This is a genomic window from Marinobacterium sp. xm-g-59, assembly GCF_013283315.1.
GTDB lineage: Bacteria > Pseudomonadota > Gammaproteobacteria > Pseudomonadales > Balneatricaceae > Marinobacterium_E.
Genome location: NZ_WBYR01000009.1, coordinates 1 through 57,671, shown reverse-complemented (window position 1 = coordinate 57,671; position 57,671 = coordinate 1). Strand labels below are relative to the sequence as shown.

Annotated in this window: 52 protein-coding genes (1 of these 52 running past the window's edge); 37 read left to right on the top strand and 15 right to left on the bottom strand. The window is 48.9% G+C overall.

The genetic code is table 11. The annotated features are described in order from the left end of the window. Positions 1 to 571, bottom strand: the 5' portion of a protein-coding gene (gene dprA, locus XMG59_RS09745; RefSeq protein WP_173498611.1) for a DNA-processing protein DprA. Its footprint begins 503 nt before the window's first position; only the first 571 of its 1,074 coding nucleotides appear in the window; its start codon is at positions 569 to 571; its stop codon lies off the left edge, out of view. Between the two features lie 53 nt (positions 572 to 624). Further along, positions 625 to 1,704: a LysM peptidoglycan-binding domain-containing protein gene (locus XMG59_RS09740; protein WP_371743741.1), complete on the bottom strand. Its 1,080-nt coding sequence runs from the start codon at positions 1,702 to 1,704 to the stop codon at positions 625 to 627. Positions 1,705 to 1,786: 82 nt separating this feature from the next. On the opposite strand from XMG59_RS09740, the gene def reads away from it, so the two are divergent. The 7 genes from def to glyS all read left to right on the top strand — a co-directional run bounded on the left by def (position 1,787) and on the right by glyS (position 10,560). Then, positions 1,787 to 2,302 (top strand): peptide deformylase, encoded by a 516-nt coding sequence (def, locus tag XMG59_RS09735; RefSeq protein ID WP_173482181.1) that lies wholly within the window; start codon positions 1,787 to 1,789, stop codon positions 2,300 to 2,302. A 57-nt stretch (positions 2,303 to 2,359) separates the two neighbouring features. Then, on the top strand, positions 2,360 to 3,292 hold the full coding sequence (gene fmt, locus XMG59_RS09730; protein ID WP_217363729.1) for a methionyl-tRNA formyltransferase: 933 nt from the start codon (positions 2,360 to 2,362) through the stop codon (positions 3,290 to 3,292). Further along, positions 3,285 to 4,595 (top strand): 16S rRNA (cytosine(967)-C(5))-methyltransferase RsmB, encoded by a 1,311-nt coding sequence (rsmB, locus tag XMG59_RS09725; protein WP_173498610.1) that lies wholly within the window; start codon positions 3,285 to 3,287, stop codon positions 4,593 to 4,595. The genes fmt and rsmB overlap by 8 nt, the downstream gene beginning before the upstream one ends. A gap of 7 nt (positions 4,596 to 4,602) precedes the next feature. Next, positions 4,603 to 5,997 carry a Trk system potassium transporter TrkA gene (trkA, locus tag XMG59_RS09720; protein WP_173484674.1) on the top strand — a complete coding sequence of 465 codons (1,395 nt, stop codon included), beginning with the start codon at positions 4,603 to 4,605 and terminating at the stop codon, positions 5,995 to 5,997. 7 nt (positions 5,998 to 6,004) lie between these two features. Next, positions 6,005 to 7,453, top strand: a complete 1,449-nt coding sequence (locus XMG59_RS09715; protein ID WP_173495369.1) for a TrkH family potassium uptake protein — start codon at positions 6,005 to 6,007, stop codon at positions 7,451 to 7,453. Positions 7,454 to 7,555: 102 nt separating this feature from the next. Further along, positions 7,556 to 8,509, top strand: a complete 954-nt coding sequence (gene glyQ / locus XMG59_RS09710; protein ID WP_173495370.1) for a glycine--tRNA ligase subunit alpha — start codon at positions 7,556 to 7,558, stop codon at positions 8,507 to 8,509. Continuing rightward, positions 8,509 to 10,560 (top strand): glycine--tRNA ligase subunit beta, encoded by a 2,052-nt coding sequence (gene glyS, locus XMG59_RS09705; RefSeq protein WP_173498609.1) that lies wholly within the window; start codon positions 8,509 to 8,511, stop codon positions 10,558 to 10,560. The genes glyQ and glyS overlap by 1 nt, the downstream gene beginning before the upstream one ends. Positions 10,561 to 10,626: 66 nt before the next feature. Here the strand turns inward: glyS and XMG59_RS09700 are convergent, their stop codons facing one another. The 7 genes from XMG59_RS09700 to XMG59_RS09670 form a co-directional block, all read right to left on the bottom strand. Then, positions 10,627 to 11,388: a class II aldolase/adducin family protein gene (locus XMG59_RS09700; RefSeq protein ID WP_173498608.1), complete on the bottom strand. Its 762-nt coding sequence runs from the start codon at positions 11,386 to 11,388 to the stop codon at positions 10,627 to 10,629. Between the two features lie 113 nt (positions 11,389 to 11,501). After that, a complete protein-coding gene (gyrB, locus tag XMG59_RS09695) occupies positions 11,502 to 13,925 on the bottom strand; it encodes a DNA topoisomerase (ATP-hydrolyzing) subunit B (protein ID WP_173498607.1) in 2,424 nt (807 codons plus the stop codon). Then, on the bottom strand, positions 13,918 to 15,024 hold the full coding sequence (gene recF / locus XMG59_RS09690) for a DNA replication/repair protein RecF (RefSeq protein ID WP_173498606.1): 1,107 nt from the start codon (positions 15,022 to 15,024) through the stop codon (positions 13,918 to 13,920). The genes gyrB and recF overlap by 8 nt, the downstream gene beginning before the upstream one ends. A gap of 45 nt (positions 15,025 to 15,069) precedes the next feature. Further along, a complete protein-coding gene (gene dnaN, locus XMG59_RS09685) occupies positions 15,070 to 16,173 on the bottom strand; it encodes a DNA polymerase III subunit beta (protein WP_173482172.1) in 1,104 nt (367 codons plus the stop codon). Between the two features lie 25 nt (positions 16,174 to 16,198). Next, positions 16,199 to 17,659, bottom strand: coding sequence for a chromosomal replication initiator protein DnaA (dnaA, locus tag XMG59_RS09680; RefSeq protein ID WP_173482171.1), 1,461 nt, complete (start codon positions 17,657 to 17,659; stop codon positions 16,199 to 16,201). A 279-nt stretch (positions 17,660 to 17,938) separates the two neighbouring features. Then, on the bottom strand, positions 17,939 to 19,408 hold the full coding sequence (locus XMG59_RS09675) for a TRAP transporter large permease subunit (RefSeq protein ID WP_173482170.1): 1,470 nt from the start codon (positions 19,406 to 19,408) through the stop codon (positions 17,939 to 17,941). Continuing rightward, positions 19,409 to 19,972, bottom strand: a complete 564-nt coding sequence (locus tag XMG59_RS09670; RefSeq protein WP_173482169.1) for a TRAP transporter small permease subunit — start codon at positions 19,970 to 19,972, stop codon at positions 19,409 to 19,411. Between the two features lie 342 nt (positions 19,973 to 20,314). Between XMG59_RS09670 and XMG59_RS09665 the strand changes: the two genes are divergently transcribed. The 19 genes from XMG59_RS09665 (at position 20,315) to XMG59_RS09575 (ending at position 37,617) form a co-directional block, all read left to right on the top strand. Then, positions 20,315 to 21,391: a TRAP transporter substrate-binding protein gene (locus XMG59_RS09665; protein ID WP_173482168.1), complete on the top strand. Its 1,077-nt coding sequence runs from the start codon at positions 20,315 to 20,317 to the stop codon at positions 21,389 to 21,391. Between the two features lie 169 nt (positions 21,392 to 21,560). After that, a complete protein-coding gene (gene rpmH, locus XMG59_RS09660) occupies positions 21,561 to 21,695 on the top strand; it encodes a 50S ribosomal protein L34 (protein WP_173482167.1) in 135 nt (44 codons plus the stop codon). 24 nt (positions 21,696 to 21,719) lie between these two features. After that, on the top strand, positions 21,720 to 22,106 hold the full coding sequence (gene rnpA / locus XMG59_RS09655; RefSeq protein ID WP_173482166.1) for a ribonuclease P protein component: 387 nt from the start codon (positions 21,720 to 21,722) through the stop codon (positions 22,104 to 22,106). Positions 22,107 to 22,112: 6 nt separating this feature from the next. Beyond that, on the top strand, positions 22,113 to 23,774 hold the full coding sequence (yidC, locus tag XMG59_RS09650) for a membrane protein insertase YidC (protein ID WP_173482165.1): 1,662 nt from the start codon (positions 22,113 to 22,115) through the stop codon (positions 23,772 to 23,774). Positions 23,775 to 23,852: 78 nt separating this feature from the next. Then, positions 23,853 to 25,220, top strand: a complete 1,368-nt coding sequence (gene mnmE / locus XMG59_RS09645) for a tRNA uridine-5-carboxymethylaminomethyl(34) synthesis GTPase MnmE (RefSeq protein ID WP_173482164.1) — start codon at positions 23,853 to 23,855, stop codon at positions 25,218 to 25,220. Between the two features lie 500 nt (positions 25,221 to 25,720). Next, complete coding sequence (mnmG, locus tag XMG59_RS09640; RefSeq protein ID WP_173482163.1) at positions 25,721 to 27,610, top strand: tRNA uridine-5-carboxymethylaminomethyl(34) synthesis enzyme MnmG; 1,890 nt, start codon at positions 25,721 to 25,723, stop codon at positions 27,608 to 27,610. After that, positions 27,610 to 28,236: a 16S rRNA (guanine(527)-N(7))-methyltransferase RsmG gene (rsmG, locus tag XMG59_RS09635; protein ID WP_173482162.1), complete on the top strand. Its 627-nt coding sequence runs from the start codon at positions 27,610 to 27,612 to the stop codon at positions 28,234 to 28,236. Before mnmG ends, rsmG begins: the two co-directional genes overlap by 1 nt. A gap of 1 nt (position 28,237) precedes the next feature. Beyond that, positions 28,238 to 29,026, top strand: coding sequence for a ParA family protein (locus XMG59_RS09630; RefSeq protein ID WP_173498605.1), 789 nt, complete (start codon positions 28,238 to 28,240; stop codon positions 29,024 to 29,026). Positions 29,027 to 29,035: 9 nt separating this feature from the next. Next, positions 29,036 to 29,902 (top strand): ParB/RepB/Spo0J family partition protein, encoded by an 867-nt coding sequence (locus XMG59_RS09625; protein ID WP_173482160.1) that lies wholly within the window; start codon positions 29,036 to 29,038, stop codon positions 29,900 to 29,902. 112 nt (positions 29,903 to 30,014) lie between these two features. After that, on the top strand, positions 30,015 to 30,416 hold the full coding sequence (locus XMG59_RS09620) for an ATP synthase subunit I (protein WP_173482159.1): 402 nt from the start codon (positions 30,015 to 30,017) through the stop codon (positions 30,414 to 30,416). A gap of 25 nt (positions 30,417 to 30,441) precedes the next feature. After that, positions 30,442 to 31,263, top strand: a complete 822-nt coding sequence (gene atpB / locus XMG59_RS09615; RefSeq protein WP_173482158.1) for a F0F1 ATP synthase subunit A — start codon at positions 30,442 to 30,444, stop codon at positions 31,261 to 31,263. A 61-nt stretch (positions 31,264 to 31,324) separates the two neighbouring features. Next, entirely contained in the window at positions 31,325 to 31,558 is a 234-nt protein-coding gene (atpE, locus tag XMG59_RS09610) for a F0F1 ATP synthase subunit C (protein ID WP_169451839.1), read from the top strand. Positions 31,559 to 31,628: 70 nt separating this feature from the next. Next, on the top strand, positions 31,629 to 32,099 hold the full coding sequence (locus XMG59_RS09605; protein ID WP_173482157.1) for a F0F1 ATP synthase subunit B: 471 nt from the start codon (positions 31,629 to 31,631) through the stop codon (positions 32,097 to 32,099). 12 nt (positions 32,100 to 32,111) lie between these two features. Continuing rightward, positions 32,112 to 32,648, top strand: a complete 537-nt coding sequence (locus tag XMG59_RS09600) for a F0F1 ATP synthase subunit delta (protein WP_173482156.1) — start codon at positions 32,112 to 32,114, stop codon at positions 32,646 to 32,648. Between the two features lie 15 nt (positions 32,649 to 32,663). Further along, entirely contained in the window at positions 32,664 to 34,208 is a 1,545-nt protein-coding gene (gene atpA, locus XMG59_RS09595; protein WP_173482155.1) for a F0F1 ATP synthase subunit alpha, read from the top strand. Between the two features lie 75 nt (positions 34,209 to 34,283). After that, positions 34,284 to 35,147 (top strand): F0F1 ATP synthase subunit gamma, encoded by an 864-nt coding sequence (gene atpG / locus XMG59_RS09590; protein WP_173482154.1) that lies wholly within the window; start codon positions 34,284 to 34,286, stop codon positions 35,145 to 35,147. 37 nt (positions 35,148 to 35,184) lie between these two features. After that, on the top strand, positions 35,185 to 36,582 hold the full coding sequence (atpD, locus tag XMG59_RS09585) for a F0F1 ATP synthase subunit beta (RefSeq protein ID WP_173482153.1): 1,398 nt from the start codon (positions 35,185 to 35,187) through the stop codon (positions 36,580 to 36,582). 32 nt (positions 36,583 to 36,614) lie between these two features. Continuing rightward, positions 36,615 to 37,040: a F0F1 ATP synthase subunit epsilon gene (locus XMG59_RS09580; RefSeq protein ID WP_173482152.1), complete on the top strand. Its 426-nt coding sequence runs from the start codon at positions 36,615 to 36,617 to the stop codon at positions 37,038 to 37,040. A gap of 289 nt (positions 37,041 to 37,329) precedes the next feature. Then, positions 37,330 to 37,617: a TIGR03643 family protein gene (locus XMG59_RS09575; RefSeq protein WP_173482151.1), complete on the top strand. Its 288-nt coding sequence runs from the start codon at positions 37,330 to 37,332 to the stop codon at positions 37,615 to 37,617. Here XMG59_RS09575 and XMG59_RS09570 read toward each other — a convergent pair. Beyond that, positions 37,614 to 38,354, bottom strand: coding sequence for a TrmB family transcriptional regulator (locus XMG59_RS09570; protein ID WP_173483708.1), 741 nt, complete (start codon positions 38,352 to 38,354; stop codon positions 37,614 to 37,616). The two genes, XMG59_RS09575 and XMG59_RS09570, sit on opposite strands and share 4 nt — an antisense overlap. 98 nt (positions 38,355 to 38,452) lie before the next feature. Between XMG59_RS09570 and glmU the strand changes: the two genes are divergently transcribed. Both glmU and glmS read left to right on the top strand, forming a co-directional pair. After that, on the top strand, positions 38,453 to 39,817 hold the full coding sequence (gene glmU, locus XMG59_RS09565; protein ID WP_173498604.1) for a bifunctional UDP-N-acetylglucosamine diphosphorylase/glucosamine-1-phosphate N-acetyltransferase GlmU: 1,365 nt from the start codon (positions 38,453 to 38,455) through the stop codon (positions 39,815 to 39,817). 5 nt (positions 39,818 to 39,822) lie between these two features. Further along, positions 39,823 to 41,646, top strand: coding sequence for a glutamine--fructose-6-phosphate transaminase (isomerizing) (gene glmS / locus XMG59_RS09560; protein ID WP_173498603.1), 1,824 nt, complete (start codon positions 39,823 to 39,825; stop codon positions 41,644 to 41,646). Between the two features lie 4 nt (positions 41,647 to 41,650). On the opposite strand, the gene XMG59_RS09555 is transcribed toward glmS, so the two are convergent. Continuing rightward, positions 41,651 to 42,508, bottom strand: coding sequence for a DMT family transporter (locus XMG59_RS09555; RefSeq protein WP_173483705.1), 858 nt, complete (start codon positions 42,506 to 42,508; stop codon positions 41,651 to 41,653). An 82-nt stretch (positions 42,509 to 42,590) separates the two neighbouring features. Further along, positions 42,591 to 46,022 (bottom strand): bifunctional proline dehydrogenase/L-glutamate gamma-semialdehyde dehydrogenase PutA, encoded by a 3,432-nt coding sequence (putA, locus tag XMG59_RS09550; RefSeq protein WP_173494531.1) that lies wholly within the window; start codon positions 46,020 to 46,022, stop codon positions 42,591 to 42,593. A gap of 146 nt (positions 46,023 to 46,168) precedes the next feature. On the opposite strand from putA, the gene XMG59_RS09545 reads away from it, so the two are divergent. The 7 genes from XMG59_RS09545 (at position 46,169) to XMG59_RS09515 (ending at position 53,132) form a co-directional block, all read left to right on the top strand. Further along, complete coding sequence (locus XMG59_RS09545; RefSeq protein WP_173482145.1) at positions 46,169 to 46,639, top strand: Lrp/AsnC ligand binding domain-containing protein; 471 nt, start codon at positions 46,169 to 46,171, stop codon at positions 46,637 to 46,639. Between the two features lie 291 nt (positions 46,640 to 46,930). Beyond that, positions 46,931 to 48,130, top strand: a complete 1,200-nt coding sequence (locus tag XMG59_RS09540) for an ABC transporter substrate-binding protein (protein ID WP_173498602.1) — start codon at positions 46,931 to 46,933, stop codon at positions 48,128 to 48,130. 64 nt (positions 48,131 to 48,194) lie between these two features. Then, positions 48,195 to 48,965, top strand: coding sequence for an ABC transporter ATP-binding protein (locus XMG59_RS09535; RefSeq protein WP_173482143.1), 771 nt, complete (start codon positions 48,195 to 48,197; stop codon positions 48,963 to 48,965). A gap of 6 nt (positions 48,966 to 48,971) precedes the next feature. Continuing rightward, entirely contained in the window at positions 48,972 to 49,676 is a 705-nt protein-coding gene (locus tag XMG59_RS09530; protein ID WP_173482142.1) for an ABC transporter ATP-binding protein, read from the top strand. Between the two features lie 3 nt (positions 49,677 to 49,679). After that, positions 49,680 to 50,693 carry a branched-chain amino acid ABC transporter permease gene (locus XMG59_RS09525; protein ID WP_173498601.1) on the top strand — a complete coding sequence of 338 codons (1,014 nt, stop codon included), beginning with the start codon at positions 49,680 to 49,682 and terminating at the stop codon, positions 50,691 to 50,693. Then, the gene (locus XMG59_RS09520) at positions 50,693 to 52,030 is read left to right on the top strand and encodes a branched-chain amino acid ABC transporter permease (RefSeq protein ID WP_173482140.1); all 1,338 of its coding nucleotides are present in this window, start codon (positions 50,693 to 50,695) and stop codon (positions 52,028 to 52,030) included. The genes XMG59_RS09525 and XMG59_RS09520 overlap by 1 nt, the downstream gene beginning before the upstream one ends. A 121-nt stretch (positions 52,031 to 52,151) precedes the next feature. Further along, entirely contained in the window at positions 52,152 to 53,132 is a 981-nt protein-coding gene (locus XMG59_RS09515) for a GlxA family transcriptional regulator (RefSeq protein ID WP_371743487.1), read from the top strand. 63 nt (positions 53,133 to 53,195) lie between these two features. On the opposite strand, the gene XMG59_RS09510 is transcribed toward XMG59_RS09515, so the two are convergent. Then, positions 53,196 to 53,399, bottom strand: coding sequence for a PA3496 family putative envelope integrity protein (locus XMG59_RS09510; RefSeq protein WP_173482139.1), 204 nt, complete (start codon positions 53,397 to 53,399; stop codon positions 53,196 to 53,198). 407 nt (positions 53,400 to 53,806) lie between these two features. Beyond that, a complete protein-coding gene (locus XMG59_RS09505; protein ID WP_173498600.1) occupies positions 53,807 to 54,688 on the bottom strand; it encodes an SIS domain-containing protein in 882 nt (293 codons plus the stop codon). A 104-nt stretch (positions 54,689 to 54,792) separates the two neighbouring features. On the opposite strand from XMG59_RS09505, the gene pbpG reads away from it, so the two are divergent. Continuing rightward, positions 54,793 to 55,677, top strand: a complete 885-nt coding sequence (gene pbpG, locus XMG59_RS09500) for a D-alanyl-D-alanine endopeptidase (protein ID WP_173498599.1) — start codon at positions 54,793 to 54,795, stop codon at positions 55,675 to 55,677. Between the two features lie 14 nt (positions 55,678 to 55,691). Continuing rightward, complete coding sequence (locus XMG59_RS09495; protein WP_173489260.1) at positions 55,692 to 56,333, top strand: MBL fold metallo-hydrolase; 642 nt, start codon at positions 55,692 to 55,694, stop codon at positions 56,331 to 56,333. Positions 56,334 to 56,339: 6 nt separating this feature from the next. On the opposite strand, the gene pfkA is transcribed toward XMG59_RS09495, so the two are convergent. Next, positions 56,340 to 57,344, bottom strand: a complete 1,005-nt coding sequence (gene pfkA / locus XMG59_RS09490) for a 6-phosphofructokinase (RefSeq protein ID WP_173498598.1) — start codon at positions 57,342 to 57,344, stop codon at positions 56,340 to 56,342. Positions 57,345 to 57,671: the final 327 nt, after the last annotated feature.

The window sequence follows — 57,671 nt, the reverse complement described above, 5'->3', positions numbered from 1 at the left end:
TCTGCTGTGCCAGCCGCTGATGCCGTTGTGGGTACACCAGATCTGGGCCGTTTGCCATAACGGCGATTGTTGTACCTGGGCCGCCTGCTATTGCGCCGAGATGAGCTGCGTGATCAATACCTATGGCTAACCCGCTGGTGACATGAACGCCTGCTTGGGTTAGCTCTTGAGCAAATCTCTGTGCGGTTGCACGGGCCAAGCTGGATGATTTTCGCCCACCCACCATAGCGACTTGAGGGTCATTCAATGCCTGCACATTGCCTTTTGAGAAGAGTACCACAGGCGGATCGTAGATCGATTTAAGCAATTCGGGATAACGGCTATCTTCAAAGCAGATAACGTCACAATCTATGTTTTTAATAACATTTAGATGCTTTTCGGCATGATCGTAGAGTGACTTTATCTGCCTGACAGCGAACTGACTTTCGTTAAACAGCTCCAACTGCTCTATTAAGCACTTAGAGTCTTTTAGCCGATCGGGCCAGTCAGTGTGTTGAATGAATTTTAGATTGGAAGCGGGTCGCATGGCCAAAAGGCGCAGTGCAACCCAGTCGATCGATTCGGCTGGCATCCTTGCTCCTGACACTGCACATCCTTGTGCAGCGATTGTCTAATATTGTGACGTTAAGGCTGACGAAGCGGGTCACCAACCTGAATCACTTCGGTTGCACGCATCACCAGCGCATAACTGACCTTGTCGAAGGCTTTGTAGACCATCAACTCACCGGCACGCTCGGCTGGTAGTTGAAGTTTTTCACCTGTTTTAGGGTCACGAATCTCTTCGCCACGATTGTAGATCGCGTAGACACTGCCTGGTTCGATTCCTTCGCGCTCGCCAGCATTGATTGTGACACTGTTAAACTGACCAATGTTGGCAACGCCATTTAATACGGCGATGACTTCAACATTATCGACCTCTGGACCAGGGCGTGGCATAAACCGAGTCACCAGTGGCGCTTCGCCAGTTGGAATCAGAATATCTTCTAAACGCACCTCTTCAGTACTGTTGCGAATATCAACACTGATTGTGTCGCCTTCAGAACCACGAACCAGCGCATCAGCGACGCGGTGTAGCTCATAACCTAAAGACTCACCGGTGTTGGGATCTACATACTCGGTCAAAGGGCGGTAGAGTGATTGCTGACGACTGTCATCTAACAATTCACCTCGAACATAGACTCGATCATCATTGGCAGCGAGGATGCGTTGGTTTTTACCACCCAGCACGTAGGGCGCATCCGCTAACATTTGATTATCAACCACTCGGCTATCATTGAGAAAGGCTTGTACATCACGCAGAGGGATCGAAGCGATAGCCTCTTCGCGGGGAACGACTTTAACCTCAGGCGTTAACACCAGAGTACCTGGTTTACGACCCAGGCGTGGCTCACCATCTTCCCAGTAGAGGTAGATGACATCTCCAGGGTAAATGAGATGAGGGTTGTAGATCTGCGAGTTTACTTCCCAAACCTTAGGCCAGAGCCAAGGGCTTTTCAGGAAACGCGCGGAGATATCCCACAGGGTATCCCCTTTAACAACGGTGTATTCCGAGGGGGCATCTTGCGCCAACTTGATGGTGTCAGCTTGCGCCAGCATAGAGGTTAAACCCAATGCAACGGCAGCGATCTGTTTTATCCGTTTAAACATACTGTCCTTCAGCGTTTGACGCTTATCTATTCGATTGCACTGCTTAACGTGTACCACATGCAAACAGAGTCCTAATAGGTATAATAGACAATATTAACAATGTTACTAGTTATCCGATTAAGAGAGATCACTAAACGGTATGGCACTGCTTAAAATTTTAGAGTTCCCAGACCCGCGCCTTCGCACCATTGCTGAGCCGGTTGAGACGGTCGACGATGAGGTACGTAAGATCATCGATGACATGTTTGAAACCATGTACGACGCCCCCGGCATTGGCCTAGCGGCAACACAGGTCAATATTCATAAACAGATCGTCGTGATCGACATATCCGAAGAGGGTAATGAGCCACTGGTTTTAATTAACCCCTCTTTTGAAGTGTTAACCGACGAGACTGAACAGATGCAAGAGGGCTGCCTCTCTGTCCCTGGATTCTACGAAAACGTCGTTCGCCCAGAGCGCGTTAAGCTGAATGCGATTGGTCGTGATGGTGAACCTTATGAGTTAATCGCTGATGGTTTGCTAGCGGTCTGTATTCAGCACGAGCTGGATCATCTGAACGGCAAGCTGTTTGTTGACCATATCTCTCGATTGAAACGTGATCGAATCCGCGGAAAACTCGAGAAGAAACATAAATTAGAAGCCGCTCAGGCTTAAAGATCAGACAGGCTTGCCGCTCACCTTGGCAAGCCTGTTTCATTTTAGGATATCGAATTGTCTAAAATTATATTTGCCGGAACCCCAGATTTTGCCGCCTCTCATCTACAGGCCCTGATCGACTCCGGCTTTGATGTGGTAGCCGTCTATACCCAACCCGATCGACCAGCGGGCCGTGGTAGGAAGTTACAAGCGAGCCCTGTTAAGCAGATTGCACTGCAAGCAAATATTCCCGTGTTTCAGCCACTCTCACTGCGTGATGAAGCGGCTCAGGCGGAACTGGCTGCGATCGACGCTGATTTAATGATTGTTGTTGCCTACGGTTTGATACTGCCGCAGGTTGTATTGGACACACCAAAACTGGGTTGCGTTAACGTACACGCCTCTATTCTGCCGCGTTGGCGTGGTGCTGCTCCGATCCATCGTGCACTGCTGGCAGGTGACAAAGAGACCGGTGTGACGCTAATGCAGATGGAAGCTGGGCTGGATACTGGGCCCATGCTGGCTAAGGTGTTTACGCCAATCGATAAGCAAGAGAGCAGCGGCGAACTGCATGATCGATTAGCAGTACTTGGCTCCAATATGCTGATTGAGCAACTTCCTGCACTGTTGGCAGGCGAGTTAACGCCAGAAGTTCAAGACGATGCGTTAGCTAACTACGCCAATAAGCTTGAGAAAGCCGAAGGTAAAATTGACTGGACAGAGTCGGCAGACGCGATCGCCCGTCAGGTTCGCGGCCTCTCTCCTTGGCCAGTGGCTTACACAACCCTTGATGATAAAAGCGTACGCATCTGGAGAGCGGAAGCACAATCAGAAGCCGGTGATGCTGGCGCTCTGATCAAAGCCGATAAACAGGGTGTCCTGATCGGGTGTGGCGAAGGCTCTTTGCTGATCAAAACCATTCAGATGCCAGGCGGTCGCGCCACTGAAGCGTCGGCACTACTCAATTCAAACAACCACCCATTTGTTGAGGGTATGCGCTTTGAGTAATACCGCTAACCTAAGGGTGCAAGTGGCTGTTTTTCTATCGCAGCTGTTACAACACAACGGCTCACTCTCTAGCCGACTCCCGGGCATGCTCTCTCGAGTCGAGCCTCGTGACCGCGCTCTGTTTCAAGAGATCTGCTACGGCACGCTTCGTTTCTATCCACAGCTTGAAGCGCTCAGCCATGAGTGTCTGCGCAAGCCTTTTAGAGAAGAGGACACTGACGTCTTTGCCCTACTGTTGAGCGCGCTCTACCAATTGAGACATCTCTCGACGGCTGAGCATGCTGTCATCAACGAGACCGTTGAAGGCGCTAAGCAGATGGGTAAGCCTTGGGCCGCAAAACTGTTGAATGCCGTGTTGCGTCGTTACCAGCGTGAAAAGGTTAGTTTAGAAGCTGATATCCAGCAGACCGAGACTGGCCGCTGGAATCACCCAGAGTGGATGATCGCTAAACTCAAGCACAACTGGCCCGATCACTGGCAAAGCATAATGACCGAAAACGATCAGAGCCCACCAATGTGCCTGCGGGTCAATCGTTCGAAAAGCGATCGTGATACCTACCTTGAGATACTGAACAGTGCAGAAATCGAAGCAACCGCTGGATTGTTCTCAAACGATGCCATCTACCTAACGACGCCCTGCTCTGTGGATAAGCTGCCACACTTTGCAGAGGGGCAGGTCTCGGTTCAGGATGAAGCGGCACAATTGGCTGCAGAACTGCTGGGTGTAAAAGCGGGCGAACGCATACTCGATGCCTGTGCCGCACCCGGCGGTAAGCTTTGTCACCTTCTTGAATTGGAAGATGATATTGAGATCGATGCCCTGGAGTTAGAGCCTCGACGAGTAGCGCGCATCGAAGAGAATTTAGAACGACTAGAGCAGAGTGCGGGTGTCATTGTCGGTGATGCCGCTCAACGGGATTGGTGGAGCGGTGACGCTTATGATCGAATTCTGGTGGATGCACCCTGTAGTGCTACCGGTGTCATTCGTCGTAATCCAGATATAAAAGTACTGCGTCGTAATGAAGATCTGCTGGGTCTTGCAACCACTCAACTTGAGATCCTTAATAACCTATGGGATATGCTCAAGCCTGGTGGTACATTGCTGTATGCAACCTGCTCAGTGTTCACACAAGAGAACGAGCGTGTTGTCGAACGATTTTTGAAAGAGCACTCGGATGCGAAAGAGTGCAAAATAGTCGCAGAATGGGGCATAGAGAGACCTGCCGGTCGGCAGCTGTTTCCACAAAATGGAGGCCATGATGGCTTCTACTACGCCCGCATCAAGCGAATAGAAGAGGCTTAAGCGCTACATGAACGTTGTTATTCTGGGTGCAGGACAGGTGGGTGGCTCTCTAGCAGAGCATCTCGCCAGTGAATCCAACGATATTACTGTCATTGATGTCGATGGCCCAAGACTCAGAGAACTTGCCGACCGTCTAGATATTCGTACGGTTGAAGGCCAAGCTTCGCTGCCGACTATTCTGCATAGCGCTGGCGTAGAAGATGCCGACATGTTGATCGCAGTGACTAACTCAGATGAGATCAACATGGTTGCCTGTCAGGTCGCTTGGTCGCATTTTCGCGTGCCAAAGTTGATTGCCCGTGTTCGTGACCAAGCTTACAACTACTCAGAAGGTAAGCTCTTCAATACGCAGAAAGAGAACAACGTTGCCGGCATCCCAATTGATGTATTGATCAGCCCTGAGCACTTGGTGACACAACACATTGCCCGAATGATCCATCACCCAGGCGCCCTTCAGGTTCTCGATTTTGCCGATGGCGCAGCGCAATTAGTTGCCGTTAAGGCCTATTACGGTGGCCCACTGGTGGGTCGTGAAATCGCCCTGCTCAGAGCGCACATGCCCAATGTCGACACTCGTGTAGCAGCCATTTTCAGACAGGATCGTCCTATTATTCCAACCGGTGACACGGTGATTGAGGCGGACGATGAAGTTTTCTTTATCGCCGCTGCCGGCGATATACGTTCGGTTATGGGCGAACTGCGCCGATTAGATAACCCTTACAAACGCATCATGATTGCCGGGGGTGGCAACATCGGATTCCGACTAGCCGAATCGATTGAGGATGACTTCCAGGTCAAACTGATTGAGCGAAGCCTAGATCGATGCAACCACTTGGCACGCGATCTAAACCGCACCATTGTTCTGCACGGCAGCGCTTCAGATTCGGAACTGCTTCTCGAAGAGAACATTGATGATGTCGATGTATTCTGTGCCCTAACCAACGACGACGAAGCTAACATCATGGCATCGATGCTGGCCAAACGTTTAGGGGCCAGAAAGGTGATGACGCTGATCAACAACCCTGCCTATGTTGACCTTGTACAGGGTGGCGTTATCGACATTGCCATATCACCACAACAGACCACCATTGGCGCCCTACTGGCCCACGTACGTCGCGGCGATGTTGCCGCGGTTCACTCTCTGCGCCGTGGTGCAGCAGAAGCGATTGAAGCGATCGCCCACGGTGACCCGTCAAGCTCTAAAGTCGTTGGGCGCGCCATTGAGGATATTGCGCTACCCGCGGGTGCGACCATCGGTGCCATTGTGCGAGATAACCAGGTATTAATTGCCCACGATGACGTCGTGGTTGAAGATGGCGACCATGTCATTCTGTTCCTCATCGATAACCGTCAAATTGGCGAGGTAGAGAAGCTCTTTACCGTCGGCCTAACCTTCTTCTGAGGCTCCCATGCACTTCAAAGTGATTCTCAGAATACTTGGCCTGCTGTTGATGATATTCAGCATCACTCAGCTTCCGCCAGCCCTCGTCTCGATGATCTACGACGATGGCAATATTCAAGCCTTTGTTGGGGCTTTCTTCGTCACGCTGTGTACCGGTTTCTTAATCTGGCTCCCCTTCATGCGAGTCCGCCAAGATCTGCGAACACGCGACGGATTCTTAATTACCGTTCTATTCTGGACGGTACTGGGCTTCTTCGGTTCGTTACCTATCTACTTTTCGGCCGAAACAAACTTTACCTTTACCGACGCTCTGTTTGAGGCTGTCTCTGGTCTGACGACAACAGGGGCGACCGTGATCACTGGGCTGGATACGCTTCCCAAGTCCCTGCTCTACTATCGTCAGCAGCTGCAGTGGTTGGGGGGTATGGGTATCATCGTCCTAGCCGTCGCGATACTGCCAATGCTAGGCATCGGTGGGATGCAGCTCTACCGTGCTGAAACACCTGGCCCGGTAAAAGATTCAAAGCTGACACCTAGAATCACCGAAACAGCCAAAGCACTCTGGAACATATACCTGACGCTGACGATTGCCTGTGCACTGGGCTACTGGGCAGCGGGAATGGAGCTGTTCGATGCAATTGGCCACAGCTTCTCTACTGTCGCCATTGGCGGGTTCTCAACACACGATGCCAGTATTGGATTCTATGACAGCGCACTGATTGAGATGATTTGTGTACTCTTTATGGTGCTTTCGGGGATTAACTTCGGCCTTCACTTTGCCGCTTGGCGACAGCACAGTGTCGCCCACTACTTCTCAGATCCAGAGTTCAAGTTTTACCTCTTCTCTCTGATCAGCCTGTCGCTGTTTACACTGTTTGTGCTCGACTTTACCGGCACCTATGAATCGATTGAGGCGCTGCGCAAAGCAGTCTTCATGGTTGTCTCCATTGCAACGACGACCGGCTTTGCCGTCGCTGACTTCGCACACTGGCCCGCCATGCTGCCCTTCTTACTCTTCTTAGCAGCCTTTGCCGGGGGCTGTGCAGGATCGACCGGTGGTGGTATGAAACAGATACGTCTACTGCTGATTCTGAAGCAGGGTTACCGTGAGATTGTGCGCCTGATCCACCCGAACGCCATCATGCCTGTGAAGTTGGGAAGACGCCCAATTTCGAACAAAGTGCTTGAAGCGGTTTGGGGGTTTTTCTCGGTCTACTTGATCGTATTTGTGGTGATGCTAGTTGCACTGCTAGCCACTGGACTGGATCAAGTAACGGCATGGTCGGCGGTCGGCGCTACGCTCAACAACCTAGGCCCAGGCCTTGGTGATGTTGCGGCACACTATGGTGATATACCGACTACCGCCAAATGGATTTTGGTCTTTGCGATGTTGCTAGGACGTCTTGAGGTATTTACCTTATTAGTCTTACTAACACCGGCTTTCTGGCGCCGATAACCCTATTAAATGGATAGGGTTACGCCCCTCTTAAATTCTTAAGGAATGCTGTATAATTCTGGGCTAATTTTTTGCAAAAAATCCTAGCCGAGGACTTCTGTCGTGACCGACACTGTCAAACCTGATGTAAGCACCTTCCAAGGTCTTATCTTTGCCCTACAACAGTATTGGGCCGAGCAAGGCTGTGTAATTGTTCAGCCACTGGATATGGAAGTGGGTGCTGGTACTTTCCACCCGTCTACCACTCTGCGTGCCATCGGCCCAGAGAGCTGGAACTCAGCTTACGTTCAACCAAGCCGACGCCCAACCGATGGCCGTTACGGTGAGAACCCAAACCGTCTTCAACACTACTACCAATTTCAGGTTGTGATGAAGCCTCACCCAGACAACTTCCAAGAGCTCTACCTTGGTTCGCTTGAACGTCTCGGCTTTGATCTTTTGACACACGATGTTCGCTTTGTAGAGGACAACTGGGAATCACCTACTTTGGGTGCCTGGGGTCTTGGTTGGGAAGTTTGGCTAAACGGTATGGAAGTGACTCAGTTCACCTACTTCCAACAAGTCGGTGGTCTTGAGTGTTACCCAGTCACTGGCGAAATTACCTACGGCCTTGAACGTCTAGCGATGTACGTTCAAGAAGTAGACAGTGTTTACGATCTAGTTTGGTCTAAAGCGCCTGATGGTACCGTTGTAACTTACGGTGATGTTTTCCACCAAAACGAAGTCGAGCAGTCGACTTACAACTTTGAGTACGCTGATGTGCCACACCTATTCAGCAACTTTGAGCACTACGAAAAAGAGTGTCAAAAACTGCTGGATGTCGGCTTACCGCTTCCGGCTTATGAACAGGTCATGAAGGCATCGCATACCTTCAACCTACTGGATGCACGTCACGCGATCTCGGCGACTGAGCGTCAACGTTACATTCTTCGGGTTCGTACGTTGGCTCGCGGTGTTGCCGAAGCTTACTACAACAAGCGTAAAGAGCTTGGTTTCCCAATGGCAGAAGAGTCTATTCGCCAAGAAGTCCTAGCATCACTGGAGGGAGCCGAGTAATGAGTAATCAAGATTTTCTATTTGAACTGGGTACTGAAGAGCTACCACCGGGTGCACTTCTCTCTCTGTCAGACGCACTGGGAAAAAGCCTCACGGCTCAACTGAACGATGCTCAGCTTAACTTTTCATCTTTAGAGCTATTTGCTGCTCCACGTCGCTTGGCCGTATTGGTTAAAGAGCTAGACTGCCAACAGCCTGATCGTAACATTGAAAAACGCGGTCCTTCTGCAAAAGCACCTGAACAAGCCGTTAAAGGTTTTGCTGGCAGCTGCGGTGTCTCTCTTGAAGACCTTGTTATTGAGAATACTGACAAGGGTGACTACTACGTTTACCGCGGTACTGAGGTTGGTAAACCTGCTTCAGAACTTCTACCAGGAATGCTTGAGACCGCTTTGAGCGGCCTGCCGATTCCTAAGCGTATGCGTTGGGCGGCTAGTCGTACTGAGTTTGTTCGCCCTGTTAAATGGATCGTTGCGCTTCTGGGTGATGAGGTTCTGCCTTGTACTCTTCTTGAGGTTACTTCAGGTCGTAAATCACGTGGCCACCGTTTCCACTACCCACATGATATTGAGCTGATGACTGCAGGTGAATACGCTGCCACGCTTCGTAATACCGGTAAAGTTGTGGCTAGCTTCGCTGAGCGTCGCGAAATGATTCGTGAACAAGTACTTGCTGAAGCCGCTCGTATTGGCGGCATTGCTGAGATCGATGAAGATCTTCTGGACGAAGTCTGTGCACTGAACGAATGGCCTGTTGCTTTGGCTGGACGTTTTGAAGAGCGCTTCCTTGAGGTACCTGAGCAAGTCCTAATCCTTTCAATGAAAGAGAACCAGAAGTACTTCCACCTTGTGGATAGCAACAACAAGTTGATGCCGTACTTCATTACGATCTCAAACATTGAGTCTAAAGATCCTCAGCAAGTGATTGCAGGTAACGAGAAGGTGATTCGCCCTCGCCTAGCCGATGCTGCTTTCTTCTTTGAGACAGACAAGAAGGCACCTCTTATTGATCGCCTAGAGAAGCTAAAGAGTGTCGTGTTCCAAAACGAGCTTGGCACAGTCGCGGACAAAGCTGCTCGCATTGAAGCAACGGCCACTGCCATTGCCAAACTGATTGGCGGTAATGAAGCGTTTGCCGCTCGTGCTTCACAACTTGCTAAGTGTGACCTGCTAACAGATACCGTTTATGAGTTCACAGAGCTTCAGGGTCTTATGGGTTACCACTTCGCACTGCACGATGGTGAAGAGCAAGAGGTCGCACAGGCGATCTATGAGCAGTACATGCCAAAGTTTGCCGGTGACGATCTACCTGCCTCTAAAACAGGCATTGCTGTAGCCTTGGCAGATCGCTTGGACACACTGGTCGGTCTGTTTGCGATCAACCAGCCGCCTACAGGTTCTAAAGATCCATTTGCACTGCGTCGTGCAGCATTGGGTGTGCTTCGTATTATCGTTGAACATGAGCTGGATCTTGATCTTAAAGAGCTTCTTAAGACAGCAGCATCAAACTACCAAGCACTGCCTGCTTTGGACAGTGCTGCTGAGAATGTCTTTGAATTCATGCTAGAACGTTTCCGTTTCTGGTTTGAAGAAGAGGGCATCAGCGCAGAGATCTACCTGTCGATCCACGGTCTTCGCCCAAGTAAACCATTAGACTTTGTGCGTCGCGCTCATGCTGTTGCGGCCTTTACACAACTTGAAGCAGCCTCGGCACTGATCGCTGGCAACAAGCGTGTTGGTAATATCCTTGCGAAACTAGACTCTACACCGTCTACCGCTATCAACGATGCACTGCTATCTGATGAGGCTGAAAAAGAGCTTGCTCAAGCACTCAACGGTTTAAGCAGTTCAGTTGCATCAATGACAGGTGAAGGCGATTACCAGGGCGCTCTTCAAGCTCTAGCTGATCTTCGCCAGCCTATCGACCGCTTCTTTGAAGAGGTTCGTGTCATGGCAGATGACGCTGACGTTAAGCAAAACCGTCTTGCGATGCTGCAACAACTTAAAGAGCTATTTGGTGGTATCGCCGATATCTCGGAATTGGCTGGCTAAACTTAATTGGCCATCAAAAAACCCGAGCACAGCTCGGGTTTTTTATTGCCTGTTTCACGTGAAACATCATCGTTTAAACGATGGATCTTGTCGCTCTACTATTCGAATCATAGCTGCCAATGCATCCTCACCTGCCCCATATTTAGGATTGAAATTGAGCGAATCCCTTACACACTTTTCCAACACTGGAATTGGAATCTCTTTAACCTTACCCATCGACATTGATGCTAACTGAGCTTCACAGGCTCTATTAACAAGCCACATTAATGCAAAGGCCTGCGCTAATGTTTCACCTATAACCACTGGACCATGATTTCTTAAAAGCAGAACCTGCTTATCACCAGCACTTTCTAGAATTCGCTCACCCTCGTCTGCATGAACGGTTATCCCTTCGAAGTCATGATAGGCAATCTTTCCGTATAACTGTGCTGAATAGAAATTGCTAAAACTAAGCCCATCCTCAAGGCAGCAGACAGCAAGTGTTGGGGTCGTATGAACATGCATAACACAATGGCCGCCCTCAACCTGTTTATGTATCTGCCCATGAAAAGTAAAACCCGCAGGATTGATTGGCCAGTCAGAATGGCCAATAATATTTCCTTCTATATCAACTTTAACTAAGTTTGACGCTGTTACCTCTGAGTAATGAAGACCAAAAGGGTTAATGAGGAAGTGATCTTCTTTGCCAGGCACACGAAGGGATAGATGGTTATAGATTGACTCATCCCAGCCTAAGTAAGCAAACACTCGATAGACACCCGCAAGCTGAACCCTAGCCTCCCACTCCTCATCTGTATATTGTGTAGGGTGTTCATAATATTTAGCCATTACGCGTTTCCTTAGTTTTATTAGCTTAACCCTAGTAATAGAGCATATTTTTGTTTCACGTGAAACAAATAAAAAAGGCGCCTATAGGCGCCCTTTCTCTAAAACACTAGACATCAAACATCTAGGTTAGAGACATTCAGTGCGTTGGACTCGATAAAGTCACGACGAGGTTCAACTTCATCACCCATCAGTGTCGTAAACAGCTGATCGGCAGAGATAGCGTCTTCGATGGTCACTTTAAGCATACGACGCGCATCAGGATCCATGGTTGTCTCCCAGAGCTGATCAGGGTTCATCTCGCCCAATCCTTTGTAGCGCTGAATGTTACTGCCGCGGCGCGCAAGACCCATCAACCACTCAATACCTTCACCCAACTCAGTCACATCCATTCGACGCTCACCACGCTGAAGGTAAGCACCATCCGCTAACAGGCCAGAAAGCTCAGCCCCAAGATCAACGATCAAGTCGTAATCTTTAGAGCGGAAGAAGTCAGCCTCAAAACGAAACGCATTCGTAATACCGTGAAGCAATACGTTAACAACCGGCACATAAGAGCTGTGCTCTTGGTCGTACTCAACATCCACTGTGTAGACTTCTGAACCCGACGTAACAATAGAATCAAGCTTAGCTTGTAGCTCTTTAGCCCAACCCTCTACCGCCGCTTTATCACCCAGCGAATCGGCCGCCAAACGCGGAACATAGAGTGACTGCATCAAAGCCTGGCTTGGATAGATTCGAGAGAGACGGTTGATCATCGCCATCACCTTACGGTAGCGACCAAATAGCGTCTCAAGCGCTGCACCAGTGATAGCAGGCGCATCTTCAGCAGGATAGAGTGAAGTACCTTCCAAAGCACCTTGAAGCAAGTACATATCCATCGCTTCATCATCTTTCAGGTACTGCTCTTGCTTGCCCTTCTTCACTTTATACAGTGGTGGCTGAGCAATGTAGATGTAGCCACGCTCAATCAACTCTGGCATTTGACGGAAGAAGAAGGTCAATAGAAGGGTACGAATGTGAGATCCATCGACGTCAGCATCGGTCATGATAATGATGCTGTGGTAACGAAGTTTTTCAACGTTGAACTCATCGCGACCGATACCACAACCCAGCGCAGTAATCAGAGTGCCGACTTCAGCTGAGGTTAGCATCTTATCGAATCGCGCTTTCTCAACGTTAAGAATCTTACCTTTAAGCGGAAGAATGGCTTGAGTTCGACGATCACGGCCCTGCTTTGCAGAACCACCCGCCGAGTCACCCTCCACCAAATAGAGTTCAGAGAGTGCCGGATCTTTCTCTTGGCAGTCTGCCAATTTACCCGGTAGACCAGCGATATCCAACACACCTTTACGACGCGTCATCTCGCGTGCTTTACGCGCAGCTTCACGCGCACGTGCCGCATCCATCATCTTCTGCACAACCGCTTTCGCTTCAGATGGGTTCTCTAGCAGGTAGTTATTGAAGTGCTCTGCCATCAACTGCTCAACTGCTGTTTTAACTTCAGACGAAACCAGCTTATCTTTGGTCTGTGAAGAGAATTTAGGATCTGGCACTTTAACAGAGATGATCGCCGTTAGACCTTCACGACTGTCATCGCCACTGGTGCTGACATTGCCTTTTTTGTTTAACGACTCAGAATCAATGTAGCTGTTCAAACCACGTGTCAAAGAGGCGCGGAAGCCCGATAAGTGGGTACCACCATCACGCTGTGGGATGTTGTTGGCAAAACAGTGAATCGACTCTTGGAAGGAGTCATTCCACTGTAGAGAGACCTCAACGCCGACACCATTTTCATGTATCGCATTGAAGTGGAAGATACTGTTAATAGGCGACTTGTTCTGGTTAAGGAAATCAACAAAGGCTGCTAGACCTCCTTCGTATTCAAAGATCTCTTCACGACCAGAGCGCTCATCTTTAAGACGAATACGAACACCTGAGTTAAGGAATGACAGCTCACGAAGGCGTTTAGCAAGAATATCGTACTGGAACTCGATATTGGTGAAGGTTTCAGGGCTAGGCCAGAAGCGCACGATCGTACCACTGGTATCGGTTTCACCGATCACTTTTAAAGGCTCTGCTGGCACACCGTGGTTGTAAACCTGCTCGTGAACCTGACCGGCACGACGAATGGTCAAACGCAACTCAGTCGACAGGGCGTTTACCACCGACACACCAACACCGTGAAGACCACCTGAGACTTTATAGGTGTTGTCATCGAACTTACCACCGGCATGGAGGACGGTCATGATAACCTCGGCCGCAGAGACACCCTCCTCTTCGTGGATATCCGTCGGAATGCCGCGACCATTATCACTGACGGTAATACTCTCATCAGCATGGATCGTTACGCCCACCTCACTACAGAAACCTGCGAGTGCCTCATCGATGCCGTTGTCGACCAGCTCGAACACCATGTGATGCAAACCACTACCGTCGTCGGTATCACCGATATACATCCCTGGGCGCTTGCGCACGGCATCAAGGCCTTTAAGAACCTTAATACTGGACGAATCGTAATCTTGGTTTGACTCACTCATAGATCTCTCCAAATGTCTGCTTTGCAGTTAACTGACCTGAATCGACGTTCAATAGGGCGCCGTCAGTAGTTGCGCCCCATACCTCTAGCATTGAGCTTGGCTCAACACAGGTTACAAAACTTTGGCTGTTGCTCTGTTTCAAGAACGAGCAAAACGTTGCCAGGTGCTCTTTATCTAACTCAGCAGGGAGGTCATCGATCAAGTAGATACAGGAGTGACCTCGGGTAGCCTCGTAGAGCTGACCCTGCGCAAGTTTAAGTGCACTAACGACCAATTTCTTCTGGCCTCGTGATAAGTGCTCAGCGGCACTGCGACTTCCAACCCTGAATTTAAGGTCAGCACGCTGTGGCCCAAGGGAGGTAAATCCCTGACGCATATCACGTTCAAAACTCTCATTTAACAGAGTCTGCAGATCCTGATCTCTGTCCCAACCTGGGCTAAAACGTAGATCCGTAACGACCTCTCGAACCAGCTGCTCAGCAATGCCTGTAAAGTGCGGTAAAAGGGCATCAACATAAGCGCTTCGAAGCTCTGTAAGTCGTTCTGCGTGAAGGATAAACTCTCTATCCCAAACCTCGCGTAACGACCGATCAATACTACCACGTTTTAGCAGTGAATTCCTTTGTTTTAACGCTCTTTGAAAGCCTCTCCAGACGGAAATAAACCCCGCAGAATGGTGAAATCCGCCCCAATCGATAAATTGTCGTCTAACAGACGGTGAACCATCCAAAAGCGTAAAACTTTCAGAGTCGATCACCTGCATCGGCACTAAGCCAGCAAGGGCCGTTAAGTCGATCTCTTCACCTCTGAAACGGGCACGCACATCACCCTGCTGGGTGCGTTCAACACCTAGGCCACCGGCGTCAGATTCACCTTCAATCTTCGCAAAACAGGTCAGTTGTTGTTGGCCCTCAGAGATGACATATCGGCTCTGGTGAGTTCTGAATGAGCGAGCCACAGACAAGAAGTGAAGACCTTCCAGAATACTGGTCTTACCGCTGCCGTTTTGACCGTGAATGATGTTGATATCCGCTGACGCATCAAAGGCCAGGGATTGAATGGATCGAAGATTAGAGAGTTGTAGTCGCTTGATGCGCATAAACAGAAAAGGCCGCCCTAGGGACGGCCTCTATTGAAGCGTTAATTACATGCGCATTGGCATGATGACGTAGGTTGAGTTTGGATCATCGAAGCCTTGAATCAGCGCACTGCTGTTTGCATCAGCTAAGGTGAAACGAACCACATCGGAACCAAGAATAGAGAGTACATCGAGCAGATAGTTAACGTTGAAACCGATATCGATCGAAGGACCTTCGTACTCAACAGCTACAGTCTCTTCTGCCTCTTCCTGCTCTGGGTTATTTGCCGTCACTTTAAGGTAGCCATCGCTGAGCGTCAGACGCACACCTCGATATTTCTCGTTCGATAGAATCGCAATACGCTGGAATACCTGACGCAGCTCTTGGCGATCACCAAGAACGACCTTGTCACCGTTTTTAGGGATCACTCGTTGGTAGTCAGGGAACTTGCCATCAACCAGCTTCGACGTGAAGGTGTAGTCACCGACATTGGCACGAATGTGTGATGCACCAATAACCAGTGTAACCGGTGAGTCACCACCTTGGAGTAATCGAGCTAGCTCAAGAATACCTTTACGAGGCACGATGATCTGATGCGCACCACCCGCTGGCACATCCGCTGCAGAAGCCGAAGTAGCCAGACGGTGACCATCGGTCGCAACCGAACGAAGTGAGTCTTCACTTACTTCCAGTAGCATGCCATTTAGGTAATAACGGACATCCTGTTGCGCCATAGAGAAGCCTGTCTTTTCGATCAACTGACGCAGTTCTGACTGTGGCAAGCTTAACTCGAAGGCTTGTGGGCTATCTTCAACATTCGGGAATTCAGACGCCGCCAAGGTTGTTAGTGAGAACTTAGAACGACCCGACTTGATGATCATCTTCTGACCGCTCAACTCCATCTCGATACGAGCGTCATCAGAGAGCGATTTACAGATATCCATCAGCTTGCGTGCTGGAACGGTCACTGAACCTGGTTGTGCCGGCTCTTGAAGCTGCACGCGCCCTACCAACTCGACTTCGAGATCGGTACCGGTTAGTGAAAGTTGATCACCCTCAGCCACCATCAGAATGTTCGAGAGCACAGGCAGTGTCTGTCTGCGTTCAACCACGCCGGCAACAAGCTGTAGTGGTTTAATCAAAGCCTCACGAGTGATGACGAATCTCATGCGTATTCCTATCTCAGTCTGTCAGTTAGGTCGTCAAATGACGAAGCAGGTTTTTGTAATCTTCTGCGATCTCAGCATTGCTGTCACGCAACTCTTTAATTTTTCGTGTCGCGTGCAAGACCGTGGTGTGATCTCGACCGCCAAATGCGTTGCCTATCTCTGGTAGGCTGTGGTTAGTAAGCTCCTTAGACAAAGACATAGCAACTTGTCTTGGACGAGCGACTGAGCGACTGCGGCGTTTTGAGTGAAGATCGGCTACACGGATCTTATAGTACTCAGACACCACTCGCTGAATGTTATCAATACTAACCTGTTTGTCCTGTAATGCCAGTAGATCCTTCAGCGACTCTTTGACAAAGGTCGTGGTGATCGGACTACCAGTGAAGTGAGCGTTCGCTATAACTCGCTTCAAAGCACCTTCTAACTCTCGGACATTACTACGAATCTTCTGTGCAAGGAAGAAGGCGGCATCATCTGGAAGCTTAATTCGCGCTTCGTGCGCCTTTTTCATAAGAATAGCGACGCGCGTCTCAAGTTCTGGCGGCTCAATAGCCACGGTTAGACCCCAACCAAAACGAGACTTCAAGCGCTCTTCCATGCCACCGATCTCTTTAGGATAGCGATCACTGGTCAAGATCATCTGCTGGCCACCTTCAAGTAGCGCATTAAAGGTGTGGAAGAACTCCTCTTGCGAGCGATCCTTGTTGGCAAAGAACTGAATGTCATCGATCAACAGTGCATCGACCGAGCGGTAGTAGCGCTTAAAGTCATTAATCGCATTCAGCTGAAGTGCTTTAACCATATCGGCTACGAAGCGCTCTGAGTGCAGGTAGACAATCTTAGCGTTGGGATTACGCTTAAGCATTTCTGCACCCACAGCATGCATCAAGTGAGTTTTACCTAAGCCGACACCACCATAAATAAAGAGTGGGTTGTAACCACCACCCGGGTTATCGGCCACCTGTTGAGCCGCAGCAGAGGCTAGCTGGTTTGATTTACCTTGAACAAAGGATTCGAACGTAAAGCTGGGGTTTAAACTGGTCTGATGGCGCAAACCACCCTCGACCTGCACCGTTCGCTCCATCACCTCTGGCTGAACCTCAAGCTCAGGCTGAATAATATCAGTAGAGGGGGCAACAATAGAGGTCGACGTGAATTCAGCTTGGGACTCTTGAGCCTCAACACGCATTGGCTTTGCTCGAGCCACTTCTGGTCGAGTACGAGTGACGGGTGAGGCAACGGACCCTGCTATGCTTATTTCGATAAGTGGCGCAGATTCACCACTCAAGCGTTCAACGACATCTTGAAAGCGGGTAACGAACTTATCCGCGACCCAATCCTTTACGAAACGGTTTGGGGCCAGTAGAACAATGTGCGACTCGGTCTCTAGATCCAAACGCAATGGGCGAACCCAAGTGTTGTACTGCTGTGACGGCAGTTCATCTTTTAGCGTTTCTAGGCATTGTTGCCATAGATCTTGAAACATTTGTTGAGTCCCAGTGGGTTTTTAGAAGTATGGTTGAATCTTATCCCCAATGGGTGCAATTATCCACAGAATTTTCAGATAAATAGCTGCAAGGTTTTTAAATCAATAGGTTACAAGCCCTCACAACCTTTGACCTATATCCGACTTTTTCCAGAACTTAACAACTAAATGACAGCTTTTTCATAAGTTATAAACAGACTTATTCACAAAAAACTGACAATCAACGTAAAAACAGGCACAAAAAAGGCTGCCGAAGCAGCCTTTTCAACGTAGATAGTATTACTCAGCCCATGGGTCCGACGCGTCAGCGCCCCATGGGTCGTCACCACCACCCATACCATCGATAGTGATCTCTATCGTATCCAGATCAACATCCAAAGGTGCATCAAGATTGTAGGTCACTATCTCTGGGAAGATGATGATCAACGCCAGTGATGTCAGCATAATCAGGATGAATGGAATAGCCCCTCGGTAGATCTCCATGGTCTTCATGCCATGTACCAAACGACCGGTAATCTCATCCTTGTAATCGCTCTTTGGAGCCACACTTCGCAGGTAGAAGAGTGCAAAGCCAAAGGGAGGTGTTAAGAACGACATCGACATGTTCAATCCAACCACGACGAGGAACCACACCATGTTGATGTCCATGTTTGCCGCAACCGGGCCAATTAGTGGCATCAAGATGAATGCTATCTCGAAGAAGTCGATAAAGAAGCCGAGTACGAATACCAATAAGCTGACAAATAGAACAAAGCCAAGCTCACCACCAGGGATAAAGCTAAACAGGTGCTCAATCCATAGGTCACCGTTTACTGCTCGGAAGGATAGAGCAAAGATAGATGAACCAACCAAAATAAACATGACGAAGGTCGACAGTTTGGCCGTTGAGTCCAGAGCCCCTTTGATAACCTCCAGCGTCAGACGACGACGGATGATCGAGAGCAATAGAGCCCCCACAGCACCCATTGCCCCACCCTCGGTCGGTGTTGCCCAACCAACGAAGATGGTTCCCAATACCAAGAAGATCAAAATGATCGGTGGCAGCATCGCGGTCAGAACCGACACCATCAGCTTGGTGCCCTGAAGAGTACGCGCCTCTGCTGGCAGTGGTGGAACCATCGCCGGTTTGAAGATCGACAATGCGAACATGTATAGAAGTAAGAAGCTCACAACCATTGCCGCCGGTAGCATAGCACCCATGTAAGCATCTTTAACTGACAGTGAAAGCACATCGGCCAGTACGATCAACACCAGTGAAGGTGGGATGATCTGTGCCAGCGAGCCGGCACTGGTCAGAAGACCCGCCGCTGTCGGGTAGTGATAACGGTATCGCATCATAACCGGCAAGGAGATAAGGCCCATTGAAATCACCGATGCTGCCACAACACCCGTCGTTGCCGCGAGGAGCGCACCGACAAGAATGACAGCATAACCAAGACCACCCGGTACTCGCCCAAACAACTGCCCTGCCGATTCAAGCAGGTCCTCTGCCATGCCTGAGCGTTGCAGGATAATCCCCATGAAGGTGAAGAACGGAATCGCCAGCAAAGTGTCGTTCTGCATAATGCCGTAGATACGTTCAGGTATTGCCTGAAGCAGCACCCAATCCAATAGACCAAGCTCATGACCAATGATCGCAAACAGAATGCCGTTAGCTGCCAAACTAAACGCAACTGGGAAGCCCGATAGAAGGAAGATGATCAGAGTGCCGAACATAATCGGCGCGATGTTATCCGCTAGAAATTCCATTTACGCCGTCTCCTGCTCGTCGTCCATGTTTACGTGACCACCTTTACTCAGCGGATCTTCGATATAGCCTTTTAGAAAAGCCCAGCGCTTAATCAATTCGCTGAATGCTTGGATGAATAACAAACCAAAACCGAGAGGAATCATTGCACGCACTGGCCAACGCAGCAGGCCACCCGCATTTTGACTCACCTCTTGGTTAGCATAGGTCTCTAAAAGATTGGGAATGGATTGTAGGCAGATGTAGAGGCTGACCGGCATCACACAGAAGAGCAGACCAATAACGTCAATCCAGTTGCGGGCTCTTGGTGAGATGCGCTGACTCACCACATCGATGCGTACGTGCTCATTTAGTTTAAGCACATAGCCCGCTGCCGCCGTAAACACAGCAGCGTACAGGTACCACTGCAACTCCAGCATTGCATTAGACGCGATACTGAACAGATAACGAGTTGTTGCGTTACCTGCACTGACCAATACCGCTGCAAGAATTAACCATTTAATGTAGTTGCCAACCCAGCCATTGATTGCATCAATGCCCGCTGAGAATTTCAGTAAAGCTTTCATTCCTTAAACACGCTCTCTGATCTATTTGTTATAGCCTCGCAGTGTGACCGGTTTTCAAGTGTGGTACAAGAAGAGGTTGCAACTGGTCATACCAGAACAAACGATAGATATAGACTTAAGTCTTAATTTCAGATCGAAAAGCCTATTAAATGGCCATGTTTGAACCATCAAAGAGAAATTTAAGGGTTAACTGGTCCTACCAGATCACCTGATTAGTTAGACCAAAGTAGCAGGTTGATTCAGGCAAATAATTAATACTCTTGCATGGTGGCTGGTTATAGCTAGTATTAGCTGTGTCCTAACTAACAATAAACGCCGAAAAGGCAAACACAAGGAAATATCATGAAACGTAGAGATCTGTTTAAAGGTGCTGTACTAGCAGCAGCCGTTTCAGCAGCAACTGCAGCTTCAGCTGCTGAGCTTCCAGAACTTAACTGGCGCCTACAGTCGGCTGTACCTCCAGGTATCGGCTTCTACATGGGCGGTGTCTACTTCGCTGAAGAAGTAGAGAAGATGACCAACGGTAAATTCAAGATTCGTGTATTCCCTGCGGGCGAAATCGTAGGCACTATGCAGATCTTTGACGCAGTATCAGACGGTACGATCGAAGCAGGTCACACAGCGTCATACTACTACTTCGGTAAAAACCCAGCATTCGCTCTAGATACAACCGTTCCTTTCGGCCTTAACTACCGTCAGTTCCAAGCTTGGTACAACTTCGGTGGTGGCGGCGAAATGATCAAAGAGCTTTTCGCTAAATCGAACATCGTTCCATTCCCATCAGGTAACACGGGTGTACAGATGGGTGGTTGGTACAACAAAGAAGTTAAATCACTAGACGATCTTCAGGGTCTAAAGATGCGTATCGGTGGTATGGGCGGTAAGATCATCGAGAAGCTAGGCGTTGTGCCTCAGTCTATCCCGGGTGGCGATATCTTCCCATCACTAGAGAAAGGCACTATCGATGCAGCTGAATGGGTTGGTCCATTCGATGACATGAAGATGGGCTTCAACAAGGTTGCTAAGTACTACTACACTCCAGGTTGGTGGGAAGCGGCTCCAAACCTTTCTGTCTACATCAACAAAGAGAAGTTCGACGCTCTACCAGTTGAGTACCAGAACATTGTTGCAGCAGCAGCTGAGCGTGCAAACGTTAAGACAACTGCCTTCTACGATGCGAAGAACCCAGAAGCACTTAAGACTATCCTAGCGGGTGGTACTAAGATGAAGGTCTTCCCGAAAGACGTAATGGATGCTGCTTGGGAAGCTGCACAGGAAACTTACAAAGAGCTTTCTGCTGAACACCCAGACTTCAAACGCATCTACGACAGCATGGCTGCGTTCCAGAAAGACCAGAACCAGTGGATGTCTGTTTCAGAAGGTCCTCTAGACGGCTACATGCAGCGTAAAATGCGCTAATAGCTCGTTTAGCTGATAAAAAACCAGCTCTCGGGCTGGTTTTTTTATGGATAGCAAACAAAAGGTTTGCAACTGCTTAGCGATTTCTATAGAATTTTGCGTCTCGATTTTTAGGCAGATGTCCATACAACATCTGTGACGTATAAATGACTTGTAATAGGACAAGGCAATGAAAAGAACATTTCAACCAAGCGTACTAAAGCGTAAGCGCAACCACGGTTTCCGTGCTCGTATGGCTACTAAAAACGGTCGTAAAGTGCTTGCTCGTCGTCGTTCACGCGGCCGCGCTAGCTTGTCTGCATAATTAAGCGGACTTGCTGAATGCCAAATGGCTGAGTTCGAATACCCTCGCCAGTTAAGACTTTTAACTGGCGGTGATTTCAAAAGGGTATTCGACAAAGCCGATTTTAAGGTCAGTGATACTCATCTACTGATTCTTGCCCGCCACTCCCAATCTGATCATCCCCGCATCGGATTCGTTTTTTCCAAAAAAAATATTCGCAGAGCCGTGAATCGAAACCGCGTTCGTCGTATCATTCGCGAGTCTTTTCGTTTTAACCAGCATCAGCTCCCTAATGTCGACATTGTTGTTTTATCTCGACGTGGTATTGATGAGCTGGAAAACGAGCAATTACATGCGCTCATAGCGAAAAGTTGGAAACGTTTAAACAAGCAGGCTTTAAAAGCCCAAACCTCAAATAAAGGTAATGGTTAATTCGCCATGGATATACAGCGAGTCATTCTACTCGGCGCACTCGGTCTAATCTCATACATGCTGGTTCTCCAGTGGAATGCTGATTACAACACTCCCGTCGCAGCACAACAAACTCAAACTGAATCAGTTTCAGCGTACCAGCCAGCCGCAGGTAACGACCTGCCAAGCGCAGCGCCAGCAGCTGAAGCTGATCTACCAACCGCAGGTGCAGCAACGTCCACACTGGCTGCAGCAACAGGTGATCTGGTCAGTGTAACCACTGATAAGTTCGGCATTCTGATCGATCCACGTGGCGGTGACATCATTGAAGTCAAACTGCTCGATCATAAAGCGACGTTGGAAGGCGAAGATCCCTTGGTTCTGCTTGAGCAGAACGCTAACCGTACCTATGTTGCTCAATCAGGCTTAGTTGGCCCTAATGGCCCAGATGCGTCTAAAGAGGGGCGTCCACTCTACTCTGTCGCTGAAGCTAGCTACGACATGGGCAGTGCCGACACACTGGCTGTAGATCTGAACCTAGTCGATAACGGCGTAGCCATTACTAAGCGATTCACCTTCACACGCGGTAGCAACGCCATTGCGATGGACTACCTGATTGCTAACAACAGTGACTCAAACTGGCAAGCGACTCTATTCGGTCAACTTAAGCGTGATCGTAGTGCTGACCCTTCAGAAACTACTGATATGGGTATGCAGTCTTACTTAGGCCCAGTGTTCTCAACTCAAGAGAACAACTACAACAAAGTTAGCTTCGATGATATAGACGACGATGGCCGTTACAGCGAGAAGAGCCAAGACGGTTGGGTTGCTATGATTCAGCACTACTTCATGAGTGCTTGGATCCCTAATCCAGGTCAGGAGTACACCTACCAGGCCCGTCAGCTTAACGGTAACTACATTGCTGGTTTCTTAGCACCCTCTGCTGTTGTTGCTCCAGGCCAGACAGGCCAGATCTCGGCAACGCTGTATGCGGGTCCTAAAGATACTGATCAGCTGGAGAAGATCGCTCCGAACCTAGATCTTACGATCGACTTCGGTATTCTCTTCTTCATCGCTTCACCAATCTACATGGTTCTTAAGTGGCTCTACTCGATCGTCGGTAACTACGGTCTTGCCATCATCTGTGTCACGATTTTGGTGAAAGCTGCCCTATTCCACTTGAATGCTAAAGCGTTCAAATCGATGGCAAAAATGCGCAAGTTCGGTCCAGAGATGGCTCGTCTTAAAGAGCTATACGGTGATGATCGCCAGAAGATGTCTCAAGAGATGATGAAGCTCTACTCGAAAGAGAAGATCAACCCTCTCGGTGGATGTCTTCCTATCGTTGCTCAGATGCCGATCTTCATCGCACTTTACTGGGTATTGATGGAAGCGGTTGAGATCCGTCACGCGCCATTCATTGGTTACATCCAAGACCTGTCGCAAATGGACCCTTACTTCATCATGCCTATCTTGATGGGTGCGACCATGTTCATTCAGCAGCTGTTGAACCCAACGCCTCCAGATCCAATGCAGGCGAAGATCATGAAGATGCTTCCAATCGTCTTCACCTTCTTCTTCCTATGGTTCCCAGCGGGTCTGGTTCTATACTGGTTGGTGAACAACGTCCTATCAATTGCACAGCAGTATGTAATCAACAAACAGATCGAAGCGGGTGATTCTAAATAAGCAACTTGCAGCTTAAATCCCCACGCGACACACTAGGGCTCTTCGGAGCCCTTTTTATTGATTGGAGAAAGACTTCAGATGATCAGCAGCAGTAAAGATACGATCGTTGCACAAGCAACCGCCACTGGCCAAGGGGGCGTCGGGATTGTTCGTCTTTCAGGGCCTAAGTCTGCTGAAATTTTAGAGGCATTTATCGGGTTTAAAGCCAAACCCCGTTACGCTCACTACACCCCTTTTCATGAAACTGATCAACAGATCGACGAAGGCATCGCCCTGCTTTTTCCTGGACCCAATAGCTTCACCGGTGAAGATGTTGCCGAACTTCAATGTCATGGTGGTCCCGTTGTCATCGATCTCATCATTCGCCGCGCCATTGAGCTAGGTGCTCGCATGGCTAGACCAGGTGAATTCTCAGAACGAGCATTTTTAAACGATAAGCTCGATCTCACTCAAGCTGAAGCCATTGCTGATCTGATTGAAAGCTCTTCAGAACAGGCAGCTCGCTGTGCGTTAAAATCACTGCAAGGCGCTTTTTCGCGTGAAGTTGATCAATTGGTCGATCAGCTAACCAACCTACGCATCTATGTAGAAGCAGCCATCGACTTCCCTGATGAAGAGATCGACTTTTTAAGCGACGGCAAAGTGCGTGGTGATCTGGTCAACATTATTGAGCAACTCAATCAGGTTCAGAGCCAAGCGCAGCAAGGCAGTTTAATGAGAGAGGGTATGACTGTCGTGATTGCTGGCCGTCCTAATGCCGGAAAATCGAGTCTGCTCAATGCGCTATCGGGGCGTGATTCAGCAATTGTCACCGACATTGAGGGGACAACACGAGATGTCTTGAGAGAGCAGATACACATTGATGGCATGCCACTGCACATTATCGACACCGCTGGCTTACGTGATGCACCTGATCGAGTCGAACAGATCGGTATTGATCGCGCTTGGCAGGAGATCAAAACGGCTGATCGTATCTTAATGCTCGTGGATGCTAGCCACTCAGAGACAACGGATCCACAAACGCTGTGGCCTGAGATGGTCGAAAAACTCAACGGTGATCTGAGCCATGTCACCTTAGTTCGCAATAAAATCGACCTAACAGACGAGAGTACTAGTCTTGAACAACAGGGTGAAAACACACTGATTAGACTCTCAGCCAAAGATGAGCAAGGCATTGATCTGCTTCGGGAGCATCTAAAGTCCATTATGGGCTATCAAGGCAATGCTGAAGGCGCTTTTATGGCGCGTAGACGCCATATGGAGGCTCTAGAACAAGCACAGGAGCTATTAAACACCGGTCTTTGGCAGTTAGATACCCAAGGTGCTGGTGAACTTCTGGCGGAAGATCTGAGGCAGACACAGCAGGTGTTAGGTGAAATAACCGGTAAAGTTTCAGCGGATGACCTGCTTGGAAAGATTTTCGGCTCTTTCTGTATCGGTAAATAGTTTTCCACAATCCAAAAATAGAGTTACTCACAGATAAAAGGCGAATGCTGAGCATCTGTTGTGGATATATTCAATAGTTATCCAAAGAATAGCTCACAAAACGCGGTAATAATTCTTCGATTGTGGAAAAACTGTCAGCCTAACCCCGAGTAATTGGACGATTAAACTGTGAATAAAATAAATTGTGTATAACTAGCCTACTTATACACAACTCACACACAACAAATGTTCAAGCTATTCGCGCTTTATAAGCGGGTTATAATTTCTACAAACTACTGTTTTTATTGATTTTTAATCAGTTAATAACAGAAATCAGCCTACTTAAATAATATTAAAAATAATAAACTCTCTTTATATATTTATTTTATTTTTTATTTATCTACTCTCACTCTACAAACAGCAGGTTGGCTATTTTTTAACCATTTCTTCAATGGCAATCCCTAGGTATAATCCGCGCCATATTTCTGTCTAGGTTTGAAAAGGCAGCTAAGAGGTAGAGAGTGGATTATCCAGATCGTTATGACGTGTTGATTATTGGTGGCGGTCACGCTGGCACTGAAGCGGCATTAGCATCAGCACGTAAAGGGGCTAAAACCCTGCTATTGACTCACAATATTGAGACACTGGGTCAAATGTCATGTAACCCGGCCATCGGTGGTATTGGTAAGAGTCATCTTGTTAAAGAGATTGATGCACTGGATGGTGCGATGGCTCGTGCTACCGATAAGGGCGGTATTCAGTTTAGAACGCTTAATGCACGCAAAGGTCCCGCTGTGCGTGCCACACGTGCACAAGCGGATCGTATTCTTTACAAAGCAGCCATCCGTTCTATTCTTGAAAACCAACCTAACCTCGATATCTTTCAGCAGGCGGTCGATGATCTCATCGTAGAAAATGATGAAGTTCGCGGTGCTGTGACCCAAGCTGGCATTCGTTTCTTTGCAAACAGCGTTGTCTTAACAGCAGGTACCTTCCTTGGCGGTTTGATTCACATTGGTATGCAAAATTATCAGGGTGGTCGTGCCGGTGATCCGCCTTCATTACGACTCGCAGAGCGTTTACGTGAGTATCCTCTTCGCGTTGACCGTCTCAAAACGGGTACACCGCCACGAATTGACGCACGCAGTGTCGATTTCTCAGTGATGCAAGAACAACCTGGTGATACACCAACGCCTATCATGTCGTTTATGGGCCAGGCGAGTGACCAACCAGAACAGATCAGTTGTTACATCACGCATACCAATGAGCGGACACACGAGATTATTCGAAATAACCTTGATCGCTCGCCGATGTACTCTGGGATTATTGAAGGGATAGGACCGCGTTACTGCCCTTCCATTGAAGATAAGATTCACCGCTTTGCGGACAAAGACTCCCACCAGGTTTTCGTTGAGCCGGAAGGGTTAACCACGCACGAGCTCTACCCAAATGGTGTCTCAACCAGTTTGCCATTTGATGTGCAGCTTGAGGTCATCCGTTCAATGCGCGGTTTTGAAAACGCTCATATCACACGTCCGGGTTATGCCATCGAATACGATTATTTCAATCCTCAGGATTTGAAACACACACTTGAGACCAAAGTGATCTCTGGTCTCTACTTTGCCGGTCAAATCAATGGCACAACAGGCTACGAAGAGGCGGGCGCACAAGGGTTGTTGGCCGGTATGAATGCCGCTGCTCGTGCACTGGATCAGGATCAGTGGTATCCGCGTCGTGACGAAGCCTACATCGGTGTCTTGGTTGATGATTTGATTACGCACGGCACATCAGAGCCTTACCGTATGTTCACCTCCCGTGCTGAATACCGTTTGGTGTTGCGCGAAGATAACGCGGATATTCGTTTGACCGAGATAGGTCGCAAACTGGGTGTCGTTGGTGATGATCGCTGGACCGCCTTCTCGACTAAACGCGATCAGATTGATTGTGAAATGGCACGGCTCTCATCGACTTGGATTCAACCAAAGTCAGCAGAAGCGGCTGCATTGGAACCCAAGCTGAGTTCACCGTTGGCACGTGAGTACAACCTTGCTGATCTGGTAAAGCGTCCTGAACTTAGCTATGCCGATATCAAATCCATTAAACCTTCTGAGGTTGAGATTGAGGCGGCGGCTGAAGAGCAGATTGAGATCTCGATCAAGTACGCCGGTTATATTGATCGTCAGAAGCAAGAGATTGATCAGATGCGTCGTCAAGAGAATACCTCTTTGCCTGAGGACTTCGATTATGATGCCGTTGGTGGTCTCTCAAACGAATTAAAATCTAAGCTAGAGCATGTCCGCCCGGTGACTATTGCTCAGGCTTCAAGGATTCAGGGCATGACGCCAGCGGCTATCTCGCTGTTATTGGTTCATTTGAAGAAACTTCAGCTTCAAGCTAAGGCGGCCAGTTAATGGATTACAATCCAAAAAACGATTTAGAGTCAGGTCTAAGTCGGTTAAACCTGTCTGTATCTGAATTACAGGTTGAGCAGCTGTTGGCCTACTTAGCCTTGTTACAGAAATGGAACAAAACCTACAATCTGACGGCGATACGCGATCCAAAACAGATGCTGATAAAACATATTTTGGACAGTGTCGCGATTGCGCCCTACGTAGAAAAAACCGACCTTATCGACGTCGGTAGTGGTGCTGGGTTACCTGGAATTCCTATGGCCATTCTTAATCCTGATATGCCAGTTGTTACTCTGGACAGCAACGGTAAAAAAACTCGGTTTCAGCATCAGGTAAAAGTTGAGTTGAATCTATCGAATTTAGAGGTGGTTCATGGTCGGGTTGAGGCGTTTGCCGGTCGTACTTTCCAACAAGTTACCTCTAGGGCCTTTGCTTCTATCGAAGATATGGTAACGTTAAGCGCTGAGCTATTAGCCGATCAGGGTCTGTTTCTTGCGATGAAAGGCCGTTATCCTGATCAGGAGTTGGCAGATCTGCCAAATCAGTACCATTTAATCGAGAGTTACCCCCTTCAAGTGCCCGGTCTTGATGAAGAGCGACACCTGTTGAAAATTGGGAGAGTGTAAGTTGGCCAAGATTTTAACGGTCACCAATCAGAAAGGTGGGGTTGGTAAAACCACCACCAGCGTGAACTTAGCGGCATCACTGGCTGCTATGCACAAGCGCGTTCTGCTCATCGATCTGGATCCTCAGGGTAATGCGACGATGGGCTCTGGTGTTGATAAGCATGATCTTACCCTCTCGGTCTATGAGCTATTAACCGATCAAGCGAGCGCCAAAGAGTCGATCATCACCAATTTAGAAGTAGGCTACGATGTTTTAGGGGCCAATGGCGACCTAACGGCGGCAGAAGTTGAACTTCTGCAGATGACACGTAGAGAGTTTCGTCTGAAGATGGCGCTCGATGCTGTGGCTGACCAATACGATTTTATTCTGATCGATAACCCACCTTCGCTGAGTTTGCTAACGGTGAATGCACTGGCTTGCTCTGACGGGGTTATTATACCTATGCAGTGTGAATACTATGCTCTCGAAGGGATCAGTGCACTGGTGGGCACCATCGATAAGATTCATGAACGTCTTAACCCTCGCCTGAAGATTGAGGGTATTTTGCGCACCATGTTCGATCCACGCATGAGTTTGACCAAGGATGTCTCTGATCATCTCCTAGAGTATTTTGGTGATCAGGTTTACCGTACAGTCATTCCACGTAATGTCCGTTTAGCAGAGGCCCCCAGCCACGGTCTACCGGCGATCATGTACGATAAAAATTCTCGAGGTGCGATTGCATACCTGGCACTGGCGGGTGAACTGGTTCGCCGTACCGATAAAGAGCAAACCCAAGCGGTTTCTTAAGGAGTTGAAATGAGCACTAAACGTCGTGGATTGGGTCGTGGTTTAGACGCCCTACTTTCCGGTTCTGCAGCGACTGTCGCGAACGACCAATCGAGTGACTCTACGCAACTCACTGAACTGGCGGTTGAGCGCCTAAGTCGTGGTCGTTACCAACCGCGCCGTGATATGGAGCCTCAAGCGCTTGAAGAGCTAGCCGCTTCGATTAAAGCGCAAGGCATTATGCAGCCGATTGTGGTGCGACCTATCGGTGGTGATAATTTTGAAATCATCGCGGGTGAGCGTCGCTGGCGTGCAGCCCAGATGGCTGGTTTAGAGCGTGTGCCTGTTGTCATTCGAGATGTTCCTGATGAAGCGGCCATTGCGATGGCACTCATCGAAAACATTCAACGTGAAAACCTAAACCCGATCGAAGAGGCCATAGCCCTGCAGCGCCTTCAGCAGGAGTTTGAACTGTCACAGCAAGAGGTGGCTGATGCCGTTGGAAAATCGCGCACCGCCGTTGCCAACCTTCTGCGTCTTCTTAACCTGACCGACGAAGTCAAACGTATGTTAGAGCATGGAGACCTTGAGATGGGTCATGCGCGTGCTCTACTGCCTCTCACGGAAGCGTTACAGATCGATGCCGGTCGAGAGGTTGTGGCTAAAGGCCTATCGGTTCGTCAGACTGAGTTATTGGTGCGCACTTTGCAAAATCCAACGGAGCCTAAAGCGAAGCCAGAGCTTACCAGCAAGCATGAGCGTATCGTTGAAGATCTGACTCGACTGCTATCTACCAAAGTGACGCTGAGCGAAAACGCAAAGGGTCAGGGTAAGATTGTGATCAGCTACAATGATGCTAAAGAGCTAAAAGCGATCGTTAAACAACTTCGCGATTAAAGCGAACAAGACCTTAGTCATAGTTAGACTACTCTGTACTTGATGCTTATTCCCTTTTCACCTACAATTGCGCCCGCATTAGCTGGGATAAACGCACTACTTTTGGGCAAAGATGATGAATCCAAACCTCATTGGTAAGCGTTCTGATAGGGCGAAAGCTCGATATTTCACCGTTTTGAAATATCAGTCAGGCATCCTGTTAGTGCTAAGTGCAGTCGCTGTATTTATTGATTTTGTAGCAGCGTACTCAATGCTTATAGGTGGTTTAATCTACTTGATTCCTAACGCCTATTTCGCAAACAAGCACTTTAACAAGCAGACACAGGGGTCTGCACAAGGGACACTCGCAGAGTTGTATGCGAGTCAAATATGGAAAATGGCATTGATGGCCATCAGTTTTTCACTGGCGTTTGTGCTGGTAAAACCCATCAGTGTTTTTTCCTTATTTGCGATGTTGATTCTGCTTCAGGTCAGTAATCTGATCATGCAGTTCGGCGTTAAAACGGATTCTTAACCTTCGATAAAGAGAGAAACTGAGAATGGCATCTGGAACAGTTACCTCCTCAGAGTATATTGCTCACCACTTAACCAACCTTACCTTTGGTAACCACCCTGTTAACGGTCTTGGCTTTGCGCACAGTGCGCAAGAAGCTGCTGAGATGGGCTTCTGGGCGATCAACGTAGACACAATGTTCTGGTCGATTGCTCTTGGTCTAGCGTTCGTGTGGTTCTTCCGTAAGGTGGCTAAAAGTGCGACAAGTGATGTACCTGGCGGCGCTCAAAACTTTGTAGAAACCATCATCGAGTTCATCGATGACAACGTGAAGAGTATCTTCCACTACAAAAATGCACTCATCGCTCCATTGGCGTTGACCATCTTTGTATGGATCTTCCTAATGAACACCATGGACTTGGTTCCCGTTGACTGGATTCCATTCCTAGCAGCAGAGATGGGTATCCACTTCATGAAAGTGGTTCCAACGACTGACGTAAACGCGACCGCGGGTATGGCGTTGAGCGTCTTTGCACTTATTCTTTACTACAGCATCAAGCAGAAAGGTCTTGGCGGGTTCCTAGCAGAGCTTAGCTTCCAGCCTTTAGGCAAATGGTTGCTGCCATTCAACCTCTTCCTAGAAGTGGTTGGTCTACTGGCTAAGCCAGTATCATTGGCACTACGTCTTTTCGGTAACATGTACGCAGGTGAGATGATCTTCATCCTGATTGCACTGCTGCCGTTCTGGGCTCAATGGATCCTGTCGGTTCCATGGGCAATTTTCCACATTCTAGTTATTACGCTTCAGGCGTTTATCTTCATGGTCCTAACAATCGTCTACTTGGCGATGGCCCACGAAGATCACTAAGCGGAATAACAAGAGTTTACTAACTGTAATAACCTTAAATTAACTAAATCGGAGAAAAACGATGGAAATGGCATTGCTGTACATTGCTGGTGCACTGATGATGGGTCTAGGCGCTGTAGGCGCTGCGGTCGGTATCGGCGTTCTAGGTGGCAAATTCCTTGAAGGTGCTGCTCGTCAGCCAGAACTGATCCCACTACTACGTACTCAGTTCTTCATCGTAATGGGTCTTGTCGACGCTGTTCCTATGATCGGTGTTGGTCTTGGTCTATACGTACTGTTCGCTGTTGCTGGCTAACAAGTAGTTTTTTAACTAGATACCCCATGGGTTTCACTACTTTTAATCAGACAACCGCGAGGATAATGGCGTGAATATCAATCTCACCATCATTGGTCAGGCTATCGCGTTCTTCATCTTCGTCGTATTTTGTATGAAATACGTATGGCCACCACTAACAAGTGCACTGGCTGAACGTAAGAAGAAGATTGCAGATGGTCTTGATGCGGCAGAACGCGCTGAGCGCGATCTGAAGCTAGCTCAAGAGAAAGCGACAGATAATCTGCGCGAATCTAAAGAGCAAGCAGCTGCCATCATTGAACAGGCCAACAAGCGGGCTAACCAGATTGTTGACGAAGCTAAAGAGCAAGCGCGCGAAGAAGCTAATCGCGTTAAAGCTGCTGCTGAAGCGGAAATCGAACAAGAGATCAACCAAGCGAAGGAAGCTCTTCGTGCACAGGTTGCAGCACTAGCACTAGCTGGCGCTGAAAAAATTCTGGAAGCCTCTGTTGACGAGAAAGCACACGCACAGTTAGTTGAAAAACTAGCTGCGGAGCTTTAAGCGAGGTTTACGATGGCTGAACTCAATACAGTCGCTCGGCCCTACACAAAAGCTGCATTTGAATATGCAGCTAGCAAGGGCAGCCTCGATCAGTGGGCTAACATGCTGTCAATCGCTGCCTCTTGTGTAGCGGATGCGACAGTAGCCCAGGTGCTGGCAAACCCAGCCCTAACGTCTGAGCAGAAAGCTGGGACGCTGAATGGCCTTTTAGAAGGCGACATCGACCAAGCGGGCCAAAACTTTATGGCTCTATTGGCAGAAAATCAGCGCTTGGCTCTGTTGCCAGAGATCGCTGCACAGTTCAAAAAGCTGAAGTCAGCTCAGGAAGCTTCAATTGAAGTGGATCTGACAACTGCCTTCGATCTTGCTGATGAACAGCAGCAGAAATTGGCTAAGGCGCTTAGCACCAAGTTGGGTCGTGAAGTAGCAGTCACTGCACAGGTAGACAAGTCTATCCTAGGCGGTGTAATTGTTCGTACAGACGACCTTGTGATCGACGGTTCGGTTCGTGCTCGACTTGCGAAACTGGCCGAAGCGATGAATTCCTGAGAATGAGGAATAGAAATGCAGCAACTGAATCCATCTGAGATCAGCGAGATTCTCAAGAAGCGCATCGAGTCACTTGATGTGTCTTCAGAAGCCCGTAACGAGGGCACAATCGTTAGCGTATCCGATGGTATCATCCTGATCCACGGTCTAGCTGACGTAATGTACGGCGAAATGATCGAGTTCCCTGGTGGCGTCTACGGTATGGCGCTTAACCTTGAGCGTGACTCTGTCGGTGCCGTAGTTCTTGGTGATTACCAAGGTCTTAAAGAAGGCATGACGGCTAAATGTACTGGCCGTATCCTTGAAGTACCAGTAGGTCCTGAGCTACTTGGTCGCGTTGTAGACGCACTAGGTAACCCAATCGACGGTAAAGGTGCTATCGACGCAAAAATCACAGACGCAGTAGAGAAGGTAGCGCCAGGCGTTATCGCTCGTCAGTCTGTTGACCAGCCAGTTCAGACTGGTCTGAAAGCGATCGATGCAATGGTACCAATCGGCCGTGGTCAGCGTGAGTTGATCATCGGTGACCGTCAGATCGGTAAGTCGGCAATTGCGATCGACGCGATCATCAACCAGAAAGGTACTGGTATCAAATGTATCTACGTAGCAGTGGGCCAGAAACAGTCTACTATCGCTAACGTAGTACGTAAGCTTGAAGAGCACGGCGCAATGGATCACACGATCGTTGTAGCAGCGGGTGCAGCAGATCCTGCAGCAATGCAGTTCCTAGCTCCATACGCAGGCTGTGCAATGGGTGAGTACTTCCGTGACCGCGGTGAAGACGCACTGATTATCTACGATGACCTAACTAAACAAGCTTGGGCTTACCGTCAGATTTCACTTCTTCTTCGTCGTCCACCAGGTCGTGAAGCATACCCAGGTGACGTATTCTACCTACACTCACGCCTACTAGAGCGTGCAGCGCGTGTTAACGCTGACTACGTAGAAGAGTTCACTAAAGGTGAAGTTAAAGGACAAACAGGTTCATTGACTGCTCTACCTGTAATCGAGACTCAGGGTGGCGACGTTTCGGCGTTCGTACCAACCAACGTTATCTCGATCACAGACGGTCAGATCTTCCTTGAAACTGGTATGTTTAACTCAGGTATTCGTCCTGCGATCAACGCAGGTCTGTCAGTATCACGTGTAGGTGGTGCGGCTCAGACTAAAGTCATCAAGAAATTGGGTGGCGGTGTACGTCTAGCACTTGCACAGTACCGTGAATTGGCAGCGTTCTCGCAGTTTGCTTCAGACCTTGACGAAGCGACTCGTGCACAACTAGAGCACGGTCAGCGCGTTACAGAACTGATGAAGCAGAAGCAGTACTCTCCAATGTCTGTCGCTGAGATGGGCTTGAGCTTGTACGCTGCGAACGAAGGCTTCCTGAGCGACGTAGAATTGAACAAAATCGGTGCATTCGAAGCTGCATTGGTTGCATACTTCAACTCGGAGCATGCTGACCTGATGGCTAAAGTGAATGAATCAGGCGATTACAATGACGAAATCGCTGCTGGATTCAAAGCTGGCATCGAGAAGTTCAAATCTACCCAGACTTGGTAAGCGCTCGAGTTATGAGCAGAACGGCTGAACAGACTCTGTTCAGCCGATACTAAGTCAAGGAATAGAGGCGGATTTATGGCAGTCGGAAAAGAGATTAAGACGCAGATCGCGAGTATCGGTAGCACACGTAAGATTACCAGCGCCATGGAAATGGTTGCTGCATCTAAGATGCGCCGTGCCCAAGATCGCATGGAGTCTTCTCGTCCATACGCACGCAGTATCCGTGGTGTGATTCAGCACTTAGCGAAAGCTAACCCTGAATACAAACACCTTTACATGCAGAACAACGACCTGAAACGAGTAGGTTTCATTGTTGTCGGTTCTGATCGCGGACTCTGTGGTGGCCTGAACGTTAACTTGTTCAAGGCTGCTATTGGCAAAATGAAGGAGTTCAATTCACAGAATGTCGAGATCGATTTCTGTGCAATTGGTGGTAAAGCAGTTAGCTTCTTCCGTAACTACGGCGGTAACGTTAAGGCAGCAACAAGCGGCCTAGGCGATGCACCAGAGTTGGAAGCGCTAATCGGTTCAGTAAAAGTGATGCTTGATAGCTTCAACGAAGGCAAACTTGACCGTCTATACGTGGTATCGAACGAGTTCGTTAACACCATGACGCAAAAGCCGACTATTGAACAGCTTCTGCCCCTTCAGGCTGAAGAAGACGACGACACTCTCAACCACCACTGGGATTACATCTACGAGCCAGATGCTCGTGATCTACTAACAGGTCTTTTGACTCGTTACGTTGAATCAATGGTGTACCAAGCAGTTGTTGAGAATAACGCCTGTGAACAGGCAGCGCGTATGTTGGCAATGAAGAATGCAACCGACAACGCCGGCAACCTAATCGACGAGCTTCAGTTGATCTACAACAAAGCGCGTCAGGCAGCGATTACACAGGAAATTTCTGAAATCGTAAGTGGTGCTGCTGCTGTTTAAAGCAGTTAACAGGCTAATAAGTTAAGAGGATCCGAACATGAGTAGCGGACGTATTGTTCAGATTATCGGTGCAGTCGTTGACGTGGAATTCCCACGTGAAGATGTACCGAAGGTTTATGACGCACTAAACGTCACTAAAACCAACCTGACACTAGAAGTTCAGCAACAGCTGGGTGACGGTGTCGTACGTACTATCGCAATGGGTCAGACTGAAGGTGCAAGCCGTGGTCTGGACGTTGTAAACACTGGTGCTCCAGTATCTGTACCTGTAGGTACAGCGACCCTAGGTCGTATCATGGACGTACTAGGTAACCCAATCGATGAGTGTGGCCCGATCGGTGAAGAGGAGCGTTACCCAATTCACCGTAAAGCACCTTCTTACGCAGACCAAGCAGCGACTAACGAACTGCTTGAGACAGGCATCAAGGTAATCGACCTTGTTTGTCCTTTCGCTAAGGGTGGTAAGATCGGTCTGTTCGGTGGTGCCGGTGTAGGTAAAACCGTAAACATGATGGAGTTGATCAACAACATCGCAACTCAGCACTCTGGTCTATCTGTATTCGCAGGTGTAGGTGAGCGTACTCGTGAGGGTAACGACTTCTACCACGAAATGCAGGAAGCAGGCGTAGTAAACGTTGAGCAGTTCGACAAGTCGAAAGTAGCGATGGTTTACGGTCAGATGAACGAGCCACCAGGTAACCGTCTACGTGTAGCGTTGACTGGTCTTACAATGGCTGAGAAGTTCCGTGACGAAGGTCGTGACGTACTTCTATTCGTCGACAACATCTACCGTTACACACTTGCGGGTACAGAGGTATCAGCACTGCTAGGTCGTATGCCTTCAGCGGTAGGTTACCAGCCAACTCTTGCAGAAGAGATGGGTGTACTTCAGGAGCGTATCACGTCGACTAAGACTGGTTCGATCACTTCTATCCAGGCGGTATACGTACCAGCGGATGACTTGACTGACCCATCACCAGCGACAACCTTCTCGCACCTTGACGCAACAGTCGTACTGTCTCGTCAGATCGCAGAGCTAGGTATCTACCCAGCGGTAGACCCACTAGACTCTACTTCTCGTCAGCTTGATCCGCTAGTAATCGGTTCTGAGCACTACGAGACTGCACGTGAAGTGCAGGGTGTCCTACAGCGCTACAAAGAGCTTAAAGACATCATCGCGATCCTAGGTATGGACGAACTTTCTGAAGAAGATAAGCAGACGGTAGCACGCGCTCGTAAGATCCAGCGTTTCCTATCTCAGCCATTCTTCGTAGCAGAAGTCTTCACTGGTGCACCAGGTAAATATGTCTCTCTTAAAGACACTATCAGTGGCTTTAAAGGCATCCTGAACGGTGAATACGACTCTCTACCAGAGCAGGCGTTCTACATGGTTGGCGGCATCGACGAAGCAGTCGAAAAAGCCAAAGGCATGTAATCCCTTAAGCGGAACCTGAAGAGGTAATTGAAATGGCTATGACTGTTCATTGTGACATCGTAAGTGCAGAGGAAGAGATCTTCTCTGGCCTTATCGAATTCGTCTCTGTGAGAGGTAGCCTGGGTGAGCTGGGTATCTACCCAGGTCACACTCCGCTTTTGTCGGAAATCAAACCAGGCCCTGTCGAGCTTCGCAAGCAGGGCGGTGAAGAGGATATCTTCTACGTATCTGGCGGCTTCCTAGAGGTTCAACCACACAAGATTACTGTGTTGGCTGATACTGCACTACGTGCGGGTGACCTTGATGAAGCAACCGCTGTAGAAGCACAGAAGCATGCTGAACAAGCAATGGCTGACAAGCAGGGTGAGTTCGAATACTCACGTGCTGCGACTCAGCTTGCTGAAGCAGCTGCACAGCTTCGTACCCTCGATGCAATTCGCCGCAAACTCGGCAAATAAGATCTACACGATCAAAAAAGGCAGCTTCGGCTGCCTTTTTTTGTGCTTTGAAAAAGCACCGTGTCTGACCTTTAGTCTGACACGACTCAGGAGTTACGCTACAGTCTCTGGTAGACGCTGACAAAGCCGATGACAGGCTGAAAGCCTGTCACGGTCACTCCGTAGCTGGTTTAGTACACAGTGACAGGCATTCAGCCTGTCATCTGCACTCATAAGCTACCTCTCATCTGAACTAAAACACATACGCTGGCGTACACAACGACACCTGCTTTATTTTTCAGAGGTTTAGATGTCACAAAAGCTAGCACACGCCGGCCTGTCAGAAGAGGCGATTTCGCGAGTCATTGAGATGGCTTGGGAAGATCGCACACCCTTTGAAGCGATTGAGGGGTTGTACAGCTTGTCAGAGCCACAAGTGATCAAGTTGATGCAGCGTGAGATGAAGCCCAGTTCGTTTCGTATGTGGCGTGAACGGGTCTCTGGTCGCAACACTAAACATCTTAAAAAGCGTCCAGAAGGGATTGATCGCGGCTACTGCTCTCGCCAGTACAAGATGGTTAGTAAGCCTAAACGTTAAAGCAGGCGCCAGAGTGTATCGAATATGATCTGCTGTGCTGCTGCTACTTCACTTGAATCGATAACCACCGCAGTTGGGTAGTTATCAGACGCTAAAGAGATGATGGCAATTTTTGGTGGATAGATCGCTATATAAGCGGCGTCTACTGGCCCCTCGGTTTTGATCCATTTACGTTCTGACAGATCAGCACTTTCACCCCCATCCCCAATCGCGATAACCCGTACCTTGATCTTTCGAGCAACACGCTGTGCTGTGAAGTTCGGGAAGGGACGGTAGAGATGCTTTCGAATCGGTTTTGATGAGAAGACAGAGTAGATCGGTTCAGGGTTTGAGCTAACACTGTTAAGGATATCTCTGAGTACCTGCTCAATCCCCTCGTCACCCTCATACCACTGAACATTGGCTGCGCTAAAATCAGGCGAGAGTTGATGCAGCTCGGGTATGACACGACGCTTTAACTCTTCAACAGCGAGATCTAAGCGTTTACGGCGTTCTTCAGCCAGTTCTACCAACACTTCAGGCTCACGTGCTGTGAAGATGCGGCGCTTACCTTTTGGCAGATAGCTGACCACACCTAACGCCTGCATCTGCTTCAGTGCTTCATAGGTTGTGCCGCGATTGACCCCTGCACGCTCAGCAATGGTACGAATCGAACTGGGGCCAAGCGCTAGCAGGGCCTTGTAGATTGAGACGTCACGGTCGCTAAGACCGATCTCTAAAAACAGCGAATTATCCATATTTGTCAATTTTTTTATGACATTTAACCTTGCAGCAGTGTGCGCTTAGGTTAAAGTATCGTCAAGTGGATAAATTTTGTTTTTGGAAACACCCGTTAATGTCGATAGATGTAGTCATTCTTGCGGCCGGTCAAGGCAGCCGTATGAAATCTAAACTCCCTAAAGTCCTTCACCCTTTGGCAGGAAAATCGCTGGTAAAGCACGTCATTGATCAAGCGAGTCAGTTAAACAACAGCGCGATGCATATTGTGGTTGGCCATGGTGCGGATCAGGTTAAAGAGGCGTTGTCCGATCTATCTTGCCAATTTTATACACAGGCTGAGCAGCTAGGCACGGGCCATGCCGTTGCACAGGCCTCAGCGGGTCTTCGTGCAGGCGGTGTTACGCTAGTGCTTTACGGCGATGTGCCATTAACGCCGGCGAGTGTGCTAGAGCAGATGGTACAGGTCGCTCAAACGGGTAAAGTGTCGCTTCTGACCGTTAACCTAGACGATCCGACGGGATACGGCCGTATTCTTCGAAGTGCGGTTAACGATGTTGTGGGTATAGTGGAACAGAAGGATGCCAATGAAGAGCAATTGGCGATCACTGAAGTGAACACTGGCATTATGGCGATGCCAACCGATCATCTAAACGAATGGTTGCCGCAACTCTCTTCCGATAACGCACAGGGTGAGTACTACCTAACTGATTTGATCGCAATGGCGGCGGAGTCGGGTGTAACGGTTCAGGCACTTCATCCTACATCTGAGTTCGAAGTACAGGGTGTGAATAATCGTCGACAACTCGCTGAATTAGAGCGTTGGTATCAACTTCAGCAGGCCAATGCTGCGATGGATGCTGGTGTTACCTTGGCTGATCCAGCTCGATTCGATGTGCGAGGGCAACTGAGGGTAGGGCAAGATAGCCACATTGACGTTAACTTCGTTGCAGAAGGCGAGGTACGCATTGGCTCAAACGTTGTGATTGGGCCCAATTGCAGCGTTAAAAATTCGATTATCGGTGATGGTGTTGAGATTCTTGCTAACACCCACATTGATGGTGCTGTCATTGCCGATGCCTGCCAACTGGGCCCTTTTGCTCGTATCCGTCCTGGCTCACAGCTTGCGGCTGGAGTGAAAGTCGGCAACTTTGTTGAGACGAAGAAAGCTCTGGTTGGTCAAGGGTCTAAATTGAACCATCTCTCTTACATTGGCGATGCACAGATTGGTGAAGAGGTAAATGTTGGTGCTGGCACCATTACCTGTAATTACGACGGTGTGAACAAATCCCTGACCGAGATTGGCGATCGTGCATTTATTGGTTCAAACAGTTCATTGGTCGCACCCGTGCAAGTGGGAGCAGGAGCAACCATCGGTGCAGGCTCCACCATTACCAGTAAAGTGGAAGAGGATCAGCTCTCCGTTGCACGTGGTAAGCAGATAAATATTTCGGGCTGGAAACGCCCAATAAAGAAAGGTTAATCGTTATGTGCGGTATTGTAGGTGCAGTCTCTGAACGCCAGGTCAGCGGTATTCTATTAGAGGGTCTTAGTCGATTGGAGTATCGCGGCTATGACTCAGCGGGCATGGCCATTCATGATGGTCAATCTGTGAATCGTCTACGCCGTATTGGCAAAGTACAGGCTCTTAAGGATGCTCAAGAAGCGTCACCGATCACAGGTACACTTGGCATTGCGCATACGCGTTGGGCCACCCATGGTGTGCCTGCAGAGCACAACGCTCACCCGCATATGTCAGGGGACAGTGTTGCAGTTGTTCACAATGGTATCATCGAAAATTTCGAAGAGCTAAAAGCTGAATTGCTTGCTGATGGTTTTCAATTCTCATCTGAGACTGATACAGAAGTAATCGCTCACTTACTTGCCAAGCTCCTTAAAGATGAAGATTCACTTCTAGCAGCCTTGCCAAAAGTCATCGCCCGTCTTGAGGGTGCATTCGCCTTGGGCGTGGTACACAAGGATCTACCAGACCAGCTCTATACCGCACGTAAAGGCAGTCCGCTGGTTGTTGGTGTCGGCATTGGTGAGAACTTTATCGCATCCGATCAGCTTGCACTGCTTCCTGTTACAGACCGTTTCATGTTTCTTGAAGATGGCGACATTGGCTGCCTAACTCGTGATGAGATTCGAATTTGGGATGCGACAGGTCAATCGGTTGAGAGAGCTGTGTCGCGTTACGAGCACTCAGCAAGTGCAGCTGAAAAAGGCGAATTTAAGCACTTTATGATGAAAGAGATCTATGAGCAGCCGACTGTAATGGCGGATGTGCTTGAAGGTCGTTTAACCGGAGATCGTCTTCTTGAGCAGTGCTTTGGTGCAGAGGCTGCAGAACTGTTTGATAACACTAAGCAGGTTTTAATTCTTGCCTGTGGTACTAGCTATCATGCCGGTATGGTGGCGCGTTACTGGATCGAAGAATTAGCTAATTTGCCATGTTCGGTAGAGGTGGCATCTGAGTTTCGTTACCGCAAAGCCGTTGTACCCGAAGGCACTCTATTGCTGACGATTTCTCAATCGGGTGAGACCGCTGACACCTTGGCCGCACTGCGTGATATTCAATCTCGAGTGGCGGGTTCATTAGCTATCTGTAACGTTCCTGGTAGCTCGCTGGTCCGTGAATCACAACTTTCTCTGATGACACAGGCAGGTCCAGAGATTGGCGTAGCGTCTACTAAAGCGTTCACGTCACAGCTTGTTGCTCTGATGCTGACAACGGTCGCGCTGGCCCGCCGACAGGGGCTGACCGATGAGAAAGAGGCCTACATCATCCACTCACTGCGCCAACTACCTGGTTTACTTGAGCAAGTGATTGGCTTGGATGATCAGATTCAGAATATGTCAGAAGCGTTTGCTGAGAAGCACCACTCGCTCTTCCTAGGTCGAGGCGCGCTCTATCCAGTTGCAATGGAAGGCGCACTTAAGCTCAAAGAGATCTCCTACATTCATGCTGAAGCCTACCCTGCCGGTGAGCTAAAGCATGGTCCACTGGCTCTGGTCGACAAAGAGATGCCGGTCATTGCCGTTGCCCCGCGTAACGACATGCTGGATAAGCTGAAAGCGAATCTTCAAGAAGTTCGAGCGCGTGGCGGTGAGCTATTTGTCTTCGCGGAAGAAGGTACTATCCAAGAGGAAGAGGGTATTCATGTCATTGAACTGCCCGTTGTCGATTTCTGGTTAGAACCGCTGGTTTACACCATTCCTCTTCAGCTACTCTCTTATCATGTAGCTGTTCTAAAAGGCACCGATGTCGACCAACCCCGCAACCTTGCGAAATCAGTAACCGTAGAGTAGCAAACTACCTTGGGGCTAACCGCCCCATGGCAATCAAACCACCCACAACGATGATGGCGCCGCCAAGTAGCGTCATCAGTGTGGGTACCTCGCCCAGTAGAATTAATGCAGCCAGAGTGGCAAAGAGTAGCAGCGTGTAGTTAAACGGCTGCAGGGTGCTCGCATCTGCATAGTCCATCGCTTTAATGTAAAAAAGCTGGGAGCCAATATTCATAATGGCTAATGCGATTAGCAGTGCACTCTGCTCTGTCGATGGCTGAATCCACTGAAACAGGCCAAATGGCAGCGCCAGCACCAAACCTACTAGCCCCATGTAGAGGGTGTGTGTTTTGAATCCATCTCTGCCACTCAGGTATTTGGTTAGAATCGAGAAACTGGCTAATGCAATGGCGCCACTCAGCGGCATCAGTAACTCGATCGAGATACCGGCACTGCTCGGCTGAATGATAATCATCGCACCGGTAAGACCGATCAAAACCGCTATCACCCTTCTTCTCGTCAGTTCCTCTTTCAGGATAAATCGCGCCATAACCAACGTAATCAGGGGAAAAAGCGCGACGATCGCGTGTACCTTTGCCACCAACATCAGCGTGAATGACAGGTTAATAAAGATTATCTCGGTAATCGACAGCGCCGCACGACCCAGCTGCAGCATCGGCTGTGCCGATTTAAGTCCCACAACAGATTGCCGCAACCCTCCGGCAAGCATGACGGCAAACAGGGTAAAAAACAGGTATCGCACCAGTAACAACTGACTTAGGGGCAAACCCCCTACTAGCAGGTGTTTAGTGATGATGTCCTGAATAGCAAACGACAACATGGACGCTAAACAGAACAGAATACCGATGGTTGATGGTTGCATGATGGGCTTTGATACCTAGGGGATAATCTACTGAAGAGTTATAGCAAATCACCCCCTTGCCTGTCTTGAGTTAACGATACTATTAACTCATTAGCAGTGCTGCATTTCCCCCTGAAGCGGTGGTGTCTTCGCAAATATGTTGCTCTTTACGGTGGTAAACCGAGTGCCCTTTAGACTTGAGAAGTGGAATGATCGCCCCCTCCCTTTGACTGAGAGTAATACGAATCTGCTTACATAACGCTTCGTGAGCGCTAACAGATACGCCTGCCAAGTCTGCAAGCTCAGTTAACAGTCCTGGATCCAGATCGCCGGCCAAACAGATAATGGGTAGATCTTTCATGATGTCACTGTCAGGAATCTTTTTGGTTAGCAGTAGCGTTGGGTTGCCGGTTGATGCACTTGCAATGGCTTGCTGCCAAGCTTGCTCGTCGCCAGCGACTAACCAATAACCTCTAGCTGATGTGAATAGCTGATTATCTTCACCCGTAACACTAGGGCATTGTGTTAGAAGTTCACGAGCAAGAGGTTTAAATTGAGATCGCAGAGTCTGCCATGCTGATTGCACCTGTTCTGCTGATAGCAGGTCTAAGGGGTTAGGTTGATACTGACTCTCAATTGTCTCCGGTTGTGTTAGATTGACGAGATAGTTTGGCCCACCCGCTTTAGGTCCGGTCCCTGACATACCTTCCCCGCCAAAAGGCTGAGACTCGACTATAGCCCCAATCTGGTTGCGGTTGATGTAGCAGTTCCCCACGTTGAGTTCAGCACAGAGCCGCTCAGTTCTGTTCTGTATGCGTGAATGCATTGCGAAGGTTAGGCCATATCCACGCGCGTTAATATCGTTGACCACATCATCAAGTTGATCCGCATTGTATGGAGCAATATGTAAAATCGGGCCAAAGCGCTCGAAGTCCAAATCATGGATACCATCAACTTCAAGCAAGGTTGGTGTAACAAAATGACCGTCGAGCTCTTGAGTTTTAGTTTGATACACAATTCTTGAGCGTTGTTCTTCAATATAAGTATTCAACGCTTGCGCAGCTGTAGCATCAATAACAGGACCCACATCGCACTTCAGTTCGCTTGGATCGCCCACCTTTAACAGCGCCATGGCGCCGGTGATCATCTCGAGGATCTGCGGGTAAACCTCTCGCTGGACGTAGAGCATACGCAGCGCTGAACAGCGCTGGCCGGCGCTCTGGAAGGCTGATGCCATAACCGCTTTAACCACTTGTTCTGGTAGCGCAGATGCATCGGCAATCATCGCATTCAGGCCGCCAGTTTCAGCGACCAGCAGAGTATCTGGCGCAGCGTTATGCGCAAGTGCCTTCTCAATACGTTTCGCTGTGGCTGTCGAGCCGGTAAAGATCACTGCGTTCACGTCTGGGTGTGAGACCAGTGCATTACCCTGTTGTGCGCCTGTGCCGAACACAAGTTGTACTAGGTCAGTTGGCATGCCCGCTTCTTTCCAGAGTTCTATCGCTTTGCGAGCGACTAAACTGGTCTGTTCGGCCGGTTTAGCCAACACCGCATTGCCGGCACCAACAGAAGCCGCAATTTGACCGGTAAAGATCGCCAGCGGGAAGTTCCAAGGTGAGATGCAGACAGCCACACCTCGTGCCTCAGTTTGTTGATCAAGTCCGTCGCTCTCATCGGCGTAATAACGCAGAAAGTCGACCGCTTCACGAATTTCATTGATTGCATCAGCAAGAGTCTTTCCTGCTTCTCTGGCCAGTAGAGCGAGTAACTCAGGAGTGTCGCGTTCATAAAGATCTGCGATCTGTCGCAAGAGTTTTCCTTTGAGTGGCTTGTCTGCCCAAGCCGTTTGGGCAACCTTGGCCTGATTGAACAGCTGATCGACTGAGCTCAGATCAGTCGTTTGATAGTGCCCCAATAGCTCTTGCGAGTAAGGCTCTACAACAGGGACGTCACCTGTCTCGCCCCAAATTGTCTGCATAAAGAGTGAGCGGCTTGCTAAAAGCGCATCGACTTCTGCCTGTTCGCCAAGGTCAAAACCGCGAGAGTTACTCCTATCAGTGAATATTGCGCTGCCGGGTGTTACCGCTTGCTCGATGAGTTTCTGATGCACCGGACTCGCAACGACCTGCTGTGGCGGGATAGCCTCGTCAGCAAGCTGGCTAACAAATGAGGAGTTGGCTCCATTTTCAAGCAGACGACGCACGAGGTAGGCGAGTAGATCTTTATGCGTTCCAACGGGCGCATAGATACGACAACCTGTCTGGTGCTTCTCCAAGAGCTCTTGATGCAGCGCCTCTCCCATGCCATGAAGACGTTGCATTTCGAATGCAATGCCGGCCTCTTTGGCCCAGTTGAGTACACAGGCTGCTGTCTGGGCATTGTGAGTAGCAAATTGTGGGTAGATGCGGTCGCCGTAACGCACCAGTTTGCGCGCACAGGCGAGGTAGCTGACATCGGTGTGATGCTTTGCGGTGAACACCGGGAAATGGTCCAGCCCTTGCTCCTGCGCAAGTTTGATTTCGGTATCCCAGTAGGCACCTTTAACCAAACGCACCATCAGTTTGCGATTGCTCTGATCTGCCCAAGCGTAGAGTTGATCCAGTACCGAATAAGCTTTGCGGTTGTAAGCTTGCACAACAATACCCAGACCATCCCAACCGGAAAGCTCAGGCGCTTCAATCAGGTTGCGAATGATATCGAGCGATATCTCAAGGCGTGCGCACTCTTCAGCATCAATATTGAGGCCAATATTGTGCTCCTTAGCAAGTGAGCAGAGTGACAGCATGCGCTCACTTAATTGGGTAACTGCCTCGTCCTCATTGAATAGCTCGTAACGCGGATGCAGCGCCGACAACTTTACTGAGATGCCTGGATTCTTTTCGATCTGGGTTGATTTCGACTGCTCGATCAGTGCTAGCAGGGCGTTGCGGTATGAATTGAAATAGCGATCGGCGTCGGCCTGAGTATAAGCCGCCTCACCCAGCATATCGTAAGAGAAAGTGTAACCTTGGAACTCAAGTTTGCCGGCGCGCTCTTGGGCGCTTTTAATGCTTTCACCTAGGACGAAGGCACGACCCATCAGCCGCATACCTGCACCCACTCCGATTCGCATCGCGGCGAGTATTGCGCTGCGAAGGGGTTTCATCTTGAGGCTAGCGCTGCCCAGTTGCAGTCCCATGCTGGCGCCGCGAACAAGTGCACTGGTTTGCGCCGTTTTAACGGACCAGTCGCGGTTAGCGAGCTTATCAATAATCAGTTCGTTAGCCGTCTGTTTGTCCGGTACGCGTTGGTAGGCCTCAGCCAAAGTCATCAACGATAGTCCCTCTTGCGTGTCTAAAGGATAAGCACGAAGGAATTGCTCAAGGATAGACGGCTTAAAATTGTTACGAATCGCAGTGACTAGGTTGCTCGCCACTGTCTGGAGGTCAGGCGTGACCCACTGCAGAAGTTGCTCTTTCTCGATGAGCTGTTGCAGTTGATCTAATTCTGATTGGTCGCAATAGGGTATCTGGATGTGTGTGTTTTGAGCGTTCATGTTTAGCCCCTCTAAATTGATAATGCAATTATAGATTTAGACTTATAGGGCTTCTGTCTATTTTTATAGGTATATATAGACTTTAAAACTTATTATTCGCTTTAATTTAGATAACTAATAGTTAAATAATTTTATTGGTAGGCGATATGACTAATGTGTCTTTAGATAATTATGATTTGGCGATATTAAAAACCTTAGAGCAAAACGGGCGGATAACGGTCACTGAGTTGGCTGATAGAGTGGGATTATCTAAAACCCCCTGCCAAATTCGAATGAAGCGGCTAGAAAGCAATGGAGTGATACGTGGCTATACCGTAATCATGGATTACGGACTGCTCGATACTAATCATATTGCCTTTGTGCAGGTTAAGCTCAGTGACACCAGGGCTGCTGCTCTTGCTTCATTTAATGATGCAGTTGGCGCTGTGTCTGAAATAGAGGAGTGCCATATGATGGCTGCAGACTTTGATTACATCCTTAAAGTGCGTACACGCGATATCGCGAGCTATCGAGAGGTTCTGGGTGAAACTATTTCAGAGCTACCCTATGTCTCTAGTACCTCTACCTTTGTCTGTATGGAGGCTGTTAAAGAGCATGGCCAAGTCTTTGATGGTTAGCAAATCACCTAAATTTCTCTAATTTCTAGGAAAATTGATTTTTATAATATGAATAAAAAGAATATTTTCCAGTTTCTGTTCAATAAATAGGCAAAATCACCCATCAGGTCTGTTCTATAATTGATTAACCATCAATTGATCAGATGGTCTGACCAATACGTAACTGAAATCTGTTGTCTGAATGGTCAACATTCGATAATGTTAATGCGTTGCCAGTTGAAAAACTGCAGACACTGATCGCTACTACTTAATCGATAAAGTGGTGTGATGTTTCATTATAAGGAGAAGAGAATGAAAAAATTAGCATTGGCTGTAGCTGCAGCTTCAATGATCGCGGGTGCGGCGCAAGCTGGCAGCCACATGCCAAGCGAAGTTCGTCTTGGTGTTGCTCTAGGCTTTACAGGTCCTGCTGAATCACTTGCTGCTGATATGGCTGCAGGTGCAGAGATGGCTATGAAAGAAGTTGCTGATAGCGGCAAGCTTCTTGGTGGTGCTAAGGTTACTCCAGTTCGTGCTGACTCAACCTGTGTTGATGCTTCTGCTGCCGCTGCAGCCGCTGAGCGTCTAATCTCAGCTGAGAAAGTGGATGCGATTGTGGGTGCTCTTTGTTCTGGTGCAACGATCTCAATCCTACAGAACGTAGCGATGCCAAACGGTGTTCTTCTGTTCTCTCCTTCAGCGACTTCACCAGCGCTTTCAACTCTTGAAGATAACGGTTACTTCTTCCGTGCATCACCATCTGATGCTCGTCAGGGTCAAGTAATTGCTGAAATGCTTCAGGAGAAAGGTTACAAGTCGATCGCAATGACTTACACCAACAACGATTACGGTAAAGGCCTAGCGGACAGCATTCAGTCAAACTTCGAAGCGGCTGGCGGTAAAGTGACTATCAACACTCCACACGAAGATGGCAAAGGCGATTACGGTGCGGAAGTGGGTGCTCTTGCTCAGGCAGGTGGTGACATCCTAGTGGTTGCTGGTTACCTTGACCAAGGTGGTAAAGGCATCATTCAGTCATCTCTAGATGCGGGTGCATTTGATCACTTCTTCCTACCTGATGCGATGATCGGTGACAGCCTAACAGCTGCAATCGGTCCGGATCTAAACGGTTCAATCGGTACGGTTCCAGGTACTGACAGCCCTGGATCAGACTCTTACAAAGAGATGTTCACTGCGGCTACCGGTGCGGCACCTGGCCCATACTCTGACTACTCTTACGATGCAGCGGCTATGACGCTTCTAGCGATGCAGGCAGCAGGCACTAAAGATTCTAAAGTCGTTAAAGATCACGTCTTTGAAATCGCAAACGCTCCAGGCGAGAAAATCTACCCAGGTGAGCTAGCGAAAGGTCTTGAGATCCTAGCTAACGGCGGTCAGATTGACTACGTTGGTGCGACTGCGGTTGAGTTGATCGGCGGCGGTGAGTCAGCAGGTAGCTACCGTGAGATTCTGGTTAAAGACCAGCAGAACACAACTGTTCGTTTCCGCTAAGCGATAGCGCATAAAACAGGCTCGGGGTTCACTGAATCTCGAGCCGTTTTTACATTTGAGCATTATGATTGTTGTAGAAAATCTCCATAAGCGCTTTGGCGGTGTTCATGCCGTGAATGACGCGTCCCTTCACATTAAGAAGGGCTCAATTACCGGTCTAATCGGTCCAAACGGTGCAGGTAAAACGACGCTGTTTAACGTGATCGCAGGCCACCACTCGCCCACTTCAGGTCGCATCACCCTTGATGGTGAAGACATTACCGGACTTAAGCCACATGAGCTGTTTGGTAAGGGTCTATTGCGCACCTTCCAGTTGGCTCACGAATTCTCTTCATTAACGGTTCGCGAAAACTTGATGATGGTACCACCTAATCAAGCTGGCGAAAGCTTAATGAATACCTGGTTCCGCAAAGATCTAGTGCGTGCTGACGAGCAGCGTGTGCGTGAGAAAGCGGACGAGGTGATCGATTTTCTAGAGATTGGTCACGTTGCAGATGAACTGGCTGGCAACCTGTCAGGTGGCCAGAAGAAGCTTCTGGAACTGGGTCGCACCATGATGGTGGATCCTAAAATTGTCTTCTTGGATGAGGTCGGTGCCGGTGTAAACCGTACGCTGCTCTACAAGATTGGCGATGCGATTAAAAAGCTGAATCAGGAGCGCGGTTACACATTCTGCCTGATTGAGCATGATATGGACTTCATAGCGCGTCTTTGTGACCCGGTTATCTGTATGGCGGAAGGTACTGTTTTAGCCGAGGGTACGGTTGATGAAGTTAAGAACAATGAGCAGGTGATCGAGGCTTACCTCGGTACCGGTTTGAAACATAAGCGGTAAGCGTACATGAGTTTTTTAATAGGTCAGAGTATGACCGGCGGCTACGGTGCTGCGGATATCCTCAAAGAGTGCACCATTGGTGTGGATCGAGGTGAGATCGCGGTTATCGTTGGCCCTAACGGTGCTGGCAAGTCGACGGCAATGAAGGCTACCTTTGGCATGTTGCCGTTGCGAGAAGGTCAGGTCATGTTTGATGGTGAAGACATTACCCACCTCAAACCTGAAGAACGCGTGGTTAAAGGGATGGGGTTTGTGCCTCAAACCCACAATGTATTCACCTCGATGACGGTTGAAGAGAATCTTGAGATGGGCGCCTTCATTCGTGAAGACGATATCTCCGATTCGATTGAACAGGTTTATGAACTCTTCCCCATTTTGAAAGAGAAGCGCCGCCAACCAGCCGGTGAGCTTTCAGGCGGTCAGCGCCAGCAAGTCGCGGTGGGTCGTGCCATGATGACGCAACCTAAGGTTCTGCTTCTGGATGAGCCAACAGCCGGTGTGTCACCCATTGTGATGGATGAGCTATTCGATCGAATCATAGAGATTGCTCGCACAGGTGTAGCGATTTTGATGGTTGAGCAGAATGCGAAACAGGCGCTAGAGATTGCCGATAAAGGCTACGTGTTGGTACAGGGTTCTAACCGATTCACAGATACAGGCGAAGCGTTGTTGGCTAACCCTGATGTTCGTCGCTCGTTCTTGGGGGGTTAATCGATGACTGACTTTATTAATGCCCTAATTGTTCTGGCGAACTTTATTCTTGTTCCTGCACTGACCTACGGCAGTCAGTTGGCGCTCGGTGCACTTGGTGTCACTCTGGTCTACGGTGTGTTGCGTTTCTCCAACTTCGCACACGGTGAAATGATGGCCTTTGGTACCATGATCACCATCTTTGGTACCTGGGGTTTACAGGCGCTGGGTGTCTCTATTGCACCGCTGCCAACGGCCCTGCTGGCGCTACCTTTGGGTATTGCCGGTGCTGTCGCACTCTCGTTGATCCTTGATAAAACCGTTTACAAATATCATCGCCAGCGCAAGGCGAGTCCGGTAATCTTCCTGATTGTCTCAATCGGTTTGATGTTCTTTATCGGTGGTCTGGTGCGATTCATTATCGGCCCTGGTGATCAGATCTTCTTTGACGGAACTCGTTTCATCTTCTCGGCGCGTGATTTCAAACGTGCGACGGGTCTTGATGAAGGGTTGGCTCTTAAGATGACACAGGCGGTGACCATTATTACTGCGATTCTTGTGGTAGCAGCCATGTTCTGGTTCCTGAACAAAACACGTACCGGCAAATCGATGCGTGCTTTTTCAGACAACGAAAACCTAGCACTGCTGTCGGGCATCAACCCTGATCGTGTCGTGATGATTACCTGGATCCTTGTGGGTGCGCTAGCGACCATTGCCGGTACTCTGTATGGATTGGATAAGAGCTTTAAGCCATTCAGCTTTATGCAGCTGCTCCTACCAATCTTTGCCGCAGCGATTGTCGGTGGGGTTGGTAACCCGTTGGGTGCCATTGCGGGTGGTTACGTGATCGCTTTCTCGGAGATTGCTGTCACCTTCGCCTACAAGAAAGTCGTGACCTACTTGGGGCCTGATAGTTTCCAACCTGATTCGTTGGTTCAGTTGTTGGGCACCGATTACAAGATTGCGGTTTCATTCATCATCTTGGTTATCGTACTGATTGTGCGACCTACCGGTATCTTTAGTGGGAAGACCTTGTAATGAATCAGACATTTTTTAATCAATATCGCACTCCGATTCTCTACTCGGTGATGGCGCTTCTGCTTGTCATCGTCGGTGTGGGTCAGGGGTGGTCTGTCGCCTTTACCATTCTTAACCTCTGTTTGATCAGTGCCATCATGTCACTGGGTGTCAACATGCAGTGGGGTTATGCTGGTCTCTTTAACGTTGGTGTGATGGGCTTTGCAGCACTGGGTGGTTTGGCCGCGGTTCTGGTCTCTATGCCACCGGTTGAAGAGGCGCGTGCTGCGGGTGGTCAGGGCATTTTAGTCGGCCTGTTGATTCTAATTGCGACCATTTTCGTGTCGATCCTGGCGTGGAAACAGTTTGGGGCTAAGAGTAAGAAGACTGGCTATTGGATGCTGTTTGTCATCATAGCTGTGGGTTATGCCCTGATGCGTCTATTCTTCCTACCTTCCGTTGAAGCAATCGAAGCGGTTAACCCCTCAGTGACTGGATATCTTGGTGGCTTAGGTCTGCCAATCATCCTCTCTTGGCCTGTGGGTATGGTGTTTGCGGCCGGTGCGGCTTACGTCATTGGTAAAGTTGCTTTGGGGCTTCGCTCTGACTACCTAGCGATTGCAACGCTGGGTATTTCTGAGATCGTTCTCTACTTCATTAAGAATGAAGAGTGGCTGACACGCGGTGTTAAAAACGTCAACGGTCTACCTCGTCCGGTTCCTTATGAGGTGGATCTACAACAGGCAACTTGGTTCCAGCAATTTGCTGCAGACTGGGGTATGGAAGTGGCAGAGGCCTCGTCTCTATTCGTTAAAGTATGTTACGCAGGGCTGTTTATCGTTGTCATTGCGATCTTGATGTACTTATCTGAGACGGCACTTAAGTCACCTTGGGGTCGTATGATGCGCGCTATTCGTGACAACGAAGTGGCCGCTGCCGCAATGGGTAAGGATGTTGTTAAACGTCACCTGACGATCTTTGTGATTGGCTCAGCGGTTATTGGCCTTGCTGGTGCAATGCTAACGACTCTGGATGGTCAGTTTACACCGGTTGGTTACCAGCCATTGCGTTTCACCTTCCTCATTTGGGTCATGGTGATCATTGGTGGCTCGGGCAATAACTGGGGTGCAGTCTTGGGCGGTTTCTTCATCTGGTTCTTCTGGATCGAAGCGGAGCCGATTGGTCTTTGGTTAGTGGATACCCTAACCTCTTTCATGGAGCCAACTCACTGGCTACGTCTGCACTTGATGGACAGTGCCGCTCACATGCGTCTGATGACGGTCGGTATCGTGCTTCTGATTGCATTACGATATGCCCCAGAGGGATTAATCCCCGAGCGAACGGCTCGTAAGCACTGATTCATAGCACTACTATGAGTGGGGTTGGGCTTCTAGTCCGGCCCCATTTTCATTTTTGTGACCTATCTTTTCTCAACTAGCGTAGACTAGGGTAATAACTTCTATTACTTGTAGGTCAATTGTGCAGCAGAAACCAGAACACTTCGGCTTTTTCCTAATGCCCGGTTTCTCGATCATCTCCTTTGCGGCGACGATTGATCCGCTGCGTCTTGCGAACCAGTTAAGTGGTCAAACTCTTTATGAGTGGCACTTTTATGGTCCAGCCGATCAGACCGTTACCTGCTCGACAGGTATGCGTTTCCAACCGACACGTCGCATGAACGATACAGAATCGATTGATCGTATGTTGGTGGTTGGCGGTATCGGAGCTCAACAAGAGTCCGAAACCTACTTGAACGATTGGCTACAGAATTTGGTTCGCAATGGTATCAGTTTAGGTGCAACCTCGACGGGCTCTCTGTTATTGGCTGAAGCCGGTGTGTTAGAGGGTAAAACCTGTACGGTCCACTGGGAGGAGCGTGATCAGCTGACGGAGCTCTACCCAGATCTTAACGTCAGTGAAGAGCTTTATGAGATTGATGGCAACCTGATGACCTGTTCTGGTGGTTTGTCGGGTTTGGATATGATTCTTCAGCTGATTACGATTCGCCATGGTGAATCTTTAGCCCACCAAGTCGCTGAGCACTGTATTCACCCCAACATCCGTCCTGCTCATGATAAGCAGCGTATGAAGCTGCAGCTTCGCCAACACGGCAGTCACCCTCGCCTGACACAAGCGCTGGAGTTGATGCGTGAGCACATTCAACCGGTTCTAAGTTGTGAGCAGATCTCCGATCGAGTTGGGCTCTCAACCAGACAGTTGGAGCGACTGTTTAGACAGCACCTGAACTCATCACCGACAAACTACTACATGAGTTTGCGTCTTGAGTTTGCACGTCAGCAGTTGAAGTCGACTCGTCTTCCGATCCAAACGGTTGCGAAAAAAGCGGGTTTCACATCCACTAGCTATTTTTCGCGTTGTTATAAGAAGCAGTTTGGATTGACGCCAAGAGAGGCAAGAACGGGTGTACACCGCATGATTGAACTGGGTGAAAAAGCGTAAAAGAGAGATCTAATCTCTGACAGGCTCTGCCTCGATCTCTCTTGTTATTGCGAGCGGTTGCGACTATTTTTCGTCGAACCAACTCTCTTCATTGAAATAGGTCGAGAGCTCTTGCTCTTCGCGACGCTGCTCTATGGCTCTGCGAGCATTAAGCAGTCGCTGTGATTGACACTTTTGCTCCTCCTGCGTCTTCTCCTCTTCGAAGCCCACAAGCAGATCAAAAATTTGAGTTTTTACTGGATCTAGTTCTTCTTCACGAATCAGCATAGGTCAACCTCCTAAGCAAACGTCCATGAACGGATCGCTCATGGCTACACTGTTCTAATATCTTTTTACTGAAAGCGTCTCAGTAATGCAACCGCGACGATTGTCGTAAAAAAGTGTTACGAAAAAGTGAAACGTAAAATGCGTTAGTCAGGTCGGCGCATCAACAAGGAGCCTGCGAACAAGTCCATAATTTCTCAGCGTGATCTGAAACATTCAGATACAAGGCGGATTGCGCAACTAATGGCCATCGTCCTTAGTAAGCGATCCAACGCTGTAGATGAATGTTTCAGGTCTCGCCCTGCGGGGCTTACAGTCAAATTCATCCTCCGTGTTGTGCTTTCTCGTCTTAGCCCGCTAGGCCTTCGAAAACACGCCTTGATGCTGAATTTGACTGTAAGCCTGAGATGTCATGGACTTATTCGTAGGCTCCTTATACGTCGATCGTTTTGACGAAGACTTCTAAGACTGCGTTTGATCGTCTTAAGATGCTCGACGGCATTAGGTCCCAACCGCATCGCAACTCCAACAGCTATTACGTCGATGACAACAAGGTGGACCACGCGAGATGACATCAGAGTACTTAGGTCTTTGTCCTCTTCTACGTCGATAAAGATCGGTATGGTTGCCAGTTCAGCTAGTGGGGTGTTGGCTGGGCAGAGCGTGATAACGGTTGCGCCAGTATCTCTAACAAGCTTAACACTGTGTAGAAGGTCCTTGGTGGTACCCGTTTGTGAGATGGCAACCACCACATCCCCTTCGCCAAGTGTGACGGCTGAGATGGTCTGCATGTGAGGATCTGAATAGGCGGCTGCAGAGATCTTAAGGCGGTAGAGTTTGTGTTGTGCATCGGCACAGACCGGCGCAGATGCACCCAGGCCATAGAACTCCACTCGACGCGCTGAAGCGATCGCCTGAATGGCCTCCTCTAGCGCTCGGTCATCTAACTGCTCTCGTGCTTCGACCAGATTACCCATCATTGAGTCAAAGATCTTGTGCTTAAACTCTAGAACGGTGTCGTCATGGTTCATTGAGAACTGTTCGAAGGTTGAGTTACTGGCCAGTGCTTGCGCTAAGGTCAGCTTAAAATCTTGGAACCCATCGTATTGAAGCGCTCGACAGAAACGAACCACCGTCGGCTCAGAGACCATCGCTTCAGATGCCAGATCAACAATACGCATATGAATGATGTCATTTGGCTGAGCTAGAACGTAATCAGCCACTTTCTGTTCTGATTTACGCAGCTTGGCTTTGGCATCGCTGATCTGTTTAAGAAGGTTAGCTGAGTTCACGCTAGGATCCATTTCTATAGAGTGTTGCGAGATAGTATATCAAGGCATACAAATCTTGCAGTAGCTTCGGTATCCTAATAATAGATATTAGGATTTGTTGGTTCATGCGATCTATATTTACCCTATTTTTTGTTCTTTTTAGCGCGACGGCTGTGGCAGCTCCTGATCCCGCTAAACTAGACCTTGCCTCTGTCAGTGTCATGATCAAAGACCTGGACACGCAAGAGGTGCTCTATGAGCGCAACGCCGATCGCGTTCAACCGATCGCGTCGCTGACGAAGTTGATGACAGGATTAGTAACTTTAGATGGCCGCCTTCCGATGAAGGAGCGGATCACGATTGAAGTGAATCAGATACCGGAGATGCGCAATGTTCACTCTCGCATTCGTGTTGGAAGTAATCTTCCGCGAGCAGATGTACTACACATCGCTTTGATGTCATCGGAAAACCGCGCAGCGGCCACTTTGGCTCACGCTTACCCTGGCGGTGCTAAGCAGTTCATCGATAATATGAACTGGACGGCACAGGGCTTGAGTATGACCAACACTCGATTCCAGGAGCCTACCGGGCTCTCTGAAAAGAACGTCTCTACTGCAAGTGATCTGATGCGTCTGCTGGAGGCCGTGAGTCTCTATCCAACTCTCTCCAAAGTAACGACCTCTTCCAAACGTGATGTGATCTTTAAACGGCCACGCACGGCCATGGCGTTTTTTAATACCAATACCTTGGTTAATAAAAAGAGTTGGTCCATTCAGATCAGTAAAACCGGTTATACCGATGATGCAGGCCGATGTTTAGTTCTTAAAACACGCATCAAAGGTCGTAATCTAGGCATTGTCCTATTGGACTCCTACGGTAAACGCACCCACCTAGCCGATGCGCAACGCATCAAACGTTGGCTTGAAAAAGGCAGTAGTGGCAAGGTACCAAGCGGTGCTGCGAATTACCGAGATCAAAAATTAAAATCATTGATGACAGCATCGCGCTGATCCCAGAGGTAGCTATGGCTTATCGTGTCATTCCCGTCACACCTTTTGAACAGAACTGCACTCTCTTCTGGTGTCCAGAGACTAAAGAGGCGGCCGTTGTGGACCCAGGTGGTGATCTGCAAAAAATCATGGCTGCAATCGAAGAAGAGGGCGTGACGCTGACGAAGATTCTGCTGACTCACGGCCATATTGATCATGCCGGTGCATCAGCTACCTTAGCAAAATCGATGGATGTAAAGATCATTGGTCCTCAGCAAGCTGATCTGTTCTGGATCGAAGGGTTAGAGCAGCAGAGTCAGATGTTTGGTTTTCAGCAGGTGCAGGGCTTTGTGCCGGATCAGTGGCTCAATGATGGTGACACCGTTATGGTTGGTAATATCACACTGGATGTCATTCACTGTCCGGGTCATACCCCAGGGCATGTGGTGTTTGTTGATCGTAAGGCAAAAATTGCTCAGGTGGGTGATGTCCTGTTTAAAGGTTCGATTGGTCGTACCGACTTCCCACAGGGTGATCATGCAACGTTAATCAGCTCTATTAAAGAGAAGCTGTTTCCTCTTGGCGATGATATCCGCTTTATACCGGGGCACGGTCCTGAATCGACCTTTGGTGATGAGCGACTCACCAACCCCTTTGTGGCCGATCGCTGGGGCTAGTGATTCTTAGTGTTGTAGCTCGTTGATGAGGTCCATCACTTCAACGGGCAACCCCTTCTTCTGGGTAATGACGGCTTCTAGGGGTGTGGTGCTCACTGCACCTTTTGTTACCCCCACCATCACATCCGTTTTCCCTTCAAGCAGTGTATGAATGGCGCAGTTACCCAGCGTAGCAGCAAGCAGGCGGTCATGCGCTGTTGGCTTTCCACCACGCTGCAGATGACCTAAGACACAGACTCTAGGGTCTTCACCGAGCTGTCTCATCTCTTCAGAGAGTTGATTAGACCAGCCACTCTTTCCAGCTTCAGCGACGACAATAATGCCACTGGAGCCAATGCCCTCTTTGCGTCGCTGTGCCAGCTGTTGGCTGATATCGGTAATATCAGACTGGTGTTCGGGAACAATGACCATTTCCGCGCCGGCGGCAATGGCAACATGACAGGCAAGCAGGCCGTAGTTACGCCCCATTACCTCAACTAAGAAGTGACGATCATGTGAATAGGCAGTATCACTGATTTTATCGATGCCTTCGACGGCGGTCGTTACAGCGGTATCAAACCCAATACTGTCATCAGTACCATAGATATCATTATCAATGGTGCCTGGTAGACCAATAACGGGAATGGAGAACTCTTGATAGAGTGCATGGGCACCTGAAAGTGAGCCGTCACCCCCAATGACAATTAATGCTTCGATGCCGTGCTTCGAGAGAATATCGAAAGCGCGTTGTCGTGTGGCCGGTTCATGAAACTCAAGACAGCGAGCACTCTTTAGATAGGTTCCCCCTCTATGACAGAGTCCACTGACACTTTTGGAATTAAGTGTTTCGAACTCCTCATTCAGCAATCCTGCATATCCACGATGAATACCGATCACCTCAATACCAAAAGAGGTCGCCGTTCTAACCAATGCCCGAATAGCAGGATTCATTCCAGGTGAATCTCCGCCACTGGTTAAGATGGCAACTTTAGAAAAGGAAGTAATGTGGGAGTAATGAGGTAACTGATACATAAAGAGTCCAAAAGTGCTTATCCCTGAATACTAGCGATAATTTGGGTAAAAAATGAGCAAAAAATAGGGGCTTTTGTACAGTTAATGATCAGTTTTAATCTTTTTTTAAAAAAAGTGAAAAAAAACCAAAATAGACGTTGACCCTAAGTCTAATATCGGTAAGATACGCACCTCGCTTGAGACGAGTACTCAAGCAGCCGCCAAGAGATCGGTGGCACGCTCTTTAACAATTAATCAGGTAATGCGTGTGGGCGCTTGTTGAGGTTGAGCACAAAAGCTTAACAAGACAAGCAACCTATATGTGAATTCATTTAGCGTAATGTTTTT

Excerpts from the sequence above, each read along its gene's own strand:
- def (WP_173482181.1), top strand. The coding sequence starts at position 1,787 with ATGGCACTGCTTAAAATTTTAGAGTTCCCAGACCCGCGCCTTCGCACC.
- trkA (WP_173484674.1), top strand. The coding sequence starts at position 4,603 with ATGAACGTTGTTATTCTGGGTGCAGGACAGGTGGGTGGCTCTCTAGCA.
- XMG59_RS09715 (WP_173495369.1), top strand. The coding sequence starts at position 6,005 with ATGCACTTCAAAGTGATTCTCAGAATACTTGGCCTGCTGTTGATGATA.
- glyS (WP_173498609.1), top strand. The coding sequence starts at position 8,509 with ATGAGTAATCAAGATTTTCTATTTGAACTGGGTACTGAAGAGCTACCA.
- XMG59_RS09700 (WP_173498608.1), bottom strand. The coding sequence starts at position 11,388 with ATGGCTAAATATTATGAACACCCTACACAATATACAGATGAGGAGTGG.
- gyrB (WP_173498607.1), bottom strand. The coding sequence starts at position 13,925 with ATGAGTGAGTCAAACCAAGATTACGATTCGTCCAGTATTAAGGTTCTT.
- recF (WP_173498606.1), bottom strand. The coding sequence starts at position 15,024 with ATGCGCATCAAGCGACTACAACTCTCTAATCTTCGATCCATTCAATCC.
- dnaN (WP_173482172.1), bottom strand. The coding sequence starts at position 16,173 with ATGAGATTCGTCATCACTCGTGAGGCTTTGATTAAACCACTACAGCTT.
- dnaA (WP_173482171.1), bottom strand. The coding sequence starts at position 17,659 with ATGTTTCAAGATCTATGGCAACAATGCCTAGAAACGCTAAAAGATGAA.
- XMG59_RS09675 (WP_173482170.1), bottom strand. The coding sequence starts at position 19,408 with ATGGAATTTCTAGCGGATAACATCGCGCCGATTATGTTCGGCACTCTG.
- XMG59_RS09670 (WP_173482169.1), bottom strand. The coding sequence starts at position 19,972 with ATGAAAGCTTTACTGAAATTCTCAGCGGGCATTGATGCAATCAATGGC.
- XMG59_RS09665 (WP_173482168.1), top strand. The coding sequence starts at position 20,315 with ATGAAACGTAGAGATCTGTTTAAAGGTGCTGTACTAGCAGCAGCCGTT.
- rpmH (WP_173482167.1), top strand. The coding sequence starts at position 21,561 with ATGAAAAGAACATTTCAACCAAGCGTACTAAAGCGTAAGCGCAACCAC.
- rnpA (WP_173482166.1), top strand. The coding sequence starts at position 21,720 with ATGGCTGAGTTCGAATACCCTCGCCAGTTAAGACTTTTAACTGGCGGT.
- yidC (WP_173482165.1), top strand. The coding sequence starts at position 22,113 with ATGGATATACAGCGAGTCATTCTACTCGGCGCACTCGGTCTAATCTCA.
- mnmE (WP_173482164.1), top strand. The coding sequence starts at position 23,853 with ATGATCAGCAGCAGTAAAGATACGATCGTTGCACAAGCAACCGCCACT.
- rsmG (WP_173482162.1), top strand. The coding sequence starts at position 27,610 with ATGGATTACAATCCAAAAAACGATTTAGAGTCAGGTCTAAGTCGGTTA.
- XMG59_RS09625 (WP_173482160.1), top strand. The coding sequence starts at position 29,036 with ATGAGCACTAAACGTCGTGGATTGGGTCGTGGTTTAGACGCCCTACTT.
- XMG59_RS09620 (WP_173482159.1), top strand. The coding sequence starts at position 30,015 with ATGATGAATCCAAACCTCATTGGTAAGCGTTCTGATAGGGCGAAAGCT.
- atpB (WP_173482158.1), top strand. The coding sequence starts at position 30,442 with ATGGCATCTGGAACAGTTACCTCCTCAGAGTATATTGCTCACCACTTA.
- atpE (WP_169451839.1), top strand. The coding sequence starts at position 31,325 with ATGGAAATGGCATTGCTGTACATTGCTGGTGCACTGATGATGGGTCTA.
- XMG59_RS09600 (WP_173482156.1), top strand. The coding sequence starts at position 32,112 with ATGGCTGAACTCAATACAGTCGCTCGGCCCTACACAAAAGCTGCATTT.
- atpA (WP_173482155.1), top strand. The coding sequence starts at position 32,664 with ATGCAGCAACTGAATCCATCTGAGATCAGCGAGATTCTCAAGAAGCGC.
- atpG (WP_173482154.1), top strand. The coding sequence starts at position 34,284 with ATGGCAGTCGGAAAAGAGATTAAGACGCAGATCGCGAGTATCGGTAGC.
- atpD (WP_173482153.1), top strand. The coding sequence starts at position 35,185 with ATGAGTAGCGGACGTATTGTTCAGATTATCGGTGCAGTCGTTGACGTG.
- XMG59_RS09580 (WP_173482152.1), top strand. The coding sequence starts at position 36,615 with ATGGCTATGACTGTTCATTGTGACATCGTAAGTGCAGAGGAAGAGATC.
- XMG59_RS09575 (WP_173482151.1), top strand. The coding sequence starts at position 37,330 with ATGTCACAAAAGCTAGCACACGCCGGCCTGTCAGAAGAGGCGATTTCG.
- XMG59_RS09570 (WP_173483708.1), bottom strand. The coding sequence starts at position 38,354 with ATGGATAATTCGCTGTTTTTAGAGATCGGTCTTAGCGACCGTGACGTC.
- glmU (WP_173498604.1), top strand. The coding sequence starts at position 38,453 with ATGTCGATAGATGTAGTCATTCTTGCGGCCGGTCAAGGCAGCCGTATG.
- glmS (WP_173498603.1), top strand. The coding sequence starts at position 39,823 with ATGTGCGGTATTGTAGGTGCAGTCTCTGAACGCCAGGTCAGCGGTATT.
- XMG59_RS09555 (WP_173483705.1), bottom strand. The coding sequence starts at position 42,508 with ATGCAACCATCAACCATCGGTATTCTGTTCTGTTTAGCGTCCATGTTG.
- putA (WP_173494531.1), bottom strand. The coding sequence starts at position 46,022 with ATGAACGCTCAAAACACACACATCCAGATACCCTATTGCGACCAATCA.
- XMG59_RS09545 (WP_173482145.1), top strand. The coding sequence starts at position 46,169 with ATGACTAATGTGTCTTTAGATAATTATGATTTGGCGATATTAAAAACC.
- XMG59_RS09540 (WP_173498602.1), top strand. The coding sequence starts at position 46,931 with ATGAAAAAATTAGCATTGGCTGTAGCTGCAGCTTCAATGATCGCGGGT.
- XMG59_RS09535 (WP_173482143.1), top strand. The coding sequence starts at position 48,195 with ATGATTGTTGTAGAAAATCTCCATAAGCGCTTTGGCGGTGTTCATGCC.
- XMG59_RS09530 (WP_173482142.1), top strand. The coding sequence starts at position 48,972 with ATGAGTTTTTTAATAGGTCAGAGTATGACCGGCGGCTACGGTGCTGCG.
- XMG59_RS09525 (WP_173498601.1), top strand. The coding sequence starts at position 49,680 with ATGACTGACTTTATTAATGCCCTAATTGTTCTGGCGAACTTTATTCTT.
- XMG59_RS09520 (WP_173482140.1), top strand. The coding sequence starts at position 50,693 with ATGAATCAGACATTTTTTAATCAATATCGCACTCCGATTCTCTACTCG.
- XMG59_RS09510 (WP_173482139.1), bottom strand. The coding sequence starts at position 53,399 with ATGCTGATTCGTGAAGAAGAACTAGATCCAGTAAAAACTCAAATTTTT.
- pbpG (WP_173498599.1), top strand. The coding sequence starts at position 54,793 with ATGCGATCTATATTTACCCTATTTTTTGTTCTTTTTAGCGCGACGGCT.
- XMG59_RS09495 (WP_173489260.1), top strand. The coding sequence starts at position 55,692 with ATGGCTTATCGTGTCATTCCCGTCACACCTTTTGAACAGAACTGCACT.
- pfkA (WP_173498598.1), bottom strand. The coding sequence starts at position 57,344 with ATGTATCAGTTACCTCATTACTCCCACATTACTTCCTTTTCTAAAGTT.